This window comes from Pseudoalteromonas sp. TB64 (genome assembly GCF_000498095.1).
Taxonomy (GTDB): Bacteria; Pseudomonadota; Gammaproteobacteria; order Enterobacterales; family Alteromonadaceae; genus Pseudoalteromonas.
Genome location: NZ_AUTQ01000228.1, coordinates 1 through 42,590, shown reverse-complemented (window position 1 = coordinate 42,590; position 42,590 = coordinate 1). Strand labels below are relative to the sequence as shown.

Genomic DNA, 42,590 nt, shown 5'->3' with positions numbered 1-42,590 from the left:
CGGCTACTTTAATTTCTTTAACTGTACCTGCAAATGGAGCTGGTACTTCCATTGCAGCTTTGTCGCCTTCAACGTTTAAGATTGATTGATCTTCTTCAACCGTATCGCCAACTGCAACCATAATTTCAGTTACTTCAACTTCATCGCCACCAATATCAGGTACATTAACTTCTTTAGTACTTGGTGCTGCGTTTGCTGTTGAGCTAGCTGCTGGCGCTTCTACAGGAGCCGACTCTTTAGCCGGTGCTGCAGATTCACTTCCTGCTACTTCAAAAACAAATACTAATGAGCCTGTTTTAACTGTATCGCCAGCGGCGACTTTAATTTCTTTAACGGTACCGGCAAATGGCGCGGGTACTTCCATTGCTGCCTTGTCGCCTTCAACGTTTAAGATAGATTGCTCTTCTGAAACGGTGTCGCCAACAGCAACCATGATTTCAGTTACTTCAACTTCATCATCGCCAATATCTGGTACGGTTACGTCTTTAGTTGAAGAACCTGTAGAAGCAGCAGGTGCTGCCTCTTCAGATTTAGCTGGAGCAGCAGCTGATGCTTTTTCTTCACCAGTGCTTTCACTCTCGCCTTCAAACAAAAATACTAAAGAGCCAGTTGTAACGGTGTCGCCAACGTTTACTTTAATCTCTTTCACTGTACCCGCTTGCGAAGCAGGTATTTCCATTGATGCTTTGTCGCCTTCAACATTTAGTAATGATTGGTCAACATCTACTTTATCGCCAACGCTTACTAATATTTCGGTTACTTCTACTTCGTCGTCACCAATATCTGGTACTTTAATTTCAATACTCATTGCAAACCTCTTATGCGTACAGTGGGTTAAGTTTGTTAGTGTCGATGTTGAACTTTTTAAGTGCTTCAACAACTACTGACTTCTCAACTTCACCGCGTTTAGCAAGTTCAGATAACGTAGCAACAACAACGTAGCCCGCGTTAACTTCAAAGTGACGACGTAGGTTTTCACGGCTATCAGAACGACCGTAACCATCTGTACCTAACACTTTGTAGTTGCTGCTTGGAATGAATGAACGCGCTTGTTCTGCGTAGTTTTTCATGTAATCCGTTGCTGCAACAGTCACAGAGTCGTTTAATACGCTTGTGATGAATGCTGTTTTTTGCTCGCCTTCAGGGTTAAGCATGTTGAAACGTTCAATATCTTGACCTTCACGCGTTAATTCGTTGAAAGACGTAACAGAGAACACGTCAGACGCAATGCCATACTCTTCGCTTAGAATCGTAGCGGCTTTACGTACTTCAGTCATAATAGTACCTGAGCTTAATAGCTGTACGTTGGCTTTTTTACCTTCGTAACTTTCAAGCTTGTAAATACCCTTACGAATACCTTCTTCAGCGCCTTCTGGCATAGCTGGCTGATGGTAGTTTTCGTTCATAAGCGTTAGGTAGTAGTAAATATTTTCTTGGTCATCACCGTACATACGACGAATACCGTCTTGTACAATAACAGCTACTTCAAACGCGTAAGTTGGGTCATATGAAATACAGTTAGGAACCGTATTAGCAAGAATATGACTGTGACCATCTTCGTGTTGCAAGCCTTCACCATTTAGCGTTGTACGACCCGCAGTAGCACCTAATAAGAAGCCACGTGCTTGTTGATCGCCCGCCATCCATGCCATGTCGCCAACACGTTGGAAACCAAACATAGAGTAGTAAATGTAGAATGGGATCATTGGTAAATCGTTAGTGCTGTATGAAGTTGCAGCAGCAACCCATGACGACATTGCACCTAACTCATTAATACCTTCTTGAAGCACTTGCCCTGATACAGTTTCTTTATAGTAAGAAACAATATCACGATCCTGTGGTGTATAGTTTTGACCATGCGGGTTATAAATACCGATTTGACGGAATAAACCTTCCATACCAAATGTACGTGCTTCATCGGCAATAATTGGTACAATATTTTTACCAATGCCTTTATCTTTTAATAAGATATTAAGTGCACGAACAAATGCCATTGTTGTAGAAATATCACGTTTTTGCTCTTCAAGTAGCGGTTTAAATGCCTCTACTTCTGGCAACGCTAATTTTTCAGTAAAACGAGGAATACGCTTAGGTGTATAACCTTTAAGTTCATCACGACGAGCATGTAGGTATTTATACTCAGGTGAACCTTCTTCAAGCTCTAAATAAGGTAGTTCTGCAAGTTGCTCTTCAGATACTAAATCGTCAAGACCAAGGCGTGAACGTAAATGTGCAACATGCGACATGTCCATTTTTTTCACTTGGTGCGCAATGTTTTTACCTTCAGCTGCTTCACCCATGCCGTAACCTTTTACAGTTTTAGCAAGAATTACAGTTGGACGACCTTTAGTGTCTTCTGCTTTTTTAAATGCAGCAAATAATTTTGATGACTCATGACCGCCACGCTTAAGCGCGAAGATTTCGTCATCAGTCATATCTGCAACAAGTGCAGCTGTTTCTGGGTAACGACCAAAGAAGTTTTCACGTACGTACGCGCCATCTTTAGCTTTGTATGTTTGGTAATCGCCATCAACCGTTTCGTTCATTAACTGTAGTAATTTACCCGTTGTGTCTTTAGCTAGAAGAATATCCCAGCCGCTGCCCCAAACTAGTTTAATTACGTTCCAGCCAGCGCCTTTAAACAAGCCTTCTAGCTCTTGAATAATTTTACCATTACCCATAACTGGACCATCTAAACGCTGTAAGTTACAGTTAATTAAGTAACAAAGGTTGTCTAGCTTTTCGCGTGAAGCAAAAGAAATAGCACCGCGTGATTCTGGCTCATCCATTTCACCGTCGCCTAAAAACGCGTATACACGTTGGTTTTTAGTGTCTTTTAAGCCACGACCATCTAAGTATTTTAAAAAGCGAGCTTGGTAAATAGACGCAATCGGACCTAGGCCCATTGATACCGTAGGGAACTGCCAAAATTCAGGCATTAATTTAGGGTGTGGGTACGACGGTAAACCTTTGCCATCAACTTCTTGGCGGAAGTTATCTAACTGTGTTGCCGATAAACGACCTTCAACAAACGCACGTGCGTAAATACCCGGAGAAATATGACCTTGGTAATAAACTAAGTCACCACCGTCTACGTCATTTGGTGCTTTAAAGAAGTGGTTAAAACACACTTCATAAAATGCAGCAGATGATTGGTAAGACGCCATATGACCGCCTAAGTCGAGATCTTTTTTCGATGCACGTAGAACGATCATAATCGCGTTCCAACGTATGATCGAACGAATACGGCGTTCAAGGTTTACATCACCTGGGTAAGCCGGTTCTTGATCTACAGGAATAGTATTAACGTAGTTCGTGGTAATACCCGTTGGCATATCAACGCCGTCTAAACGGGCTTGCTCTAACACTTGCTCAAGTAAAAACTGAGCTCGTTCAACACCTTCTTCGCGCACAACTGATTCAAGAGCTTGTAACCACTCTTGTGTTTCTAGCGCGTCTACGTCAATTTTATTGACTTCAGACATATGGAGGTTTCCTTATGTTTAAAATACGAATGTTTAATTTAATATCACTGTTACTTAATTTTGTGTGTTCAAAGTAGCAATGTACTAGCTTAATTTTGTTTGGTGCGTCTTAAACTACGTTCAATTCGCGAATGTTCTTTACCCGCTTCAAGTAATGCTTCTTCTATAAACGCTAAATGCGCATTACTTGCTAAACGGGCTTGTTCTGGATTACCGTCAATAACGGCATCCATTAATAAACGCCGGTGCTGGGCTAACTGACTGCTAATATCTGACTTTTTTAATAGAACAGTTAAATTTTGCAATACATTTTGCTCAAGTAGCGCTTTCATGCCTCTTACTAAATGCAGTAACACCACATTATGCGAGGCTTCTGCCACGCTAAAGTGAAATGCATTAATTGCTTTTGCTTTTTGCTGTAAATCATCATTAACTAGGGCAATTTTATCAAAGCTTTCTTTCACTTTGCTAAAATCGTTGCTGGTCCCGCGCAGTGCTGCGTAGTAAGCAGCAATCCCTTCTAATGCATGACGAAATTCAAGTAAATCAAACTGCGACTCAGGGTGTTTACTAATCAAATCAAAAAGTGGATCAGTAAGCCCTTCTTCGAGCTGATTTTTTACAAACGTGCCGCCACCTTGGCGACGCGTAACTAAACCTTTTGCTTCTAACTTTTGAATTGCCTCACGCAGTGACGGGCGAGACACTTCAAATTGCTTTGCTAGTTCACGCTCTGGTGGCAACTTTTCACCTGGTGCTAACGAGCCTTCAAGAATCATATTCTCAAGTTGCTGTAAAATAACATCAGATAATTTTGCTGCTTTAATCTTTAAAGACATGAATCAACGTCCGCGTTGTATAAATACCAAGAGCCCGTAAAACGTGGCTTTGAGTTGGATGACTTACCCAAAAGGTAAATTGGTCATACCAAAATTTTACAATAAGGTATCAAAAACCCTAATAGCTGTCAATTTACAGTATATTTGTATGATCAGAGCAGCGTAACGCATTTTGAACGAAGATTAAACAATACACAATTAGGTATAAAAAAGAGAGTGAAAACAAAGAGGTTTACAATTGGTCTGACCAGAGGTATTTAGAGTTTTAGCTCTATTTTATGTATTTAAAATCTAACAAAAAATAATTAAGTTTAAATACAATTACTGAAGTACCTTTTTATAATAAAGGCACTCCAGTTTAAGTATTATTAAAACAGTTAAGACACCGCACCAAATAAAGTAAGTAATGCAATAAGTACTAAATAAAATAGCACATTGCGCTTTACCAACTTAATCATGCATGTGGCTTCGTAAGTGCAACCATAATAACGTTTCTCTACTTGTTCAGCAGCTAAAGCAGTACAAGTAACAACTTTTCTATTTGGGCTGGTAAAATCAAGTACATAATGCAGCCAACAACTTGTGCCTTTATTAAAGTTGCCAATAACTAAATATCCAAAGCTTGTAATACGTGCAGGTAACCAATCAAGCCAAAATAACAGTTTATGTATTAGCTTAAAGCGTTTTGCAAATACAACTTTGTGATCTTCTCTAACTAAATCAGCAAACGTACGCACTAATGCATACAACACAGCACCAGGAGCGCCTAGTACCACAAACCAAAATATAACCGCGCAGTAAAATCTAAAATTAACCCACGCTAATGTTTGCCCAAAGGTTTCGCCGTTATCTTCGCCTTGCGTATGCTTTTGCCCAATTTGTAAAGCATATAACGATGCCGCAGTTCCGTCATCGCGTGTTAATGCATTTAAGTACGACTTATATAAAGCACGTTGTTTAGCACAACCAAAGCACACTAATAACACCGCTACATTAATACCTAGCTGCCATAATACAAAATCAGATAAGCAATAAATAAACGCCATAGCAATAACAGGTAATATTAACCAAATTAAAAACCCAGGAACCGAACAAAACAAGCCTTTGTCAGCAAGTAATTTAGTAGAGCGTTTTAAGTAACCATTTGCGTAATAACTTATTTGCCAATAGTTTGAGCGAGCACCTAAACGCTCAAGTATTAATGCAATTATTATAGAAACCAAAATCATTGTAGCTACTCTCTTAACTTGATTGCTCAAGCATATTAAAAAACAATTGCCAATTAAAGCTATTACCAGGATCGGTTTTTCGCCCTGGTGCTATATCGCAATGCCCAACAATACGCGAAGCGGTAATTTTAGGATAGCGCAGCATTATTGACCCGCTAATACGAGTTAACGTTTTGTATTGCGCTAAAGTATAAGGTGTAGTGTCGGTACCCTCAAGTTCAATACCAATACTAAAGTTATTACAAGCGGACTCGCCATTAAACTCAGATAACCCTGCATGCCAAGCACGCTTATTAAAAGGTACATATTGAATAAGCTCACCGGTGCGTTTAATAAAGCAATGCGCCGACACCCTAACTCCCTCTAAACTAGCAAAGCTTGAATGCGCACTGCAGTTAATATTGCCCATAAATAAATCATCAACAAACGACGTACCAAACTGCCCCGCCGGTAAAGAAATATTATGTATAACCAATAATGAAATATCTACGTTAGTAGGGCGTTCATCAAAATGATTACACCCACGCTTTACTACATTGCGTACCACGCCATTTAAATCTATTTTCATAATGCTTTTATAATGTTTTTATAATATAAGTACAAAAAATGTATAACGCGATGCTAAAGGATTTAAAAAAATAATGATAGTAATGAGCGAGGTATAAAACCTCACCTACAAACAACTCAAGCCCTTACGCATGAAAGCACGCCGGTAAAACACCCCAAGCTTATATAAACCCAACCTGTAGGTGCAAATTTACTTCGCGCTTGTTATTCATATCGACCATGTTGCCCACATCGCTCATACATCTAATTTAAGCAACCAAAAAGCGAGGTGTAAAACCTCACCTACAAATCCCCCACAAACACACACCGATGAAGTTTATTTCACGCCAATAAATAAACCAACTCGTAGGTGCGAATTTACTTCGCACTTGTCATTCATGCCACTTACATTGTCTATATCACTCACATATCTAACTTAAGCACCTAACTACAACACCTTAAAAGCGAGGTATAAAACCTCACCTACAAATCCCCCATAAACACACACCGATGAAATTTATTTCACGCCAATAAATAAACCAACTCGTAGGTGCGAATTTACTTCGCGCTTGTTATTAATACCGGCCATGTTGCCCACATCGCTCATACATCTAATTTAAGCAACCAAAAAGCGAGGTGTAAAACTTCACCTACAAACAACTCAAGCCCGCACATAGGCAAAAATATTCCAAACTTATATAAGCCCAACCTGTAGGTGCGAATTTACTTCGCGCTTGTTATTAATACAGCCCATGTTGCCCACATCACTCATACATCTAACTTAAGCATCTTAAAAGCGAGGTGTAAAACCTCACCTACAAACAACTCAAAACCGCACATAGGTAAAAATACTCTAAGCCTATATAAGCCCAACCTGTAGGTGCGAATTTACTTCGCGCTTGTTATTAATACAGCCCATGTTGCCCACATCACTCACACATCTAACTCAAGCACTTTAAAAGCGAGGTATAAAACCTCACCAACAAACAACTCAAACCCGCACATAGGCAAAAATATTCCAAGCTTATATAAACCTAACCTGTAGGTGCGAATTTACTTCGCGCTTGTTATTAATATCGACCATGTTGCCCATATCGCTCATACATCTAACCTAAGCACTTTAAAAGCGAGGTATAAAACCTCACCTACAAATCCCCTATAAACACACCGATAAAAATTTATTCCACGCCAATAAATAAACCAACCTGTAGGTGCGAATTTACTTCGCGCTTGTTATTCATGCCACTTACATTATCTATATCACTCACATATCTAACTTAAGCACCTAACTACAACACCTCAAAGCGAGGTGTAAAACCTCACCTACAAGCAACTCAAGCCCGCACGTAGGTAAAATTACTCCTGACTGATATGAGCCTAATCTGTAGGTGCGAATTTACTTCGCGCTTGTCATTCATGCCACTTACATTATCTATATAACTCACATATCTAACTTAAGCACCTAACTACAACACCTCAAAGCGAGGTATAAAACCTCACCTACAAATCCACCATAAACACACACCGATTAAACTTATTCTACGTCAATATATAAACTAACCTGTAGGTGCGAATTTACTTCGCGCTTGTTTAACTTTTTACTTAAAAGCCAATCGCTTCTCTTTCTTTTATAAACATAGTAAAATTTAACTAATTTATTAACGCTTATGAGCTTTTATTATGTCTATCCCGCACTCTTTAGTTAGCCAACTTGTTACTCTTGCACTCGACGAAGATCTAAATTACCAAACAGCTCAAAACGGCGATATTACCGCGCAGCTTATTCCACAAAGCGAGCAAGCTAACGCAAAAGTAATTACCCGTGAAGACTGCGTATTTTGTGGAAAAGACATAATCCTCGAAGTATTTAAACAAGTAGACCCAACCGTAAAAGTAAATGTATTAATAAACGATGGCGATACCGCCCTAGCCAATAGCACTTTATTTACTGCAACAGGATCTGCACGCTCTATATTAACAGCCGAGCGAACTGCACTTAATTTTGTACAAACACTTTCAGGCACCGCAACTACTACTGCGCATTACGTAAAAGAGTTAAGCGGCACTAAAACCCAACTGCTCGACACCCGTAAAACCATACCTGGTTTGCGCGCATTACAAAAATATGCAGTAAAATGTGGTGGCGGTGCAAATCACCGAATAGGGTTATTTGACGCGTTTTTAATTAAAGAAAACCACATAGCAGCGTGTGGCGGCATTACTAACGCAGTTGCTCAAGCTAAAGCTAATCACCCAGATAAACCTGTTGAAGTAGAGGTTGAATCGCTCAACGAACTTAAGCAAGCAATTGACGCCGGTGCCGATATAATTATGCTCGACAACTTTAGCGTTGAACAAATTAAAAAAGCGGTAATTTCAACCAACAAACGCGCAAAAATTGAGGTTTCGGGCAACATGACACTCGATATACTCAAAACTTATTCGCAAGCGGGTGTTGACTTTATATCAAGCGGAGCGTTAACAAAAAACTTACAATCGATAGATTTATCCATGAGATTCGAATAAAAAAAATACGATTACAAATTTTTGACAATTCTAATACATTGACAAAGGGTATAAAAAGGCATTTAATAGCACGAAAGGATGACTTGTAACATTTTGTTAATTAATGTGCGTGTTTAATTAAAAAACACGTGCTAAATAGTAAGCAATAATGGTAGACTCATCCTGTTGGTCTATTTAATTAAAAATAATAAGCTTAAATGACTAGTTAACTCTTTAGTTTTTAAAATTTTTACTATTAAAAATATAATTTAAACAAAGATTATTTAGCTATTTTTATACCTTTAACTATCCTTACTTTGGTTAGTTATAGTGAGCTATATTAATTTATAAATTAAATAACAACACAATGAATTCACACCTAGCTTTTGTGTTTCATACCCTAAAGCTAAAAGTGCAATAAAAATTAATTTTAAGTAAAACTGTAAAATTAATAGATTAAAGTAAGTTAGGCATTTTCGCCGCTTATACTATTAATTTACAAAATCTATCCTTTAGGAGAGGAAACATGAAAACAATGACTCAAAAACAACAGGGTTTCACCCTAATTGAATTAATGATTGTAGTAGCAATCATCGGTATTCTTGCTGCAATTGCATTGCCTGCATATTCTAACTATCAAGCAAGCGCAAAATTAACAGCTGGTTTAGCTGAAATATCAGCCGGCAAAACTGGTTTTGAAGTTGCTGCAAATTCAGGCACAACACCTACTATAGCTGAGGCAGGTCTACAANAAGCCACAACTGCAAACTGTGGTATCACAGTTACAAGCACATCTATAGAGTGTGCGGTTATCAACGCTCCAACTCAAATAGGAACTGTAGCAAAAATGACGTGGACTCGAACGTCTACAGGTGCTTGGACATGCGCTACAACAGGTATAACAGCCGCTAACAAAGACTTAGCACCTAAAAGCTGCCCACAAGCATAACCAATAATGATTTAAAAATTAAAGCGCTTATAATAGCGCTTTTTTTTTAAGTATTCCATGGACTGTAATAGTTACCTAATGGTGGTTTATACTCATTATGGCAAAAAAACAACAAGATAAAGGCCTTGATACCTTTCAATGGATTGGTGTTAGTGCCAGAGGAAAACGTCTTGAAGGAGAGCTAACAGCATCAAGCATTGCATTAGTAAAAGCCCAACTCCGAAAACAAGGCATTACCCCATCAAAAGTTAAACGTAAGCCTAAGCCATTATTTGGTATTGAAAGTGTTCAAAAAATCACCCCCAAAGATATAGCACTTGTTACTCGCCAAATAGCGACCATGCTTATGGCCGGTGTACCGTTAATACAATCAATAGAAATGATCGGCTCAGGTTCTACTAATAAAAGTATTGGTAAGTTGATGAAAACGATTGGTGACGAAGTAAAGGCAGGTCAACCACTTTCTACATCACTAAGAAAACACCCTCGTTATTTTGATGACTTATATTGTGATTTAGTTGCCTCTGGCGAGCAATCGGGTGCGCTTGATAAAATATTTGATCGTGTTGCAATATATAAAGAAAAATCTGAAGCACTAAAATCTAAAATAAAAAAAGCCATGCTCTATCCTATTTCAGTATTGATTATTGCCGGTATTGTTACCTCAATTTTATTAATATTTGTAGTACCGCAATTTCAGGAAATTTTTAATGGTTTTGGCGCACAACTTCCTCCGTTTACCTTATTTGTTATCGGCATATCGGAGTTTATGCAAAAATACTGGTGGATAATTTTGATCGCAATGTTTGCATTTGGCTATGCATTTAAAGAGGCAAAGCTACGAAGTTTAAAGCTCAGGGATGCTACCGACCGAGCCANATACTCAAAGTACCTGTGATAGGCATGATTCTAAATAAAGCGGCTGTTGCACGCTATGCACGTACTCTTTCGACTACGTTTGCTGCAGGTGTGCCATTAGTTGATGCGTTAGACTCAGCCGCTGGGGCCTCTGGCAACGCAGTGTACCGATATGCAATTTTAGATATAAAAGCAGAAGTTAGCTCCGGTAACCAAATGAATTGGGCAATGCGTAACTCTAAAATATTCCCCGATATGGTGATACAAATGGTGGCAATTGGTGAAGAGTCAGGATCCTTAGATGGTATGCTTGCTAAAGTTGCTACTATTTATGAGCAAGAAGTGGATGACGCGGTTGATGGCTTATCTAGCTTACTAGAACCACTAATTATGGCTGTTTTAGGTGTACTCGTAGGTGGTTTAATTATTGCTATGTACTTGCCAATTTTTCAACTTGGTTCGGTTATTTAATTTTTTATTATTCTGTCATCTATTTAATTATTTGGTTTTTATATGCAAAGTATTATCGATTTAATGCAAAGCCAATTGTGGTTTTACTTAACCACAGTTGGCTTAGTAAGTTTATGTGTAGGTAGTTTTTTAAACGTGGTGATTTACCGGTTACCACTCATGATGCAGCGAGAATGGCAAAGTGAATGTCGTATATTATTAGAAGATGAGCTAAAAACTAATGTAGCCAATGCTAATAAAAAGACTAGCAGTACCGTTGAAAAAAATACTGAAAATAGCACCGAAAGCAGCCACCCCTTTAATTTAGTAAAGCCAAATTCAACTTGTCCAAAATGCAAAACTGCAATTAAACCTTGGCAAAATATTCCTATAATCAGCTGGTTATTTTTAAAGGGTAAATGTGCAAGTTGTAGCAACCCTATATCTGTACGTTACCCCGCTGTTGAGGCTATTACGGCAATATTAAGTTTAGTTGTAGCTTATAGCTTTGGTGCGACCGAACAAGCCCTATTATATATACTTGTAACTTGGGTATTAGTAGCGCTGACCTTTATTGATATTGACCACATGCTACTACCAGATCAGCTTACACTGCCACTTGTATGGCTTNNNNCCAGCCGATGCAATTGTTGGCGCTGCATGCGGTTATTTAAGCTTATGGAGCGTGTTTTGGTTATTTAAACTACTTACCGGTAAGGAAGGTATGGGCTATGGCGACTTTAAGCTATTAGCTGTATTTGGTGCCTTACTTGGCTGGCAAGCACTGCTTACTATTATATTACTTTCAAGCGTTGTGGGTGCCATTATTGGTATTGCCTTACTGAGCATTCAGGGTAAAGATAAAGCAACACCCATTCCTTTTGGTCCTTACCTTGCCATTGCTGGTTGGATTACCATGCTTTGGGGCAGCCAACTACAAAGTACTTACTTTAATTTAATGGGCTATTAAGTTGAGCACGACTAGAGTGGCCGAGCAAACCGCTAAAATAAATAATTGGGTACTGGGTTTAACAGGTGGTATTGGTTGTGGTAAAACAGCCGTGAGCAATATGTTTGAGGAACTCGGCATAAATATTGTTGATGCCGATATTATTGCTCGCCAGGTAGTAGCGCCCAATACTATAGGCTTAAATGAAATAGTTAGCTATTTTGGTAATGAAATACTACTGCCCGATGGGGCTTTAAACAGATCTGTTTTAAGAGAGCGTATTTTTGCTAACACTGATGACAAAGAATGGCTAAATAAGTTATTGCACCCGCTTATTCGTAATAAAATACTTATAGATTTAAATGCGACAACAAGCGCTTATGTTGTTTTAGTTGCACCACTGCTATTTGAAAATAGCCTTGATAAATACTGTAACCAAACGCTATTAATTGATGTACCTAACAGTGTGCAAATAGAGCGCACTACTCAGCGCGATAATGTTAGCGTTGAGCAAGTAAAAAGTATTATTGCAGCGCAAATGCCACGTGAGCATAAACAACAAAAAGCAGATGCTATTTTAAATAATAACCGCGATTTAGCATTAGTAAAAACAGACCTTTTACGCCTACATAAAAATTACCTACAGTTAGCATTAAAAAACATAACTGTAAAAACAACTTAAGCACAATTTAAGCACTCAAAAGTGGTCATAACTTTTATAAACCTCTATATTAAATAGTAAATTTAGCCTAGATTATGAAGAATAATATAATCGCCTTCTTTTTTCTGATAAATTACTCACACTGAAGGATTTAAATAGGTGCGCAATGAATATTAACTCACCGTTACTGAGAAAATTTATTACTCTTGGTCGTATTGACGCCGATACGATTAAAGCCAAACAACAAGAATTTGCCTCAACCGCTGAGCTTATTTCTAAATGTGGAAAAATCGACAGCAAAGATTTAGCTGAGCAATGTATTGACTTGTTTCGCGTGCCTTACTTTGATTTGAGAGATTTCGATCCTGCAAGAATTCCACCCGATCTTATAAAAGAAAAGTTAATTCGTAAGCATCATATTTTGCCGCTAGTACAAAAAGGCCGAAAAATTTACATTGCGGCGTCAGATCCTACCGATTACGGCGCATTTGAAAACTTTGAATTTAGCACTGGTTTTTCGTGCGAAGTGGTGGTGGTTGATTATATTCAGCTCGATAATAAAATTGAGCAATTGCTTGATGCCACTGGTAGCTTAGATTTAAGCGATGATGAATTTCAAGAGTTTGCTGATCTTGATTCAGAAAGCCAAAAAGATTCCATGCCAACAGAAGATGAAAAAGATGACGCACCTATCATCGTTTACATCAATAAAATTTTAATGGATGCCATTAAGAAAGGCGCGTCTGATTTACATTTTGAACCATACGAGCACAAATACCGCATTCGCTTTCGTATAGACGGTATTTTACACGAAGTAGCAAGCCCACCTAATACACTGGCAACTAAACTATCGGCGCGTATAAAAGTAATGTCGCGACTTGATATTGCCGAAAAACGTAAACCGCAAGATGGTCGTATAAAACTAAAAATAACCGAACGTAAAAGTATCGACTTTCGTGTAAGCACCATGCCTACACTTTGGGGCGAAAAAATTGTAATGCGTATTCTAGATTCATCAAGCGCTATGCTAGGTATTGATGTACTAGGTTACGAGCCAGAACAAAAAAAATTATACATGGATGCGCTTAGCCAACCACAAGGGATGATATTAGTAACCGGCCCGACGGGCTCTGGTAAAACAGTATCGCTTTATACCGGTTTGAATATATTAAATCAGCCAGAACGAAATATAAGTACAGCTGAGGATCCGGTTGAAATTAACCTTGAAGGTGTAAACCAAGTACAAATTAATATTAAAGCCGATATGACCTTTGCAAATGCACTGCGTGCATTTTTACGTCAAGATCCCGATGTGGTAATGGTAGGTGAAATACGTGACCTTGAAACCGCTGAAATATCAATAAAGGCAGCGCAAACTGGTCACTTAGTTTTATCAACACTGCATACAAACTCGGCGCCCGAAACAATTACCCGCTTATTAAACATGGGCGTGCCTGCATATAATGTAGCAAGTTCAATTAGTTTGATTATTGCCCAGCGCCTCGCGCGCCGTTTATGCTCAAAATGTAAAGCACCAGAAATACTGCCAGATGAAGAACTTACTCGCCAAGGCTTTAGCGAGCAGCAAATTAGTGAAATGACACTATATACGCCAAAAGGCTGTGATAGCTGTACCGATGGTTATAAGGGACGTGTAGGTATTTACGAAGTAATGCAAATTACGCCAGAAATAGCACAAATTATTATGCGTGGCGGCAACTCATTAGAAATAGCAGACGTTTCACTTAAAGCTGGATTTAATAACTTACGCTTATCGGGTATTCGTAAAGCAGCAGAGGGTGTAACCTCACTTGCTGAAATTAATCGAGTTACTAATTTTTAAAAATAGCTTACTCACCCAGCTAATATAATTATTAGCTGGGTGAGTAAGTTATATCTAATGGTTTGAGTTAGTGGCTTGAACTTAAATAATGTAAACTGCACAAAAAATTGTGGAGAGTAAATTATGCCTACTATTGTTAACTGCCCAACATGTAAAAATAAAGTTGAATGGTCAGAACAAAGCCCATACCGCCCTTTTTGTTCTAAGCGTTGCCAGCTTATTGATTTAGGTGAATGGTCGTTTGAAAACAACAGAATTTCTGCACCAATTACATCTGCTGATGAATTCAGCCAAGATATGATTGAAGATATTGAAGCCATGATGGCTAAAAATGAAGATGATTTTTTTAAATAAAATAAACACACATGAGAAAGCCAGCATATAGCTGGCTTTTTAATATTTACGAAAAAGTATAATTAACTTTTTTGTTTACTGTGTTTTTTACCCATACGCTTTTGCATTTTTTCAAACTTTTCGCGTTGTTCTGCATTTAGAACTTGCCATACTTGGTGTTGAGTTTTTAATTTAATTAAACCCATTTCTTCACCTTTTTCGTGGCGTTGTGTTAATAATTCTTTTGCTGCATTTTCGTCAAACGTAGCAGCCGATAATAATGCATCCATTTTAGCTTTATTAGCTGTGCGCTGTGCTTTACGCGCTTCTTTATCGGTGCCTCTTAACGCTTGCATTTGCGTTTTTTGCGCTTCAAAAATAGCCTTTAATTTAGTTTGCTGCTCATCTGTTAGCTCAAGTTTGTCAGCACCGCGCTCAGAAAGTAAAAAGCGTGCTGGTGAATTACCTTGTCTATGCCCGTCGCCTTTAGCCATTACGCTACTAGCACCAAGTGTTGCTGTTGCTAGGCCAAAAACAAGTACTAATTTTGAAAGTGTATTTAATTTAGTCATAATCGTTACCTTACTATTGGTTGTACTATTAATTGCATTATTGATTGGGCTATTAATAAAACGAGGTTGGTTGTAAGTCCTCAATCAGCTGAGTTAACTATACCTTCTTCAATGCAAAGTAACGCAAAGCAGTGTAAAGGTTGTGTAAAGATTCACTTTTGCACTATTTAGGGCGTAAAATAACGCTATAAACAACTCTAAGGGTTTGTAAATGAAACTATTAATGATTGATGACGATACGGGTCTTTGTGAACTATTAAGCGAATACTTAACCGCTCAAGGCTTTGAAATACAAAGTGTACACGACGGTGAGCAAGGCTTAAAGTTAGCGCAAACTAATGACTATGCACTTATATTACTTGATGTAATGCTACCTACCCTTGATGGCTTTGAAGTACTTAAACAACTTAGGCAAACAAAGTTAACCCCAGTAATTATGCTTACTGCAAAGGGTGAAGACTTTGACCGTATTTTTGGTTTAGAGCTAGGCGCAGACGACTACATACCTAAACCATTTAATCACCGAGAATTACTTGCACGCGTTAAAGCAATTACACGACGCATAGAACATATTAATAGCCTCAATGTCACCACAAGTAGCAAACTACTGGTTAACGGTATAACGGTTAATTTAGCCTCGCGAGAAGCCGCTATTGATAATAATGTGCTCACACTAACCGGCACTGAATATGAAATACTTGCCTTACTTTGTAAAAGTGCGGGCGAGGTGGTCAGTAAAGAGTTAATTAGTGAAGAAGTGCTTGGTCGTCGTTTAGCATCATTTGACCGATCTATTGATATGCATGTTAGTAATATCCGTAAAAAAATAGCTGAGCACATATCAACTGAACGAATTAAAACAATGCGAGGCACTGGCTATGTATTCATCCAAGGCGAATAAGCCCACTTTGTTTTCTTGGCTTAAGCATCCTAACCACTATTTATTTTTTAAAATATTTATATGGTTTTGGTTGACTATAATAGGCACTGTTGCAGCGTTGGTATTTTTAAGTAATATTACAGCGATTAATGCAGTAACCAATGAGCCATTACATGGACCAATGGAAAAAAACTTAATTTATACCGCTAAAAATATAGAGCGCTCGGTAATAAAACATAAGCGTACACTTAACGATATGCTATCTCACCCTCGCCTTTCAAAGCGCAAATTGCTGTATTTAAGTGCTGAACAATCAGAGGACTCTTTAACCAATAAAGAAGTCCCAATTGATGTCGATTTAAGCTTACTTAATTTTACAAAAAATATGTCGCCGCAAATTATTTTTACAGAAAAATACCAAGCATTTGGTCCAATTAAAATAACAGTGCCAAAGGGCGACTTTTATCTATACGAAATAGATATGAACCACCAACAACCTCTTTTCATTCGTTTAAAGTTAATGCCTGGCTGGATGAAAGTATCTATCGCTATTTTTGCCTCCCTTATTTTAAGTTTTTTATTTAGTCGCAATTTAATTGCACCTATAAATAGCTTAAAAAAAGCCGCTGTTAAACTCTCTAGCGGAGATTTAAGCGCAAGGGCTGCTATTTCTATAAATCGAAAAGATGAGTTAGGTGTATTAGGTCGCGACTTTAACAGCATGGCTAATCAATTGGAGCTGTTAATTAGCTCTCAAAAACGTTTACTTGCCGATATATCTCACGAATTACGCTCCCCCCTTACGCGTTTAAAAATGGCAACGGGGCTTGCACAAATGCAAGCAAACGAAGCAAGCCAATCGTATTTACTACGCATTGAAAAAGAAGCTAATCAGCTTGATAAAATGATTGCCGATGTATTACAAGTTTCACGCTTAGAAGCAAAAAGTCAGGCGCTTTCATTACATACGCAATCTCTGCAAATTATTGTTGAACATGTGCTTAACGATGCACAATTTGAAGCCAAACAAAATAATAAGCAACTGCAGATAAGTGGTAGTGCAGAGGTAAATATTGACTGCGATGAAACCCTTATAGCCAGCGCACTTGAAAATTTATTACGCAATGCAATAAAATACGCCAAAAACACCATCAGCATTAGCCTAAAGCACAGTGACGCTATATATATAGAAATTTGTGATGATGGTCCGGGTGTACCTAATGACCAGCTTAACAAGCTATGTGAGCCGTTTTTTAGACAATCTGATGCGAGAGATCGTGTTAGTGGTGGCACAGGCTTAGGTTTAGCTATCGCTAAAAATGCGATTACCGCACATGGCGGAAATTTAGTGTTATCAAATAAAAAGCAAGGTGGCCTTTGTGCTAATATTACGTTGCCAATAATAAAAGAGTAAACCATGTTTTATAGTAGTGAGAGCGAACTTAAAAGTAATCAATCGGCCATTAACAGCTTTTATGATAATACGCTGATTAAGTCTTATTTAAGTACGCCTTGCGGGCAACTTTTTTACGCTTATGCTAAGCCAAATAATGCGCATACGGCTATTGTAATTAGTTCCGGACGCATTGAAGGGCTCGATAAATACAAAGAGCTATTGTGGGAGCTTTATAATAATAACTTTGCTGTATTTATAGTCGATCATCAAGGGCAAGGTCGCTCTTATCGTCATTTAAAAAATAAGCATAAAGGTTATGTAAAATGCTTTAAAAATTACAGCCTCGATTTTGATTTATTTAATGCAAAAATTGTGGACACTTATTGGCAAGGCAAAAAGGTATTAGTTAGCCACTCAATGGGGGGCGCTATTGCATTTGATTACTTAGCACATTTTGAGCATAGCTATAGTGGCGCTTTTTTATCGGCTCCAATGCTCGACATTTACACAAAAGGCACACCTAAGCCGTTAGCTAAATTAGTTGCAAGTAGCGCAAATTTACTAGGTTTTCAGTACAGTTATGCACTTGGGCAAACAGATTATAGCCCAATTGATTTTGCGTTTAATGTTTTAACAAGTAGTCAAATACGTTACGATTTATTTAGGCAAACTTACCAAAAAGATTCAATGTTGCAGCTAGGCGGAGTTACCTATGGTTGGTTACATACCGCTTTTTCGTTTATATCCTCAATAGATAGATTAGCCGTTAATATTCCACTTTATATTGCCAGCGCACAAAATGACGAAGTAGTCGATAATAACGCACAATATACACTAGCAAAAAGGCACAAAAATACAGTAATCGAGAGCTTTGCTGGCGCTAAACACGAACTATTTTTTGAACGTGACGAAATACGCCAACCGTTATTAACTAGCTTGTATACATTTTGTGAGTCAGTTACGGCTTAACAAGCAACTTGCTCTTTTGATATAAATTTATCTCAAGCAGCTATTCTCAACACTAATTCCCTTGAATTTACTTGCTAGAGAAAAGTAAGTTTAAATCGCATTATGGTTCAATGTATTCACAAACTGCTTAATCAGAGGTCAGGTTAAGCACCGATAATGGGTCTAGGTGAATTAATATATCAACCTCAGATTCAAACTCTTTTGCGATTAATGCTTCAACTTCGTCAGCAATATTGTGCGCACGAATAAGCGTTAAGTTGTCATCTAGCTCTAAGTGCATTTGAATAAATTTTACTTTCCCGCCTTGGCGTGTGCGAATGTCATGCACGCCATGTACATCGCTATGCGCTTTAGCTATGTCAAAAATGCTTTGCTTTTCATCATCAGGAAGTTCTTTATCCATTAAGTGATCGGCGCTATCGCGGGCTATATCCCAACTGTTATAAATTAAGTAACCTGCAACGCCAATAGCAAAAATAGGATCGGCATACAACACGCCATAATAAGCTAGCAAAATGGCAAGTAGTACTGCTGTATTTAAAATTAAATCGCCTTTGTAATGTACCGAATCTGCTTTTATTGCTATTGAATCGGTGTATTTAACTACTTTATTTTGTACATAAACAATAACAAGCGTACAAGCAATTGCAAAAATACTCACCCAAACACCCAATAAAGAGTGGCTAAGTACAACAGGGTTGAATAAACGTTCAATACCATGAAATGCCAGTAAACAAGCCGAGCCTGCAATAAACGCTGCTTGCCCTAGTCCAGCTAAGGCCTCTGCTTTACCATGACCAAATCGGTGATCATCATCAGCAGGACGCAGTGCATAACCTAATACCAATAAGCTCATTGCCGTGGCTGTAATATCCATTAATGAATCGGTTAACGAGCCAAGCATTGAAGCCGACCCCGATGCAAGCCATGCCCATGCTTTTGCTGCAATCATTAAACTTACCATTACCATGGTAACAATACTGGAAGTTTTAACCCAAAATTCGTAACTGCGGTTATGCACGTTTTTATCCGCTAATAAGAGTATTCAATGGCTTGAGTATATCATTTTTTTGAAGGGTTTCGTGTATACTGAAAGCCGTTAAACTACAGATTATTTAAAAGGCTTATTATGCTGGATATTGTTTTATACCAACCTGAAATACCTCCTAACACGGGTAATATTATTCGCCTATGTGCAAATACTGGCTACGCATTACATTTAATTGAGCCATTAGGTTTTGAGTGGGACGATAAACGCGTAAAACGTGCAGGTCTTGATTACCATGAGTTTAGCCATGTGCAACGCCATGCTTCATTTGAAGATTATCTTGAAAAGTGCAAACCAAAAAAAATATATGCATGTACGACTAAAGGTAGCCAATTTCATCATGAAGCAAGTTACGAAGCTGGTGATTGTTTAGTATTTGGACCTGAAACACGCGGTCTTCCTGATGAGATGATTCAAGCTTTGCCAAATGAGCAACGTGTCCGCATTCCTATGCAAGCAAATAGCCGTAGTATGAATCTATCTAACGCGGTAGCTGTATTTGTTTACGAATCGTGGCGTCAGCTAGGTTTTCCTAACGCACAGTAAATAGCTTTGAGCTAAACAACAAAAAACCGACATAATTGTCGGTTTTTTAGTTTTATAAATACTTATAAATTTATTCAGAACGTTGCTCTCGGCCCAATAGCGCCATTGCAGCTTCTTTCATATCTTTATTTTCATAAAGCACTTTATAAATTTGCTCAGTGATCGGCATTTCTACACCGGTACGTTGCGCTAATAAATATACTTCTTTGGTGTTCCTAAAGCCTTCAACTACTTGACCAATTGACTCAATGGCAGCATCTACGCTTTCACCTTTACCTAACGCTAAACCAAATCGACGATTACGAGACTGATTATCAGTGCAAGTGAGTATTAAGTCCCCCAGCCCTGCCATTCCCATAAAGGTTTCTGGTTTTGCGCCCAGTGCACAACCTAATCGTGTAAGTTCAGCAAGCCCACGTGTAATAAGTGCTGTACGTGCATTTGCGCCAAAACCTACACCATCCGAAATACCTGCGCCAATTGCAATTACATTTTTAACGGCGCCACCAAGTTGTATGCCAATAAAATCATCATTGTTATACACACGAAATGAACGTCCACAATGAAGTAAATCAGCTAACTGCTGAGCAAACTCAGTAGAAGTAGAAGATACCGAAATAGCCGTAGGTGAACCCATCGCCATTTCTTTTGCAAAGGTTGGACCCGAAAGTACCGCTAATGGAATGTCACCGCCAAGTTCTTGCAAAGCAACTTCTTGCAGTAAACGACCAGTATTTGGTTCAAGCCCTTTAGTTGCCCATGCTAACTTTGCACCCTTTTGTAACGCTGGTTTTATTTGCTTAAGCGTATCGCCAAAGGCATGGCTTGGCACAACAACAAGAACAATAGGACTACTGGCAATAGCACGTTGTAAATCGGCTTCTAAAGATAGAGTATCTGGGAATGGAGCATCAGGTAAGTAACGTTGATTTTTCCGCTCAGCTGCAAGCGTGGCAACGTCGTCGCTATTTCTACCCCAAAGAGTCACATTATGACCATTTCGGGCTAAACAAATAGCAAGGGCGGTGCCATAAGACCCCGCCCCTAATACAGTAACAGCTGTCGTTGCTGTACTCATAAATTACGCGTCTGCTGTAACCTGGTCAGCTGGCGCAGTACGTTGTTGCATGTACTGTGCAAACAATGCGTCAAAATTTACTGGCGCAAGGTTAAGCTGTGGGAAAGTACCACGGTTAACTAGGTTTGATACTGCTTCACGTGCATATGGGAATAACACGTTAGGACAAAATGCACCGAGCATATGCGCTAGTTGTGCTTCTTCAACATCAGCAATAGTAAAAATACCCGCTTGTTGAATTTCACATAAAAACGCAGTTTCTTCACCAAGAGAAGCAGTAACAGTTAGTGCTAAAACAACTTCAAATACACCTTCGTCTAACTTGTTAGAGCGAGTGTCTAAGTCTAACTTAACTTCTGGTGTCCATTCTTTTTGAAAAATAGCCGGTGAATTTGGCGTTTCAAACGACACATCTTTAGTGTAAATACGTTGAATAGTAAATTGTGCGCCGCTTTCTTGGGCTGCTACGTTTTGGTTTTCTTCGTTCATTGTTATTCCTAACTTGTTCGTTATTATAATTAAATTAAGCGCTTAGCTTAGCGTCAAGTTTACCTTGTGTTTCAATAGCCATCATGTCGTCGCAGCCACCGATATGTTCATCATTAATAAAAATTTGCGGTACTGTGCTTGCGCCGCCTGCTTTAGCAATCATTTCATCGCGTAGCTCAGGCTGAACACCAATATCTATATTTGTATATTCTACGCCTTTGCTATTTAAAAGCGAAAGTGCGCGCTGACAAAATGGACAATACGCTTTGGTGTATAAAACAACATTACTCATAATAAATCCTCTATCGGTCTAGCTAAAAATGATTAGCGACCTGTTGTAGTTGGTAAGCTGGCAGATTGCCATGCACCCATGCCACCGGCTAACAAGTAAACACGTTCAAAACCGGCTTTACTCATAGCAGCTGCAGTACCTTGGGCAGTCATACCTGTAGTACATACTATTATAATGGGTTTAGTCTTGTACTTTTCAAGGCTTGAAAAGTCAGATTGTTTAGCTTTTTCTGGAACTAAGTGTTCTGCACCCGAAATATGCCCAACTTTAAACTCTTTTTGTGCACGTATATCTATTACCTGACCATCATCGCGGTTAATAAGTAACGTAAGTTGCTGAGGGTTTATTTGGCGAACGGCTGAAAGCTTACTTTTTATCCAGCCACTAACGATAAGAAATACAATACCAACCCAAGCAAGGCTTAAAATTGGATGATTGGTGATAAATTCAATATATTGATCCATTCGACTTCCACTATAAATTACATCCTAAAACGCTATGTTTTAGATATTTTAGACTTGAACCACGCAAGTATACCCAAACCAACTTAAAATGCGAGTTTAGGGACTGTTTAAAAGTACATAAAACGCCCCATATATAAGTTATACAGCGTGCATTAACGACTTTACTTTATATCGCACAATGAAAAATTTTAATATGCTGTTTTGATTGCTGATCCTAGCTACAAAACACGGTATGCTAAAGCGAGACAGGTGCCAATTATTCAGGAGCTACTATGACAGAACATAAAAAACCACTGGTATTAATGATTTTAGACGGTTGGGGATACCGCGAAGATGAGCAAAGTAACGCAATTCTTGCAGCAAACACGCCGGTATTAGACGATTTATGGGCTACACGCCCTCATACATTAATTTCAGCCTCAGGTTTTGATGTTGGTCTTCCTGATGGTCAAATGGGCAACTCAGAAGTTGGCCATGTAAATTTAGGCGCAGGACGTGTTGTTTATCAAGATTTTACTCGCATTACTAAAGCAATTAACGATGGCGAATTTGATTCAACACCTGCACTTGTAGAAAATATAGATAAAGCCGTTAAAGCAGGTAAAGCTGTACATATTATGGGACTACTGAGCCCAGGCGGTGTGCACAGTCACGAAGATCATATTGTGGCAAGCATTGAACTTGCTGCAAAACGTGGTGCAAAAGAAGTGTACTTTCATGGCTTTTTAGACGGTCGCGATACACCTCCTCGCAGCGCTAAAGAGTCAATTGAGCGCATTGAAGCGTTATTTGCAAAACTCAAATGTGGTCGATTAGCCTCATTAGTTGGTCGTTATTATGCAATGGACAGAGATAATCGTTGGAACCGCGTAGAAAAAGCCTACAACGTAATTGCATTAGCCGAAGGCGACTTTAATTATGACAATGGCGTAACAGCTCTTGAAGCAGCTTATGAGCGCGACGAAAACGACGAGTTTGTAGCCGCAACAACTATTGCACCTAAAGGCGCTAAATCAGCCGCTATAAATGATGGCGATACACTTATATTTGCTAACTTTAGAGCCGACAGAGCCCGAGAAATCACACGTGCTTTTGTTGAACCAAGCTTTGATGGATTTACTAAAAAAAGTACGCCTAAGCTGAGCGCATTTGTAATGATGACAGAATATGCTGCCGATATTGATGCACCAGTAGCATTTGGGTCTACGCCTTTAGTTAATGTACTTGGCGAGTGGTTTGAAAAACATGGCAAAACACAGTTACGTATTTCAGAAACCGAAAAGTACGCACATGTTACGTTTTTCTTTAGTGGTGGACGAGAAGATGAGTTTAAAGGCGAAACGCGCGAGCTAATTCCTTCACCTCAAGTAGCAACGTATGACTTACAACCTGAAATGAACTCAGAAATGCTAACCGATAAGCTAATAGCAGCAATTAAAAGCGGTAAATACGACGCCATTATTTGTAACTATCCTAATGGCGATATGGTTGGTCATTCTGGTGTATTTGAAGCAGCAGTTAAAGCATGTGAAGCTGTAGATAGTTGCATTGGTCGAGTTGTTGATGCGCTTACAGAATTTGGTGGTGAGGCATTAATAACAGCCGATCATGGTAACGCAGAGCAAATGGCAAACCTTAAAACAGGTCAAGCGCACACTGCACATACTAGCGAACCAGTTCCGTTTATTTATGTAGGTCGCGATGCAACAGCATCAACAGGTAAAGCATTAAGTGATGTTGCACCAACTATGCTTCACTTAATGGGTATGGAACAACCAAGTGAAATGACAGGCAAACCTATCATGACGTTGAAATAACACATGAATAGACGTATTAACCGGTTAATTAAGTGCGGATTAATACTCACTTCATTAGCGGCTGCTCCTGCAGTCGCTAACGAAGATCGTACTAAAAAAGACTTATCAGAAGTTCAAAATGCACTTGAGCAAAGCCGAGCAGAATATGATGCACAACGTAAAAAAATAGCTAAATTACAAAAAAGCCTCAAAAGTCACGAACTCGATATAGCTAAAAACGCCAAAGCTTTAAACATGGCAGAGCAATCAGTTAAAGAAACCCAACAACAACAAAAACAGCAGCAGCAAAAAGCTGAACAACTTGATGAAAAGCATAATGAATTTCAACGCATTTTAGCCGCGCAAATAAAAAGCGCGTATATGGCTGGTGGCGATGACTACTCTAAAATGATGCTGAACCAAGAAGACACGGCTAAATTTGAACGAACACTTAGCTACTACAATTATTTAAATAAAGCGCGAATAGAACAAATTGAAGAATTAAAAGAACTTCAGCAGCAAATAGTACAAAACCAAATTGAACTTGCTAAAACAGAGCAAAAGTTAGTTGCCTTACATGATGAACAAAAAAGACGACAAACAGCGTTAGTTAGTGCGCAAAAAGACCGACAAACTAATTTTAAAAACTTAAAAGCACAGATTAACGGCACCAAAAGTTCGATTAACTATTTAAAAGAAAACCAACAAACCTTAATTACCACCATCGAAGAACTCGAAAAAGAAAAAACACAAAAAATAGAATTACTCGGGCTAAATAAAAGTAAAGGCAAACTAAACTGGCCAAGTAAAGGTAAATTAGAGCATACGTTTGGTCAGCGCAAACATGGTGGCATTGATTGGAAAGGCGTATTAATCGGCGCAAAAGAAGGTGCAAATATTAACAGTGTGCAAAATGGACAAGTTGTATTTGCTGATTGGTTAAAAGGTTATGGTTGGGTAATAGTTGTAGATCATGGTGAAGGTTTTATGAGTCTATACGGTCATGCTCAAACACTTCTAAAAGATGTGGGCGATATGGTACGTGAAGGCGAAACTCTTGCTTTAGTTGGGCAAAGCGGCGGACAAGCCAGTTCTGGTCTATACTTTGAAATACGCCATAAGGGACGTGCAGTAAATCCTGTAAAATGGTGCAGACGAATTTAATTAAATTAACCGCTGCGCCGCACTGGAGCAGCTAATGAATAATAAAACCACTACCCCACACACTTTAAAAAATACAAACACAGGCTTAGCACTAAACCTGTGTTTGCTTATCTTAATAACCCTCTTGGTACTGTCGAACAACGTATTTGCAAGTTCAGTAAAAGAATTAAAAAACAAAAAAATCAATGAGATTTTATTTAATATTCAAGCTTATTATGTAGAAGATTTGGCACTCAAAAACAGTGAGAATATAGAATATGACAACCAACAATTTGAGCTTTTATACGCAAAACTCGATCCCTACTCTAAGTATTTAAATGAGCAAGAACTCACCGCGTTATTTGATAATACGAATGGACGCTATACCGGTTTAGGAATTGAAGTTAAAAATATTGAAGGAAAAATGACTATCGTAGATGTTGTTAATAACTCACCCGCTAAAAATGCAGGCGTTTTACCTAACGATATTATTATAAGTGTAAACAAGCAAACTATTGAAAGTCTTACAATTGATCAAGTAGCAGCTTTAATAAGAGATAGTGAATTTGCAAGTATAAACCTAACTGTGCAACGAAATAAAAATAATATTTCTTTTAATGTGACTCGAACTGAAATAAACCTAGAAAGCGCTACAAGCCAACTTTTAGACTCCGGTACCGGTTATTTGGCAATTAATGCTTTTTCTAATCACACATTACATGAAGTGGCTATGCAGGTTGCTGCAATGCAAAGTAACTATGGTCACTCACTTAAAGGGCTTGTTATTGACTTGCGCGATAATCCAGGAGGGACATTGCAAAGTGCAGTAGCAGTATCTGATTTGTTCTTACAAAGCGGCACTATTGTTACAACCAAAGGACGCTTTTATGACGCTAATCAAGCTTTTTACGCTAAGCGTGGAGATATTTTAAAAGGAGCGCCAATCGTGGTGCTTATCAACGAAAATTCAGCCTCTGCCGCCGAAATTTTAGCTGCGGCTTTAAAAGATAATAAACGCGCTAAAATTGTAGGAAGCCAATCGTTTGGCAAAGGGTCAGTACAAACACTCATTCCATTAGCTGACGGGAATACAGCAATAAAACTCACTACCGCTAAGTACTTTACACCATCGGGAGCATCAATAGATGGCATAGGTATAACGCCCGACGTGGCGATTAATCAAACAACTCTTTCACAAAGCAATAAAGCCGTTATAATAAAAAATGAACAAGCTAATGGTACTCAGCAATTACACTTTGATAATTTAGCCGATCTACAATTAGTTAAAGCAAAACAATTACTCAGTATGCAATAAACAAGCTTTATTTAGAGCTATGTACTGACACTAAAAAAGATAATAATAATTATAAACGTGAAAACTATACCGGTGAAAAACATAAATATAAGAATAATAATGTCGTTTTTATTCGTTGTTTGCTTTGCATCTACTGCTGTTAAAGCTAAACAAATAGCGATAGTGATTGATGATATAGGCTATCACCAACGAGATTTAGAGTTTCTCTCCTTACCTGGGCAATTGACGTATTCAATTTTGCCTCATACCCCTTATTCACAAATTTTTGCAACACTCGCCAGTCAATCAAATAAAGAATTATTATTGCACATACCTATGCAGGCATTAAATGGCAAAGAGCTAGGTCCGGGTGGGCTCACATTAAATATGAATAAAAAACAGCTTCAACAAACACTTGGTACAGCTCTCGCTAGTTTGCCTCAAGTAAAGGGAGTTAATAACCATATGGGCTCTGCACTTACACAGCAAAGCCAAGCAATGAAATGGACAATGGAAGTATTGAAAAAGCGCCATTTATATTTTTTAGATAGTAGAACAACAGGTTTGAGCCAAGCTCAAAATGCTGCTAATTTTTTAGGTGTTGCCAATATTAGTCGCCAGGTTTTTTTAGATAATATAACTACAACAGAGCAATTACAGTTAAGACTTAACGAGCTAAAAAAACAAGCCACCGATCACAGTTTTGCCATTGCGATTGCCCATCCCTACCCTGAAACTATTGAATTTCTACGCCATGCATTGCCTAAACTAACAGAACAAGGTTTTGAATTAGTACCAGTGTCGCAATTGGTTGAGCGAAAGTATATTCAGTTAGCACAATCTGAGGGAAAGGCGGGAAATGCTAGATAAGTCATAACGCTTAACTCAAAACAAAAAGCACTTAAAGCGGTGTTAATTGAATACTTAAATATTGGCATTTAAACTTATGATATTTATTACTACTTAGCATCTGCTATTTTTTGTTTTTATAAGGCTTAAAAGCAAAAAGCCCCGCATTTTCATGCAGGGATTTTTAAATTTTTCGCTTAGAGCTGTATTAGCTCATAGCGCTTTGTAGCTTTTTCATCGCTGTTTTTTCTAATTGGCGAACACGTTCAGCAGATACACTGTACTTTTGCGCAAGCTCTTGAAGTGTTGCCTTGTCATCAGACAACCAACGAGCACTAACAATATCTTGCGAACGTTCGTCTAGTGTTTTAAGTGCACTAAACAAACGAGTATGTGCTTGCTCTTTCCATTGTTGTTGCTCAACGTCGTCAGCTAAATCGGCTGCACCATCTGTTAAATACTGTACTGGTGAGTACGTGCTTGTTGGCGCATTATCATCATCGTCACCAGTTAAGTCAAAGCCCATGTCTTGGCCGCTCATACGCGACTCCATTTCACGAACTTCTTTTTCACTTACACCTAGCTCGCTAGCTACAGTGCTAACCTCTGATTGGTTAAACCAACCTAAACGTTTTTTATTTTTACGAAGATTAAAAAACAATTTACGTTGTGCTTTAGTTGTCGCAACTTTAACTATGCGCCAGTTTTTAAGCACAAACTCATGAATCTCTGCTTTAATCCAATGCACTGCAAACGATACTAAACGAACACCCACTGTTGGGTCGAAACGTTTAACCGCTTTCATCAGGCCTATATTGCCTTCTTGGATTAAGTCTGCTTGTGGTAAACCGTATCCCGAGTAGCTTTTAGCAATATGTGCTACAAAGCGTAAATGCGACATAATGAGTTGCTTGGCAGCACTAAGATCGCCTTCGTCTTGAAGCCTTTTAGCAAGTTCTTGCTCTTGTTCAACTTTAAGCATAGGGATAGTGCTTACCGCTTGAAGGTAACCGTCCATGCTTGCGCTTTGTTGTCCGACTGTAAGTGCCATTGCGTATAAATCTTTACTCATTTTTCACCTCGGTGATAAACATTTGAAACTATCTTAGCACTCTTTCTCTAAGAGTGCTAACCCCAATTTAAAACTTTTTTGAAGTATAAATCAAGGAGTTTTTTAGTATGTATTTAGTCTACTATAAGCGACTGAATAAGTGATGAATTAAGGGATTGCAGGAGGTTAACCTCAGCGTATCACCTTATTTACAACTCATTACTTTACGGGAGGATAGTACATAAATATGACAGTTTTAATAATGCGAGGTACAACCCAAGTCGATAATATACGCGTATCAAGTTGGGTTGGTTCACTTATACTTTATCGGGTTCTATTTCTTTAATATACCGATTTACAGATAAATACGAGCCTACAAAGCCTAAACTTGTAGCAAGTAAAACTAAAAAACCGAACTCTTTTAATGTTAAACCAATTAGCGAAAAGCTGGTTTGGTAAACCCCTGCTACACTGCTAACAGCGCTCGACAACCACCACATCATTAAAGCTATGCAAATAAAAGCAAATAAACCACCTATAACGCCATACCAAATACCCGTCCATAAAAATGGCGCATGAATAAATGTATTAGTTGCACCAACTAATTTCATCACTTGGATCTCTTCTTTTTTATCCATAATTGATAAACGAATAGTATTACCAATAATTAGCGTGACGGAAGTAAGTAATAGTAACGTTATAGTAATTACACTTTCTTTTAATAAACTAAGCAATGCATTTAAGCGCTCTAACCAAGCTATATCGAGCTTACCAAAGTCTACCTCACGTTCACCTTCTAATTTAGTTAAAAGCGCTTTAGCTGCGTTAGGTTGACGATGACGCTTGGTTGGTGTTACCAACACAACATCTGGAAGCGGGTTGCTATCTAAATACTCTAGTGCTTGTCCAAAACCCGATACATCTTTAAATTCTGTTAATGCTTCTTGCTTTGAAATAAATGCAACGCCTTCCACCTCTGGGTATAGCGCTAAACGTTTTACCAGCGTTTGCGTTTCTTGCTCGCTCATACTTTCTTTAACGAACAACGAAATTTCGCTCGCTTCTTCAAACCCACTACTTACTTGCTGAACGTTTTTAACGACCAAATAAAGCGTCGCCGGTAACGTTAAACTTAAGCCCAACACAGCAATTGTCATTAACGAAGCTAATGGCGTACGCCACATTTCACCTAAACTATGTACACCTTGGCGAAAAATATTAATAATAAAAAAGTAGCCGCCCGCTAATACAGATTTTTTTTGCTTTTGGTTTTTATTTGTTCGACCTTTAAAAAGTAAACTCATAAAGCCCCCTCAGCTAGCGGATCTTGGAGCATTCGACCATCTTTTAACGTTAGGCTTCTATACTTCATTCGTGCAACTAAACCTAAATCATGGGTGGCAATCAATACTGTTGTACCGTGCTTATTAAAGTCTTCAAATAATCGTAAGATTTCCATTGAAAGTTCAGGATCAAGATTACCCGTTGGCTCATCAGCTAATAAAATTGGCGGTGAGTTTACAATAGCGCGAGCAATACCTACGCGTTGCTGCTCCCCCCCTGAAAGCATAGATGGATGACATTTAATCTTATCAATTAAACCCACTTTATCGAGCGCTCCATGTACACGCTTTGCGATTTGATTATGGTGAGTACCTTCAATGATCAAAGGTAAGGCAACATTATCAAATACAGTGTAGCGCTCTAATAAGCGATGATTTTGAAAAATAATACCTATGTCACGACGAGCATAAGGAATTTGACGCGAGTTAACCTTATTTAAATCAACACCGTTGATAAAAACACTTCCCGCAGATGGGCGTTCCATTAAGCTAATTAGCTTTAATAGCGTACTTTTACCTGCGCCACTGTGACCGGTTAAAAATGCTAGTTCTCCAGGTTTAATATGAAAATTAACTTTTTCAAGAGCACGATGCCCTCCTGGGTAGGTTTTACTTACTTGCTGAAAATTTATCATTTTTTATTATGCCAACTCCATTAACACATTAATAAAATTGGTATTCCTCGCAATTAAAAAGGGAGCAAGCTCCCTTTTGGTAAATTAAACGTCGTCCTCATCTTGGCTAAATAATGCATCAATAAAGTCGTCGCTTTTAAAGGCGCGTAAATCATCAATACTTTCACCAACACCAATGTAACGAATTGGAATATTAAACTTATCAGCTACCGCAAAAATAACACCACCTTTTGCAGTTCCATCAAGTTTTGAAAGCGTAATTCCCGTTAAACCAACACATTGGTTAAACAAGTTTACTTGGCTAATTGCATTTTGCCCCGTGCCTGCATCGATCGTTAACATAACTTCGTGAGGTGCATCTGGGTCAATTTTTTTCATTACTCGTGCTATTTTTTCAAGCTCTTGCATCAAATTGTCTTTATTTTGCAAGCGACCAGCTGTATCGGCGATTAACACATCAACCTTGCGCGCTTTAGCAGCTTGAAATGCATCAAAAATAACAGACGCACTATCAGCACCAGTGTGCTGTGCAATAACAGGAATACTATTGCGCTCACCCCATACTTGCAATTGCTCAACGGCTGCGGCTCTAAATGTATCGCCAGCAGCAAGCATCACAGATTTACCTTCACTTTGAAATTGCTTTGCAAGCTTACCAATGGTCGTTGTTTTACCAACTCCATTTACACCAACCATTAATATAACGAATGGCTTTTTATCAGCAGGTATTACCAAAGGTTGCTCTGCAGTTTTAAGCATAGTTGCCATTTCTTGCTTCATAAGCTCGTAAAGTGCATCGCCATCTTTTAACTGCTTGCGGTTAGCTCCATCAGTTAATCTGTCAATCAACTTCATGGTTGTATCAACGCCTAAATCAGCGGTTAATAACTGAGTTTCAAGCTCTTCAAATAAATCGTCATCAATCTTTTTACCACTAAATACAGAAGCAAAACCTGAGCCTATATTAATACGTGTTTTTAATAAGCCCTTTTTAAGACGAGAGAAAAAACCTTCTTTTTTAGGTTTCTCCACCTTTTTAGATTCATCGTTAGCTAATTTTTCTGCTTCGATACGCTCTTGTTCTAAACGTTCAGCTTCTGCTTGCTCTGCTGCAATACGTTCTTGCTCTAAACGTTCAGCTTCTGCTTGCTCTGCCGCAATGCGTTCTTGTTCTAAACGTGCAGCTTCTGCTTTATCAGCCGCAATGCGTTCTTGTTCTAAACGTGCAGCTTCTGCTTGCTCTGCCTCAATACGTACTTGTTCTAAACGTACAGTTTCTGCTTGCTCTGCCTCAATACGTACTTGTTCTAAACGTGCAGTTTCTGCTTGCTCTGCTGCAATACGTTCTTGCTCTAAACGTGCAGCTTCTGCTTGCTCTGCCGCAATACGTTCTTGTTCTAAACGTGCAGCTTCTGCTTGCTCTGCCGCAATACGTTCTTGCTCTAAACGTGTAGCTTCTGTTTTCTCAGCCGCAATACCTTCTTGTTCTATACGGGCAGCTTCTGCTTTTTCAGCCGCAATACGTTCTTGCTCAAGACGCATTTGCGCCTCTTGTTCTGCTAAACGTGTTTGCTGTTCTAATTGCTGCGCTTGAGCATCAGCTTGCTCTTTTGCTAATAACTCTGCATTTGCTTTCTCAATCGCTAACTTTTCAGCCTGCTCTGCTTCGCGTTTTTCATCAGCAAATCTTACTTGTTCTAAACGGTTAGCTTCAGCTTTTTCAGCCGCAATACGTTCTTGCTCAAGACGCATTTGCGCTTCTTGTTCTGCCAAACGTGTTTGCTGTTCTAATTGCTGCACTTGAGCATCAGCTTGTTCTTTTGCTAATAACTCTGCATTAGCTTTCTCAATCGCTAACTTCTCAGCTTGCTCTGCTTCGCGTTTTTCATCAGCAAATCTTACTTGTTCTAAACGGTTAGCTTCAGCTTTTTCAGCGGCTATACGTTCTTGCTCAAGACGCATTTGCGCCTCTTGTTCTGCTAAACGTGTTTGCTGCGCTTGAGCATCAGCTTGCTCTTTTGCTAATAACTCTGCATTTGCTTTCTCAATCGCTAACTTCTCAGCTTGCTCTGCTTCGCGTTTTTCATCAGCAAGTTTTACTTGTTCTAAACGTTCAACCTCAGCTTTTTCAGCCGCAATGCGTTCTTCTTCGAGGCGCATAGCTTGTGCTTGCTTAGCTTCAATGCACTCTTGCTCTAAACGTTCAGCTTCTTGTTGCTCAGCTAACGCTTGTTGGTTTTCAGCCTCATTTACTTGTTCTGCTTGTTTTTCATCTGACTTACCAAAACCGAACCAAGACAGGAATTTATTTTTTTTTGCCATACTTGCTAATAACCACTTATAAAAATCTGATAAACTAAAATTTGAAAATAGCTTGGCAATGCCTAGCAATATAGTTGCCGGCCAAACAACCGTTCAAAACGTGAATGCTAAATAGTAACACTTTTAATGCGGATGAAAAATGAAGCTATACATAATCTATGTACAATATTATCTGAGCTAAATCTCAGATACCATTTTTTAGTGAGCTAAATGAGAAAAAAAACAGCGCAAAATAAAGCAATTAGTAAATCCAGCGATGGCTTTATTAGAGTAATCAGCGGCCAATTTCGTGGCCGTAAGCTCCCAGTCAAAGACGTACAAGGTTTGCGACCTACGACCGATCGCATAAAAGAAACGGTATTTAACTGGCTAATGCAAGATACTCGAGATACAAATGTACTCGACTGCTTTGCAGGTTCTGGTGGTTTAGGATTTGAAGCGCTTTCTCGCTTTGCTAAAAGCGCACTATTTGTTGAACTAGACCATTGTGCAGCTAAACAACTTGAGCAAAACATTAGCACCCTAAAACTACAAAATGCACAAGTAAAGCACATCAATACATTGTCTTTTTTAGAACAAAAAAACTTAAACGAACCATTTAATCTTGTTTTTGTTGATCCTCCTTTTCGTAAAGATTTGGCACAAATAAGTTGTGATTTACTAGAAAACAACCAATGGCTTAACGCCCAAGCGTTAATTTATGTCGAAGTTGAATCTGAATTAAACACTTTCACCCCACCAAGCAACTGGTTGTTAATTAAAGAAAAAAAAGCAGGTCAAGTATTTTGCAGACTGTATAAGCGTCAAACAAATTAATACTATTTTAGATGATGCGTTTCTGTTAATATTGTCCTTTACATGTGGTGTTGCTTCGGATTACAATACCGCACCATTTTTGAACCACTTGATCAATGTTTGATCAACTTGAGCAACGCTCATAATTTAGGTAGGTGAATTTTTAATGCCAGTAATTAAAGTAAGAGAGAACGAACCGTTTGACGTAGCACTTCGTCGCTTCAAGCGTTCATGTGAAAAAGCAGGAATCCTTTCAGAAGTTCGTCGTCGCGAGCACTATGAAAAACCAACAGCTGAACGTAAACGTAAAAAAGCTGCTGCAGTTAAACGTCACATGAAAAAACTTTCTCGTGATAACGCACGTCGCGTTAAATTATACTAATATATTAGGTCTTGTATAAATGAGCCTTTTAATAACGCTAAAAGATGCGCAAAAAGATGCGATGAGAGCCAAAGACAAATTACGTCTTAACCCTATTCGCATGGTACTTGCTGCAATCAAGCAACGTGAAATTGACGAGCGCATAGAACTAGACGACGCAGGTATTACCTCCGTTATAGTGAAGCTTGTTAAACAACGTCGTGACTCTTACACTCAGTACAAAGATGCTGGGCGTGATGATTTAGCTGATATTGAAGCTAGTGAGATTACAGCACTTGAAACTTTCTTACCTCAAGCATTGAGTGAAGAAGAAATCATTGCTCTCATTGATGCGGCTATTGCTGATACTAACGCAGCAGGTATGCAAGACATGGGTAAAGTAATGGGTATAATCAAAAGCAAAGCTGAAGGTCGCGCCGATATGGGCAAAATCTCTGGTTTAATTAAGCAACGATTAACAGCCTAATACACCCACATACATTAAAGTATGATTGAAGCAAACCGAGCCTAGCGCTCGGTTTCTTCGTTTAAAATTTATTTAAAGTACATTTATATCCGAAGTTAAAAACGAAATTATTTATACCTACCCTATTTATTTAGCTGTCATTTTGGTAAGTTAAAACACACTTTTTTTTGCGCTAAGTTTGTATGAAAAGTAAATTTCGCTTTCGTTATTCATCTCATCATCTCAGGACTTTATTTTACTAATGGCTGGAAAGATCCCACGTAATTTTATAGACGACTTACTTGCCAGAACCGATATTGTCGACCTAATAGACTCAAAAGTAGGTCTAAAAAAAGCAGGTAAGGATTATCAAGCTTGCTGCCCTTTTCATAACGAAAAATCGCCTTCATTTACTGTATCTCAAGATAAGCAGTTTTATCACTGTTTTGGTTGTGGTGCTAATGGCAACGCTATTTCATTTATAATGGAATACGAAAAACTTGAATTTGTTGATGCTATTGAAGAGCTTGCGAGCATACTTAATTTAGATGTTCCTCGCGAACAAGGTACAAGCTCTGGACCTGAACGTACTGCAGCGCAAAAACGTTCTGACTACGATTTAATGCTTCATACTGCGCGCTTTTATCAACACCAATTAAAACACCATAGTAATTCTGCCGCCGTTATTGAATACGTAAAAGGTCGTGGTTTAAGTGGTGAAATAGTTAAAAAATTCATGATTGGTTATGCTCCAAGTGAATGGGATGGTTTATGCCTACAACTTGGTCGTAACAAAGAGCAAAAAGAGCAATTGGTTGAGCTAAAACTTGCCTCAGAAAAAACACCTGGCAGACAATTTGATTTTTTCCGCGACCGTTTAATGTTCCCTATCCGAGATAAACGCGGACGTGTGGTTGCTTTTGGTGGTCGTGTAATGCAAGCCGATCAAGGTCCTAAGTACCTTAACTCACCAGAAACCCGTATTTTTCATAAAGGCTTTGAATTATATGGTTTGTATGAGGCTAAACAAGCTCATAAAAAACTTGATCATGTACTTATTGTTGAAGGTTATATGGATGTTGTAGCGCTTGCTGAGCAAGGTATTGAATATGCCGTAGCCGCACTTGGTACAGCAACAACTAGCGAGCATATGCACACACTTTTTAGAACAACAGATAAAGTTATTTGTTGTTACGATGGTGACCGTGCAGGCAAAGATGCAGCATGGAGAGCCCTCGAAAATGCATTACCTTACTTAAGTGATGGTAAGGCGTTAAATTTTGTCTTTTTACCTGATGGCGAAGACCCAGATTCTTTAGTACAAAAAGAAGGTAGAGAACAATTTGAACAACGCTTAAGTGAAGCCGATGATTTTACCAAAGTACTCTTTAAAAAACTCAGCCAAGAAATTGATTTAACCCTTGATTCTGGTAAAGCTAAACTACTTAGTGCTGCATTACCGTTAATAGAAAAAATACCAAGTGAATTTTATCAAGAAAATATTCTTGAACAACTTGGTAGGTTAATTGGTCGAACACGTGAGCAACTTAATAATCGTTTAAAAACACCTAAGCAACAACATTCAATTGAGCGTAAATTTAAAATAACACCTATGCGTCAAGCTATTGGTATTTTAATTCAACACCCAAAAATGGCTAAAAGCATTCCTTATTTACCTGATTTAGCGCAAATGAATATTGCCGGTATTGGATTATTATTACGCTTACAAGAACAAGCGTTAGAAAAAGACGACGTTACTACTGCGCAACTACTTGAATTTTTCAGAGGAACGGAAGATTACGAGCCATTAATTAAGCTTGCGACGTGGCAACATCAGATAAATGAAGACCATTTAGAGACTGTTTTTAAAAATACTTTCAAATTTATTGAAGATCAGTGTTTAAATTATCGACTAGAGACCTTATTAATAAGAGACAAGACACAAGGTCTAAATAGCGATGAAAGACTTGAATGTCATTTGTTAATGACAGCGTTAAAAGCGACTAACAGCTAGTCAAATTTGATTTGTGCTGTTATACTACGCTATTCACTGCGTCACATTATACTAGTTAGCTTTAATGCAAGCTACATGATGGCGCCTGTTGTATCAACTTATCAGAGTGGAAGAAACAATCTCTATGGATCCAACTCCTCAGTCACAATTAAAACTTCTGATTCAGAAAGGTAAAGAGCAAGGCTACTTAACTTTTGCAGAAGTAAATGATCACCTTCCACAAGACATTATAGACTCAGATCAAGTAGAAGATATCATAAGCATGATTAATGACATGGGTATTAAGGTTAGCGAAAACGCGCCTGATGCTGATGAATTAATGATGCAAGAAACAACGACAGACGAAGACGCAGCTGAAGCNCTGCCGCTGCAGCCCTTGCGACTGTAGAAAAAGAAATCGGCCGTACAACGGACCCGGTACGCATGTATATGCGTGAAATGGGTACTGTTGAACTTCTGACCCGTGAAGGCGAGATTGTTATCGCTAAGCGTATCGAAGAAGGTATTAACCAAGTACAGATTTCTGTTGCCGAGTATCCTGAAGCTATCACTTACCTACTTGAACAGTGGGACAAGTTTGAAGCTGAAGAAATGCGTTTAAGCGACATTATCGTTGGTTTTATCGATCCTAACGAAGATACAGCGCCAATTTCAGCAACTAATATTGGTTCAGAATTAAGTGCTAAACAGCTTGATGATGATAAAGACGATAAAGACGATGCTGATAGCGACGATGAAGATGAAGAAGAAATTGACACAGGACCAGATCCTGAAGAAGCTCGTATTCATTTCGAAAATTTACGTGATTTATATAATAAAGCACGTGATACATTTGAAGCTAAAGGTCGTTCGCATCCTGAATCTCAAGCCGCCATTTTTGAAATTGGTGAGCTTTTCAGAACGTTTAAATTAATACCTAAACAGTTTGATCGCATGGTTAATAACATGCGTGAAATGATGGACCGTGTTCGTATTCAAGAACGCCTTATCATGAAGCAAGCTGTGCAAATTGCTAAACTACCGAAGAAAACATTCGTTAAGCATTTTGCTAACAACGAAACAGACGCTTCGTGGGTTGATTTAGAAATTTCAGGTAACGAAAAATACTCAGCTAAACTTGAAGAAGTTAAGCCAGAGATTATTCGCAGCATTAATAAATTATCTGTCATTGAGCAAACAACAGGTTTAAGCATTGAGCGTATTAAAGACATTAACCGTCGAATGAGCATTGGTGAAGCGAAAGCGCGCCGTGCGAAAAAAGAGATGGTTGAAGCTAACTTACGTCTTGTAATCTCAATTGCGAAGAAATACACAAACCGTGGCTTACAATTCTTGGATTTAATTCAAGAAGGTAACATTGGTCTGATGAAAGCGGTTGATAAGTTTGAATATCGCCGTGGTTATAAGTTTTCTACTTATGCTACGTGGTGGATACGCCAAGCAATCACTCGCTCTATTGCTGACCAAGCAAGAACTATCCGTATTCCGGTACATATGATTGAAACGATTAATAAACTTAACCGTATCTCTCGTCAAATGTTACAAGAAATGGGTCGTGAGCCAAATCCAGAAGAATTAGCTGAACGCATGATGATGCCTGAGGATAAAATCCGTAAGGTACTTAAGATTGCTAAAGAGCCAATTTCAATGGAAACACCAATCGGTGATGATGAAGACTCGCACTTAGGTGACTTTATCGAAGATACTACTATTGATTCGCCAATCGACTCGGCAACAATGGAATCTCTTCGTGGCGCAACCAACGATGTACTTGCCGGCTTAACAGCACGTGAAGCAAAAGTACTGCGTATGCGTTTTGGTATTGATATGAATACCGACCACACCTTAGAAGAAGTAGGTAAACAGTTTGACGTAACACGTGAACGTATTCGTCAAATTGAAGCGAAAGCGCTGCGTAAATTACGCCACCCTTCTCGCTCTGATTTACTGAAGAGCTTTTTAGACGCTAAATAATTTAGCGCTACTATATAAACTAAAAAGGCCGCTATAGCGGCCTTTTTTCTATTTGAAGGAAATAATAATGGCTTGGATCCAAATTCGTATTAATGCTAATGCTGAAAATGCCGATTTAATTAGTGATTTACTCGTTGAAGCTGGCAGCGCTTCGGTTACCTTTATCGATGGCAAAGATACTCCCATTTACGAACCTAAAATAGGCACTGTGCAGTTTTGGGCTGATACGACTGTTATAGGCTTATTTGATGCAAATCATGATATGGATAGCGTCGTTGCGCTAATACAAGCTGACGAGTCACTTACAAACGAATTAGTGTATAAAATTGAGCAATTAGAAGACAAAGATTGGGAACGCGAATGGATGGATAACTTCCACCCTATTCAATTTGGTGAAAAACTATGGATTTGTCCAAGCTGGCGTGACATCCCTGACCCTACAGCAGTTAATGTAATGCTTGACCCAGGCCTTGCTTTTGGTACGGGTACACATGCAACTACAGCACTGTGCCTTAGGTGGTTAGAAAGCCAAGATTTAACAGGTAAAACTGTTGTTGATTTTGGTTGTGGCTCGGGCATTTTAGGGATTGCTGCTATTAAGCTCGGTGCAGAGCGCATGATTGGGATAGATATTGACCCACAAGCACTTGAAGCAAGCCTAGATAACGCTAACCGAAATGGCGTTGCTGATAAGCTCGAAGTATACCTTCCTGAAAATCAACCTGAGTTTAGCGCTGATATTGTAGTGGCTAATATTTTAGCGCAACCGCTTCGCGAATTACACAATGTTATTTTAGGTTTACTTAAACCAGGTGGCAAAATTGCCATGTCTGGAATTTTAGAAGAGCAAGCGCAATCAGTTGCTGATGTTTACGCCCCATTTATTGCACTAGATGATATTGCTGTGGAAGGAGATTGGACACGTGTAAGTGGTACCAAAAAAGCGTAATTCCTCCTCAGTATAAACTTAGAGTATTAACTCAAAACTCTTATGTAAAGCCTGTATTTAACAGGCTTTACTATTTTTTTACATAATAAAAAATAAACTAATTTTATTATAAAAACAAAAACTGCTTAATTTTCAAACAAATTAAGTGATTCCTCATGTGGTTATCAAATGTCAATACGAAAAGGGCAAAAAAAAGTTACTTTTGTTCAATTTATAGCCTTTGATTTTTGCTAAAAAAACCGTAAACTTAGCGCCCCTTGAAAAGAGGCCTATTGAATATAGTGCGTATCGGTAAATACCAACTTGAGAATAATGTAATTGTCGCGCCAATGGCTGGCATTACAGACAGACCATTTAGACAACTTTGTCGCCGCTTAGGTGCGGGGCTAGCTGTGTCTGAAATGCTATCGTCGAATCCAAAGGTTTGGAAAACCGAAAAGTCGATGAACCGTATGGATCACAGCGGTGAGTCGGGTATACGCGCGGTGCAAATTGCAGGAGCAGATCCTGAGCTTATGGCGCAGGCCGCACAATTCAATGTTGCTAACGGTGCACAGATCATAGATATCAATATGGGGTGCCCAGCAAAAAAAGTGAACAAGAAACTCGCAGGCTCTGCCTTATTACAGTTTCCTGAACTTGTGGAAGAGATTATTGATGCAGTAGTTAATGCTGTTGATATACCTGTGACACTTAAAATCCGTACAGGATGGGATCCGGACAACCGTAATGGTGTAGAGATTGCGAGAATAGCTGAACGTTATGGCATTGCATCACTTGCTGTACATGGGCGTACACGCTCATGTATGTACAAAGGTGAAGCAGAATATGACACGATTAGGGATATAAAACGTTCAGTGTCGATTCCTGTTGTTGCCAATGGTGATATTACATCACCAGAAAAAGCAAAGCAGGTATTAGACTATACGGGTGCAGATGCCATTATGATTGGTCGAGCCGCCCAAGGTCGCCCTTGGATATTTAGGGAGATAGACCACTATTTGCGAACTGGAGAGCATTTACAACCACCTGCCATTTGTGAGGTGCGTAGTATTTTAATGGAGCATTTAACTAATCTTCATATGTTCTACGGTGAACCAATGGGAGCGCGAATTGCTCGTAAACATGTATCTTGGTATTTGCAAACGCATGACAGTGATGGTCAGTTTCGGCGAGTATTTAATGCGCTCGACAATCCACAGGCACAGGTCGACGCATTAGAGCAATACTTTAAAACACTAGCAGCTAATTAAGAAAGAAAGAGACTAAATGATGTTCGAACAAAACGTGACTTCTCCATTTATCACTAACCCTCATGTTCAGTCACACGAGAAACCGCAGCCATTGCGTGATGCAGTAAAGAAAGCTGTTCACCACTATTTAAAACAGCTTAACGGTCAAGATGTGCAAGACGTTTACGACCTTGTTCTTTCTGAGCTAGAAGCACCATTACTTGAAGAAGTAATGACATACACACGTGGCAACCAAACACGTGCAGCTATTTTACTAGGTATCAACCGTGGTACTTTACGTAAAAAGCTTAAAAAATACGGCATGAACTAATATGCTGGCTGTGATTTATCGCAGCTAATTATTAAAAAAGCACCTTAGGGTGCTTTTTTTATGCCTACAGTTTATTAATCTAATTGCAAAATGCTCACGCTTATTGAACCTTTATAAGTCGTTTTTTGAGTAGTAATCAGTTAAAATGCCCGCTTCTAAGCTAGCTCATTAACTGAGGAAATCAAACTACAATGGATACTCATCGTCCCATTCGTCGCGCACTATTAAGTGTGTCTGATAAAACCGGTATTGTTGAATTTGCCCGCGCATTAGAAGCGCAAGGTGTTGATATTTTATCAACTGGCGGCACATGTAAACTTCTTGCTGAAAACAACATAAAAGTGACTGAAGTATCAGATCACACAGGTCACCCTGAAATCATGGATGGTCGTGTAAAAACACTTCATCCAAAAATTCACGGCGGTATATTAGCCCGTCGCGGACAAGATGAAAACGTAATGGCAGATAACAACATTTCTGCTATCGACATAGTTGTAGTTAACTTATACCCCTTTGCGAATACTGTCGCTCAAGAAAACTGCAGCCTTGAAGATGCTATCGAAAACATTGATATTGGCGGACCAACAATGGTTCGTGNGCAGCCGCTAAAAACCATAAAGATGTAACAATCGTGGTAAACGCGAGCGACTACGACCGTGTTATTAGTGAAATGCAAAACAACAATGGCTCAACAACGTACAAAACACGTTTTGACTTAGCGATTGCTGCTTACGAGCACACAGCCCAATACGATGGCATGATTGCTAACTACTTCGGTAAAATGGTTCCTGATTACACTGAGGAAGCTGCTGTCGAGACTAAATTCCCGCGCACTATTAATATGCAATTCACTAAAAAGCAAGATATGCGTTACGGTGAAAACTCACATCAAGATGCTGCTTTTTATGTTGAGAGTGACATTGCTGAAGCATCAGTTGCCACAGCAACTCAACTGCAAGGTAAAGCACTGTCATTTAATAATATTGCAGATACAGATGCGGCGCTTGAGTGTGTTAAAGAGTTTGACGTACCAGCCTGCGTAATTGTAAAGCACGCAAATCCGTGTGGTGTTTCAATTGGGGGCAATATTCTTGAGGCATACGAGCGCGCTTTTAAAACAGACCCTACATCAGCATTTGGTGGCATTATTGCCTTTAACCGAGAGCTAGATGCCGCAACTGCACAAGCAATTGTTGACCGTCAGTTTGTTGAAGTAATTATCGCCCCTAGCATTTCGAGCGATGCTGCAAAAATTGTTGAAGCTAAAAAGAACGTACGCTTATTAGAATGTGGACAGTGGACAGGTAAAGCTGCTGGACAAGATATTAAGCGCGTTAATGGCGGTATTTTAGTTCAAGACCGTGACCTTGGCATGGTAACGCAAGGCGACTTAAAAGTTGTTTCTAAGCGTAAGCCTTCAGAGCAAGAACTTAAAGATTTACTGTTTTGCTGGAAAGTAGCTAAATTTGTTAAGTCCAACGCGATTGTTTATGCCCGTGACGGTATGACCATTGGTGTAGGCGCGGGTCAAATGAGCCGCGTATATTCGGCCAAAATTGCAGGTATTAAAGCAGCCGACGAAAACCTTGAAGTTATAGGTTCAGTTATGGCATCTGACGCATTTTTTCCATTCAGAGATGGTATTGACGCAGCC

The 42,590-nt window shown here is 38.9% G+C and carries 35 protein-coding genes and 4 pseudogenes; 24 read left to right on the top strand and 15 right to left on the bottom strand.

The annotated features are described in order from the left end of the window. The 5 genes from L647_RS0119225 to ampD form a co-directional block, all read right to left on the bottom strand. Positions 1-808, bottom strand: an 808-nt coding sequence (locus tag L647_RS0119225) for a biotin/lipoyl-containing protein (protein WP_024612473.1), incomplete at its 3' end; no start/stop codon positions are given. A 10-nt stretch (positions 809-818) separates the two neighbouring features. Next, on the bottom strand, positions 819-3,485 hold the full coding sequence (gene aceE, locus L647_RS0119220; RefSeq protein ID WP_024612472.1) for a pyruvate dehydrogenase (acetyl-transferring), homodimeric type: 2,667 nt from the start codon (positions 3,483-3,485) through the stop codon (positions 819-821). 89 nt (positions 3,486-3,574) lie between these two features. Beyond that, complete coding sequence (pdhR, locus tag L647_RS0119215; RefSeq protein WP_007586129.1) at positions 3,575-4,324, bottom strand: pyruvate dehydrogenase complex transcriptional repressor PdhR; 750 nt, start codon at positions 4,322-4,324, stop codon at positions 3,575-3,577. A 377-nt stretch (positions 4,325-4,701) separates the two neighbouring features. Further along, a complete protein-coding gene (gene ampE / locus L647_RS0119210) occupies positions 4,702-5,553 on the bottom strand; it encodes a beta-lactamase regulator AmpE (protein ID WP_024612471.1) in 852 nt (283 codons plus the stop codon). Positions 5,554-5,566: 13 nt separating this feature from the next. Further along, positions 5,567-6,121 carry a 1,6-anhydro-N-acetylmuramyl-L-alanine amidase AmpD gene (ampD, locus tag L647_RS0119205; protein WP_024612470.1) on the bottom strand — a complete coding sequence of 185 codons (555 nt, stop codon included), beginning with the start codon at positions 6,119-6,121 and terminating at the stop codon, positions 5,567-5,569. 1,658 nt (positions 6,122-7,779) lie between these two features. Here ampD and nadC point away from each other — a divergent pair. From nadC to yacG, 7 genes and pseudogenes are all read left to right on the top strand, one after another. Beyond that, positions 7,780-8,625, top strand: coding sequence for a carboxylating nicotinate-nucleotide diphosphorylase (gene nadC, locus L647_RS0119195; RefSeq protein WP_024612469.1), 846 nt, complete (start codon positions 7,780-7,782; stop codon positions 8,623-8,625). 505 nt (positions 8,626-9,130) lie between these two features. Continuing rightward, on the top strand, positions 9,131-9,553 hold the full coding sequence (locus L647_RS0119190) for a pilin (protein ID WP_029880550.1): 423 nt from the start codon (positions 9,131-9,133) through the stop codon (positions 9,551-9,553). A 97-nt stretch (positions 9,554-9,650) separates the two neighbouring features. Further along, positions 9,651-10,882: pseudogene (locus L647_RS01000000124630) on the top strand (type II secretion system F family protein). Positions 10,883-10,924: 42 nt separating this feature from the next. Beyond that, a pseudogene (locus L647_RS01000000124625) lies at positions 10,925-11,831 on the top strand (A24 family peptidase). Between the two features lie 16 nt (positions 11,832-11,847). After that, a complete protein-coding gene (gene coaE, locus L647_RS0119175) occupies positions 11,848-12,492 on the top strand; it encodes a dephospho-CoA kinase (protein ID WP_024612467.1) in 645 nt (214 codons plus the stop codon). A 145-nt stretch (positions 12,493-12,637) separates the two neighbouring features. Beyond that, positions 12,638-14,314, top strand: coding sequence for a type IV-A pilus assembly ATPase PilB (gene pilB, locus L647_RS0119170; RefSeq protein WP_024612466.1), 1,677 nt, complete (start codon positions 12,638-12,640; stop codon positions 14,312-14,314). Between the two features lie 123 nt (positions 14,315-14,437). Continuing rightward, positions 14,438-14,668 carry a DNA gyrase inhibitor YacG gene (gene yacG / locus L647_RS0119165; protein ID WP_024612465.1) on the top strand — a complete coding sequence of 77 codons (231 nt, stop codon included), beginning with the start codon at positions 14,438-14,440 and terminating at the stop codon, positions 14,666-14,668. A gap of 62 nt (positions 14,669-14,730) precedes the next feature. On the opposite strand, the gene L647_RS0119160 is transcribed toward yacG, so the two are convergent. After that, positions 14,731-15,219 (bottom strand): Spy/CpxP family protein refolding chaperone, encoded by a 489-nt coding sequence (locus L647_RS0119160; RefSeq protein ID WP_024612464.1) that lies wholly within the window; start codon positions 15,217-15,219, stop codon positions 14,731-14,733. Between the two features lie 211 nt (positions 15,220-15,430). Here L647_RS0119160 and L647_RS0119155 point away from each other — a divergent pair, with 211 nt between their 5' ends. From L647_RS0119155 to L647_RS0119145, 3 genes are read left to right on the top strand one after another with little or no spacing between them, the layout of a single operon-like run. Further along, positions 15,431-16,120 carry a response regulator gene (locus tag L647_RS0119155; protein WP_024612463.1) on the top strand — a complete coding sequence of 230 codons (690 nt, stop codon included), beginning with the start codon at positions 15,431-15,433 and terminating at the stop codon, positions 16,118-16,120. After that, positions 16,098-17,513 (top strand): ATP-binding protein, encoded by a 1,416-nt coding sequence (locus L647_RS0119150; RefSeq protein ID WP_024612462.1) that lies wholly within the window; start codon positions 16,098-16,100, stop codon positions 17,511-17,513. The genes L647_RS0119155 and L647_RS0119150 overlap by 23 nt, the downstream gene beginning before the upstream one ends. Before the next feature lie 3 nt (positions 17,514-17,516). After that, positions 17,517-18,464: an alpha/beta fold hydrolase gene (locus tag L647_RS0119145; RefSeq protein WP_024612461.1), complete on the top strand. Its 948-nt coding sequence runs from the start codon at positions 17,517-17,519 to the stop codon at positions 18,462-18,464. Between the two features lie 127 nt (positions 18,465-18,591). Here L647_RS0119145 and L647_RS0119140 read toward each other — a convergent pair whose 3' ends face one another. Then, the gene (locus L647_RS0119140; protein ID WP_076917067.1) at positions 18,592-19,434 is read right to left on the bottom strand and encodes a cation diffusion facilitator family transporter; all 843 of its coding nucleotides are present in this window, start codon (positions 19,432-19,434) and stop codon (positions 18,592-18,594) included. Positions 19,435-19,593: 159 nt separating this feature from the next. Here L647_RS0119140 and trmL point away from each other — a divergent pair, with 159 nt between their 5' ends. Further along, a complete protein-coding gene (gene trmL / locus L647_RS0119135) occupies positions 19,594-20,058 on the top strand; it encodes a tRNA (uridine(34)/cytosine(34)/5-carboxymethylaminomethyluridine(34)-2'-O)-methyltransferase TrmL (protein WP_024612459.1) in 465 nt (154 codons plus the stop codon). Between the two features lie 70 nt (positions 20,059-20,128). On the opposite strand, the gene gpsA is transcribed toward trmL, so the two are convergent. Genes gpsA through L647_RS0119115 form a run of 4 tightly spaced genes read right to left on the bottom strand, consistent with a single transcriptional unit; the run spans position 20,129 to position 22,381 of the window. Further along, the gene (gene gpsA, locus L647_RS0119130; protein WP_024612458.1) at positions 20,129-21,136 is read right to left on the bottom strand and encodes an NAD(P)H-dependent glycerol-3-phosphate dehydrogenase; all 1,008 of its coding nucleotides are present in this window, start codon (positions 21,134-21,136) and stop codon (positions 20,129-20,131) included. Between the two features lie 3 nt (positions 21,137-21,139). Beyond that, on the bottom strand, positions 21,140-21,625 hold the full coding sequence (secB, locus tag L647_RS0119125) for a protein-export chaperone SecB (RefSeq protein WP_024612457.1): 486 nt from the start codon (positions 21,623-21,625) through the stop codon (positions 21,140-21,142). Positions 21,626-21,659: 34 nt separating this feature from the next. Next, positions 21,660-21,917: a glutaredoxin 3 gene (gene grxC / locus L647_RS0119120; RefSeq protein WP_024612456.1), complete on the bottom strand. Its 258-nt coding sequence runs from the start codon at positions 21,915-21,917 to the stop codon at positions 21,660-21,662. Between the two features lie 32 nt (positions 21,918-21,949). Then, a complete protein-coding gene (locus L647_RS0119115; RefSeq protein ID WP_024612455.1) occupies positions 21,950-22,381 on the bottom strand; it encodes a rhodanese-like domain-containing protein in 432 nt (143 codons plus the stop codon). 272 nt (positions 22,382-22,653) lie between these two features. Between L647_RS0119115 and gpmM the strand changes: the two genes are divergently transcribed. From gpmM to L647_RS0119095, 4 genes are all read left to right on the top strand, one after another. Continuing rightward, positions 22,654-24,198, top strand: a complete 1,545-nt coding sequence (gpmM, locus tag L647_RS0119110) for a 2,3-bisphosphoglycerate-independent phosphoglycerate mutase (protein ID WP_024612454.1) — start codon at positions 22,654-22,656, stop codon at positions 24,196-24,198. 3 nt (positions 24,199-24,201) lie between these two features. Further along, the gene (locus L647_RS0119105) at positions 24,202-25,341 is read left to right on the top strand and encodes a peptidoglycan DD-metalloendopeptidase family protein (RefSeq protein ID WP_024612453.1); all 1,140 of its coding nucleotides are present in this window, start codon (positions 24,202-24,204) and stop codon (positions 25,339-25,341) included. A 34-nt stretch (positions 25,342-25,375) separates the two neighbouring features. Further along, positions 25,376-26,635 carry a S41 family peptidase gene (locus tag L647_RS0119100; protein WP_024612452.1) on the top strand — a complete coding sequence of 420 codons (1,260 nt, stop codon included), beginning with the start codon at positions 25,376-25,378 and terminating at the stop codon, positions 26,633-26,635. A 99-nt stretch (positions 26,636-26,734) separates the two neighbouring features. Further along, on the top strand, positions 26,735-27,484 hold the full coding sequence (locus tag L647_RS0119095) for a divergent polysaccharide deacetylase family protein (RefSeq protein WP_024612451.1): 750 nt from the start codon (positions 26,735-26,737) through the stop codon (positions 27,482-27,484). 187 nt (positions 27,485-27,671) lie between these two features. On the opposite strand, the gene rpoH is transcribed toward L647_RS0119095, so the two are convergent. The 4 genes from rpoH to ftsY all read right to left on the bottom strand — a co-directional run bounded on the left by rpoH (position 27,672) and on the right by ftsY (position 32,814). Next, positions 27,672-28,535, bottom strand: coding sequence for an RNA polymerase sigma factor RpoH (gene rpoH, locus L647_RS0119090; protein WP_008173051.1), 864 nt, complete (start codon positions 28,533-28,535; stop codon positions 27,672-27,674). A 296-nt stretch (positions 28,536-28,831) separates the two neighbouring features. Then, positions 28,832-29,818, bottom strand: coding sequence for a permease-like cell division protein FtsX (ftsX, locus tag L647_RS0119085; RefSeq protein WP_024612450.1), 987 nt, complete (start codon positions 29,816-29,818; stop codon positions 28,832-28,834). After that, a complete protein-coding gene (ftsE, locus tag L647_RS0119080) occupies positions 29,815-30,492 on the bottom strand; it encodes a cell division ATP-binding protein FtsE (RefSeq protein WP_024612449.1) in 678 nt (225 codons plus the stop codon). The genes ftsX and ftsE overlap by 4 nt, the downstream gene beginning before the upstream one ends. 84 nt (positions 30,493-30,576) lie before the next feature. Then, the gene (gene ftsY / locus L647_RS1000000125450) at positions 30,577-32,814 is read right to left on the bottom strand and encodes a signal recognition particle-docking protein FtsY (protein ID WP_076917066.1); all 2,238 of its coding nucleotides are present in this window, start codon (positions 32,812-32,814) and stop codon (positions 30,577-30,579) included. A 210-nt stretch (positions 32,815-33,024) separates the two neighbouring features. On the opposite strand from ftsY, the gene rsmD reads away from it, so the two are divergent. The 9 genes and pseudogenes from rsmD to purH all read left to right on the top strand — a co-directional run. Continuing rightward, on the top strand, positions 33,025-33,630 hold the full coding sequence (rsmD, locus tag L647_RS0119070; RefSeq protein ID WP_024612447.1) for a 16S rRNA (guanine(966)-N(2))-methyltransferase RsmD: 606 nt from the start codon (positions 33,025-33,027) through the stop codon (positions 33,628-33,630). 145 nt (positions 33,631-33,775) lie between these two features. Continuing rightward, on the top strand, positions 33,776-33,991 hold the full coding sequence (gene rpsU / locus L647_RS0119065) for a 30S ribosomal protein S21 (RefSeq protein ID WP_002957797.1): 216 nt from the start codon (positions 33,776-33,778) through the stop codon (positions 33,989-33,991). Between the two features lie 19 nt (positions 33,992-34,010). Then, positions 34,011-34,457 (top strand): GatB/YqeY domain-containing protein, encoded by a 447-nt coding sequence (locus tag L647_RS0119060; RefSeq protein ID WP_008171091.1) that lies wholly within the window; start codon positions 34,011-34,013, stop codon positions 34,455-34,457. 241 nt (positions 34,458-34,698) lie between these two features. Next, positions 34,699-36,450 carry a DNA primase gene (gene dnaG / locus L647_RS0119055; protein ID WP_024612446.1) on the top strand — a complete coding sequence of 584 codons (1,752 nt, stop codon included), beginning with the start codon at positions 34,699-34,701 and terminating at the stop codon, positions 36,448-36,450. A 124-nt stretch (positions 36,451-36,574) separates the two neighbouring features. Then, positions 36,575-38,424: pseudogene (gene rpoD, locus L647_RS01000000124615) on the top strand (RNA polymerase sigma factor RpoD). 67 nt (positions 38,425-38,491) lie between these two features. Next, positions 38,492-39,373, top strand: a complete 882-nt coding sequence (gene prmA, locus L647_RS0119045; RefSeq protein WP_024612445.1) for a 50S ribosomal protein L11 methyltransferase — start codon at positions 38,492-38,494, stop codon at positions 39,371-39,373. Between the two features lie 281 nt (positions 39,374-39,654). Continuing rightward, positions 39,655-40,626, top strand: a complete 972-nt coding sequence (gene dusB, locus L647_RS0119040) for a tRNA dihydrouridine synthase DusB (protein ID WP_024612444.1) — start codon at positions 39,655-39,657, stop codon at positions 40,624-40,626. A 19-nt stretch (positions 40,627-40,645) separates the two neighbouring features. Further along, a complete protein-coding gene (fis, locus tag L647_RS0119035; RefSeq protein WP_002957804.1) occupies positions 40,646-40,936 on the top strand; it encodes a DNA-binding transcriptional regulator Fis in 291 nt (96 codons plus the stop codon). Between the two features lie 191 nt (positions 40,937-41,127). After that, positions 41,128-42,590, top strand: a pseudogene (purH, locus tag L647_RS01000000124610) (bifunctional phosphoribosylaminoimidazolecarboxamide formyltransferase/IMP cyclohydrolase); the annotation flags it as partial.

Excerpts from the sequence above, each read along its gene's own strand:
- aceE (WP_024612472.1), bottom strand. The coding sequence starts at position 3,485 with ATGTCTGAAGTCAATAAAATTGACGTAGACGCGCTAGAAACACAAGAG.
- pdhR (WP_007586129.1), bottom strand. The coding sequence starts at position 4,324 with ATGTCTTTAAAGATTAAAGCAGCAAAATTATCTGATGTTATTTTACAG.
- ampE (WP_024612471.1), bottom strand. The coding sequence starts at position 5,553 with ATGATTTTGGTTTCTATAATAATTGCATTAATACTTGAGCGTTTAGGT.
- ampD (WP_024612470.1), bottom strand. The coding sequence starts at position 6,121 with ATGAAAATAGATTTAAATGGCGTGGTACGCAATGTAGTAAAGCGTGGG.
- nadC (WP_024612469.1), top strand. The coding sequence starts at position 7,780 with ATGTCTATCCCGCACTCTTTAGTTAGCCAACTTGTTACTCTTGCACTC.
- pilB (WP_024612466.1), top strand. The coding sequence starts at position 12,638 with ATGAATATTAACTCACCGTTACTGAGAAAATTTATTACTCTTGGTCGT.
- yacG (WP_024612465.1), top strand. The coding sequence starts at position 14,438 with ATGCCTACTATTGTTAACTGCCCAACATGTAAAAATAAAGTTGAATGG.
- L647_RS0119160 (WP_024612464.1), bottom strand. The coding sequence starts at position 15,219 with ATGACTAAATTAAATACACTTTCAAAATTAGTACTTGTTTTTGGCCTA.
- L647_RS0119155 (WP_024612463.1), top strand. The coding sequence starts at position 15,431 with ATGAAACTATTAATGATTGATGACGATACGGGTCTTTGTGAACTATTA.
- L647_RS0119150 (WP_024612462.1), top strand. The coding sequence starts at position 16,098 with ATGTATTCATCCAAGGCGAATAAGCCCACTTTGTTTTCTTGGCTTAAG.
- L647_RS0119145 (WP_024612461.1), top strand. The coding sequence starts at position 17,517 with ATGTTTTATAGTAGTGAGAGCGAACTTAAAAGTAATCAATCGGCCATT.
- L647_RS0119140 (WP_076917067.1), bottom strand. The coding sequence starts at position 19,434 with ATGGTAATGGTAAGTTTAATGATTGCAGCAAAAGCATGGGCATGGCTT.
- trmL (WP_024612459.1), top strand. The coding sequence starts at position 19,594 with ATGCTGGATATTGTTTTATACCAACCTGAAATACCTCCTAACACGGGT.
- gpsA (WP_024612458.1), bottom strand. The coding sequence starts at position 21,136 with ATGAGTACAGCAACGACAGCTGTTACTGTATTAGGGGCGGGGTCTTAT.
- secB (WP_024612457.1), bottom strand. The coding sequence starts at position 21,625 with ATGAACGAAGAAAACCAAAACGTAGCAGCCCAAGAAAGCGGCGCACAA.
- grxC (WP_024612456.1), bottom strand. The coding sequence starts at position 21,917 with ATGAGTAATGTTGTTTTATACACCAAAGCGTATTGTCCATTTTGTCAG.
- L647_RS0119115 (WP_024612455.1), bottom strand. The coding sequence starts at position 22,381 with ATGGATCAATATATTGAATTTATCACCAATCATCCAATTTTAAGCCTT.
- gpmM (WP_024612454.1), top strand. The coding sequence starts at position 22,654 with ATGACAGAACATAAAAAACCACTGGTATTAATGATTTTAGACGGTTGG.
- L647_RS0119105 (WP_024612453.1), top strand. The coding sequence starts at position 24,202 with ATGAATAGACGTATTAACCGGTTAATTAAGTGCGGATTAATACTCACT.
- L647_RS0119100 (WP_024612452.1), top strand. The coding sequence starts at position 25,376 with ATGAATAATAAAACCACTACCCCACACACTTTAAAAAATACAAACACA.
- L647_RS0119095 (WP_024612451.1), top strand. The coding sequence starts at position 26,735 with ATGTCGTTTTTATTCGTTGTTTGCTTTGCATCTACTGCTGTTAAAGCT.
- rpoH (WP_008173051.1), bottom strand. The coding sequence starts at position 28,535 with ATGAGTAAAGATTTATACGCAATGGCACTTACAGTCGGACAACAAAGC.
- ftsX (WP_024612450.1), bottom strand. The coding sequence starts at position 29,818 with ATGAGTTTACTTTTTAAAGGTCGAACAAATAAAAACCAAAAGCAAAAA.
- ftsE (WP_024612449.1), bottom strand. The coding sequence starts at position 30,492 with ATGATAAATTTTCAGCAAGTAAGTAAAACCTACCCAGGAGGGCATCGT.
- ftsY (WP_076917066.1), bottom strand. The coding sequence starts at position 32,814 with ATGGCAAAAAAAAATAAATTCCTGTCTTGGTTCGGTTTTGGTAAGTCA.
- rsmD (WP_024612447.1), top strand. The coding sequence starts at position 33,025 with ATGAGAAAAAAAACAGCGCAAAATAAAGCAATTAGTAAATCCAGCGAT.
- rpsU (WP_002957797.1), top strand. The coding sequence starts at position 33,776 with ATGCCAGTAATTAAAGTAAGAGAGAACGAACCGTTTGACGTAGCACTT.
- L647_RS0119060 (WP_008171091.1), top strand. The coding sequence starts at position 34,011 with ATGAGCCTTTTAATAACGCTAAAAGATGCGCAAAAAGATGCGATGAGA.
- dnaG (WP_024612446.1), top strand. The coding sequence starts at position 34,699 with ATGGCTGGAAAGATCCCACGTAATTTTATAGACGACTTACTTGCCAGA.
- prmA (WP_024612445.1), top strand. The coding sequence starts at position 38,492 with ATGGCTTGGATCCAAATTCGTATTAATGCTAATGCTGAAAATGCCGAT.
- fis (WP_002957804.1), top strand. The coding sequence starts at position 40,646 with ATGTTCGAACAAAACGTGACTTCTCCATTTATCACTAACCCTCATGTT.